Source organism: Blautia coccoides, assembly GCF_034355335.1.
In the GTDB taxonomy this organism is placed as follows: Bacteria; Bacillota; Clostridia; order Lachnospirales; family Lachnospiraceae; genus Blautia; species Blautia producta.
This window is the reverse complement of record NZ_CP136422.1, coordinates 5,218,529-5,276,199: the sequence shown is the minus strand read 5'-3', so window position 1 is coordinate 5,276,199 and position 57,671 is coordinate 5,218,529. Positions and strand designations below refer to the sequence as shown.

The following is a 57,671-nucleotide window of genomic DNA, read 5'->3' as shown; positions in this document are numbered from 1 at the left end:
CGCTTTCTATGACCATTATTGCAACGGTAGTGGGATGTCTGCTGGGAATATGGGCAGCGCTGCACAGAGGAAAATGGCAGGATAACCTGGCACAGTGTTTTTCTGTACTGGGGGTGTCTATTCCGGAATTTTGGCTGGGTTTGCTTCTGATACTGGCATTTGCGGTAAAGCTTCAGTGGTTCCCGGTATCCGGTTTCTACGGACCGAAGTACATAGTGCTGCCAGCCACCACACTGGGGATTATTTGCTCCTGTTCCACAATGAGAATTACCAGGTCTTCTATGCTGGATTATCTGGATCAGGATTTTGTAAGGACAGCCAGGGCAAAAGGGCAGAAAGAAAGGGTCATAACATGGAACCATGTATTGAGAAATGCATTTATTCCTATTGTAACTAATATGGGAAATATTTTTGCCACAAACCTGGGCGGTGCTATGGTCTGCGAGACAGTATTTGCAATCCCCGGTCTTGGTAAGCTTATGTATGATGCGATCGGTGCCCGGGATTATCCGCAGATAAGAGGCGCGGTAATACTCCTCACAGTTGCCGTATGTATTGTAAACCTTTTAGTGGATTTGGCTTATGCCGGGATTGACCCGCGTGTAAAAGAAAATTTTAAAAACGCTTCGGCTAAAAGGAAAAAAGCAAAGAAACTGGAGGGAGGCAATTAGCATGAAGAGTGATATAAGTATGAATGCTGTCAAGAAAAAAAGTCTCTTCCAGGAGGCCATGAGCCGTTTTTTCAGAATTAAGACAGCGATGTTCGGAATGGCGTTTATTGTGGTGATCGTAGCTGTATGCCTGTTGGCAGGGGTCATCTGCCCGGAGGGATATGACGCACAGAATATAGGGTCCCGTTTTTTAGCGCCGGGTTCGGGAGGAATCCTTGGTACAGATGATCTGGGGCGCAGTATGCTGGCCAGAGTCCTGTACGGAGGCAGGATTTCATTGCTTGTGGCATTCGGTTCCACTTCGCTTTCCTTGATATTCGGCACTGTTCTGGGAGCTGTCGCAGGATTTTACCAGGGCAGGGTGGATGATGTGATAATGCGTATTCTTGATGTGTTCAGTGCGATACCAAGCCTGCTTTTGGCAATGGTCATTTCAGCGACGCTTGGCACAGGACTTGTGAATACCATGATTGCTGTTGCGGTTCCGGCAATGCCTTCTGTTGCCAGAATGGTGCGCGGACCTATCCTCACAGTTAAGGATCAGGAATATGTGGAGGCTGCAAGAGCCATAGATGCCAGAGACAGCCGAATTATTTTTAAACATATACTTCCAAATGTACTCTCGCCATTGATCATCAAGACAACCATGAGCCTGGCACAGGCACTGCTCTTTACAGCGTCCTTAAGCTTCCTGGGATTGGGGGTTCAGCCGCCTATGCCGGAGTGGGGAGCACTGATTTCCACGGGCAGAAAATATATTCTTTCCTATCCGTATCTTGTCACTGTGCCGGGATGTTTCATTGCAGTAACAGTATTGTCTATCAACCTGATCGGTGACGGGCTGAGGGATGCACTTGATCCCAGAATGAAGAATTGATGGAGGCGGCATATGACAGAGAAGGTAAATAAGAAAGATGCTATTGTGTCTATCAAGGATTTATTCATTTATTATATTACAAGAGATATGGGAACGTGTAAGGCGGTGGATCATTTCAGCCTGGATATTCTTCATGGGGAGACGATCGGTCTTGTAGGGGAAACAGGTGCAGGAAAGACAACCGTGGCACTTGGAATCCTGGGACTGATACAGTCGCTCCCGGGAAGAGTAATGAATGGAAGTATTGAGTATGAGGGAAAAAATTTGTTTCAGTTTTCAGAAAGAGAGATGCGTGCTGTCCGGGGACATCAGATTTCCATGATTTTTCAGGACCCCATGACAGCTTTGAATCCTGTTCATAAAGTTGGGGAGCAGGTTGCGGAGGTAATCAGACTGCACCAGAACGTGAATAAACAGGAGGCTCAGAAACGGGCAGAAAAAATGCTGGAAACTGTAGGAATATCCAACGACCGTTATAATGAATATCCACATCAGTTCTCCGGTGGTATGAAACAGCGTGTAGTGATTGCTATGGCACTGGCCTGTTCACCCCAGCTTCTCATCGCAGATGAGCCTACAACAGCTTTGGATGTGACAATCCAGGCGCAGGTACTGGACATGATGAATGAACTGAAGGAGAAGATGAATACCTCGGTTCTATTGATCACTCATGATCTGGGAGTGGTAGCTGAGATGTGTAATCGCGTTGCTATTATGTATGCCGGAGAGATAGTGGAATTGGGTACTGCATGGCAGATTTTTGAACATACGGCCCATCCTTATACGAGAGGCCTTATTGATTCCCTTCCAAGCCTGAAAAGTAAAAGCAGAAGGCTGAAGCCTATCGAGGGGCTGATGCCGGACCCGTCTAATCTGGCAGAAGGCTGCAAATTCGGTGAAAGGTGCAGACATTGTAAAGAGAAATGTGTGCAGCAGGCTCCGGGACTTATGGAGATTGAAGACGGGCATTGGGTAAGATGTTTCCATAATTTATACTGCGCAGATGGGGAGGTGAACGCATGAGTACATTACTGGAAGTACAGCATTTAAAAAAATATTTTGATGTGAAATCAGGTGTGCTGCATGCTGTGGATGATGTGAGCTTTTCCATAGAAAAAGGTGAGACACTAGGTGTCGTGGGGGAATCAGGATGCGGAAAATCTACACTGGGACGTGTACTGCTTCATCTGTTGGACAACACAGGCGGTAGAATTCTGTACAAGGGAGAAGACGTGACAAAAGTCAGCCGGCAAAAGTTAAGTGAGCTGAGGAAAGAGATGCAGCTTATTTTTCAGGACCCGTATGCGTCTTTAAATCCAAGGATGACAATTTACCAGACCATCGAGGAACCTATGAAAATTGCCGGGGGATACAGCAAAAAGGCAATGGAGGAAAGGGTATATGAAATCATGGACACGGTAGGACTGGCTAGGCGTCTGGTAAATACGTATCCTCATGAGCTGGACGGCGGGCGGAGGCAGAGAATTGGAATTGCCAGGGCTTTGGTCCTGAATCCAAAGTTTATTGTATGTGATGAGCCAGTTTCAGCTTTGGACGTATCGATCCAGGCACAGATTCTAAATTTAATGCAGGATATCCAGGAGGCATCTCAGTTGACTTATGTATTTATCACCCATGATTTGTCTGTGGTGAAATACATATCGAATCATATTATGGTTATGTATCTGGGACAGATGGTGGAGAAGGCAGAATCTGAGGAACTTTTTGAAAATCCACTTCATCCTTATACAAAAGCTCTGCTGGCAGCCGTTCCGGTACCGGACGTTCGACATGAACGCAGAAGGATAAAGCTGAAGGGAGAATTGACATCACCTATAAATCCAAGGCCGGGATGCCGGTTTGCATCCAGATGTCCCTATGCAGAGGATATTTGTTTTAAAGAAAATCCCAAAGTGGAAATGATCGGGGATAAACACGAGGTAAGCTGTCATTTTGTTCATGAGATTAATAAAATTCACTAATTAGATAATGTAGAGGAGGAAAAGAAATGAAAGGAAGAAGGTTTTGGGCAGTGGCACTGACGGCATGTCTGGCAGCGGGAATGATGGGATGCGGGAATTCGGGAGCTGAGAAAAAAACAGCAGATCCGTCTTCGGAACAAACCGGGAAGCAGTCAGAAGACAAAACAGAGGAGAATTCCGGGGGAGGAACAACTGCAAAAGATACGCTGACGATCGGAATGGGGAACTCTATTACAACACTTGATTTTATGAACGGCGGTATGACAGATTCCGCATATCAGCTTCTCTCCATGATAGGGACAACCCTGTTAAAACAGGTGGATGAGAATCATGATGGTATTGCGGAGTTGGTTACGGATGGTTCTATTACGGAGTCTTATGAATGGGATGAGGACAATCTCGGTATTACCTTCCACTTAAGGGAGGGCATTAAGATGCATGACGGAACAGAGCTGAACGCCGACGATGTGATCTTCTGCCTAGAAAAATATCAGACATCAAAAGAATATGCCTCAGTAGATTTTGAGAATACAAAGGCTTTGGATGACTACACGGTATACTTTAAACTCCTTTCATCGGGAACCGTGCTGCTGAACAGGATAGCTACACGGCCCATATACAGCAAGGAGGCGTGTGAGGGAAGCAGCAGTGAAGGAGTCTTCTTTACGGAAGGATTTGTAAGCTGCGGCCCGTATAAAATTGACCAGTGGGTGTCAGGCGACTCTGTCACATTGTCAGTGTTTGATGATTACTATGGGGACAAGCCTATTATTGATCAGGTGATATGCAGATTCTTTGCAGAGCCATCCGTGGCAATGATGGAATTGCAGTCCGGCGGTGTTGATATGATCACAAGCCCGGATTTTACTGATTATACAAGTGTGGAGGATGGTACATATGGGGATCAGTTCAGTACCTTATATGTACCCAGTGTACAGACATACAGTATTTATTTCGATATGGCATCTGAAAAACTGCAACCCCTTCAGCTTCGTCAAGCGATTATGTATGCTATGAACAGAGAAGAGATTTCTGACGGAACCTTTAACGGATGGGGATCCCTCTGCTATAGTATGCACGGGATCAGCTATCAGGATCTGACCGTTTATGACAAAGATTCCTGGCCTTATAAGACGAATCTGGATAAGGCGAAAGAACTGATGAAAGAAGCAGGGCTGGAAGACGGTGTGACTTTGACATTGATCACACATAATGCCAGCGGATATTATCAGAAAATCGCAGAAATACTGGCAAACCAACTGAAGGAGATCAATGTGGATGTTGAGCTGAATGTCTATGAGCCGGCAACCTTCAAATCACTGCAAAATGCTACAGACGGGAGCTGGGATATCTCAGTCACATCACCTGAGGTACCGTACGCAACGACTATAGGCGCTTGGTTCTCAGATGGATATGTAGATGACAGTATGCATGCAGGTGTCCTTCCGGCTGAAGGCTACCAGGAAGCGTACGAACTGGGGTCCAGTCTGATGCAGTCCACTGATGAATCTCAAATTAAGACTATGACAGCAGAACTGGAAGAAAAATATTTTAATGAATATCTATGGTGGTGCCCAATACAAAACAGTGGTGTTTATACTATTATGAGTTCAAAACTGCACGATGTGACACGCATGTGGACGCAGATGGATATAACAAAAGCATATTTTACTGAATAGGAAGAAAAACTGTGGTTCCGGGGCATACAAAGCCCCGGAATTATTGTTTCTGCTTTCTGCTGTGCAAAGGAGACAGAGATGAATATACTGATTATTGACATTGGTACCTCCAGTATAAGGGGAATCCTTTATGACGAAGCAGGGCAAAATCTGGCTTTCGTACAATTGAAGTATGAACCGGTTAAAAGGGCATGCGGCTGGGTGGAACAGCCCAGCGGACAATGGGAAAAGTATGCGGAAGAAATCTGCAGAAAAATAAAAGATATGGCGGAGCGAAAAAACAAGGTAATAGATGCAGTTGCAGTAACTGCTCAACGCTCCTCTGTAATTCCGGTTGACATAAATGGGAATCCGCTTATGGATACTATTATGTGGCAGGACACGAGAAACAGCCAGATCTGCAGCAGGCTTGAAAAATATAATAGGATCATCACTGAAAAAAGCGGAGCAAAAGTAAACACTGTCTTTTCAGGAAGTCGAATGACCTGGATAAAAGAGAACTGTCCTGATGTTAATAGGAAGGTTTATAAATTTTTAAATATTCCTGAATATATAATGTATAAAATGACAGGAAGATTTTTCACGGATTACACATACGGAAGCCGCACCGGTCTCATGAATCTTAAAGAGAAAGAGTGGGAGGCAGAGCTGTTGGAGATATTCGGGGTAAAAGAGGAACAGCTATGCAGGCTTCTACAGCCGGGAAGTACAGTGGGATGGGTGACAGAAGCATTTTCAGCAAAAAGCGGAATCACCAAAGGCATTCCGGTTATCAGTGCGGGCGGCGACCAGCAGTGTGCGGCTGTGGGGCAAGGTGCTTTTGATACTGGAACAGTGTCCGTGGTTACCGGCACAGGCGGTTTTTTAGTCACAACACTGGAGCAAGTACCGGAACAAATGTCAGAAAATATTATCTGCAACTGTGCGGCTGTGAAAGATAAATACATCATAGAAGCCAATGTACTGACCTGCTGCTCTGCTTTTGATTGGTTCTGCCGGACTTTTTATGACTGGGCGGACGGTCAGATTGATTATACCAGAATTAATCATGAGCTGGAAATGAGCAGCATGGAAAGGGTAGGGGAAATCCTCATGCTGCCGTATTTCCAGGGAAGAAGCACTCCTGATTGGAATCCTGACTCCAAGGCAGTATTTGAAGGAATCGCATTAAAGCATACCCGCCCTGAGATCCTGCAGTCATTGGTCGAGGGTATTTTTCTGGAAATCGCAAACAATCTGCAGGAATTTGAAAAATATTGTTCCATAAAAAGAGCATATATCAGCGGGGGGATGACGAACAGCAGGGTCATGAATCAAATGCAGGCTGATATATATGGCATTACGTTGTATCACATGGAGGATAGTGAGTCCACAGCTCTTGGGGCGTTGATGACGGCTCTAACGGAAATGGGAGTATATTCTTCTGTGGAAGAGGCTTATCATGCCATAAGAGGAACAGATAAGATAGAAGAGTTCAGGCCCAGATTGGACAGATACAGGGAGTATGAGAAGAAAAAAGAAAAGATGCAGGAATTGTATGAAAAAATTTACAGATCATAAAATTATGGGAAGTAATGAGATAGTTAAAAACGAAAGAGAATCTGGAACTACGTTCCACCACAAAATAAACATGTCCGAGATATAAGAGGATAATGGGGTAAGAAGGTTTCAGGCAAATTTACCGTTTAAAAAATTGAAATATCTACCGTATTAGGCTACAATGGTAAAAACAACGATCCCTGATAAAACCACTGTAACCTAAAACGGAGGATATACCATGAAATCAAAGATACTGGTAGTTGAGGATGAGGCTGCCATCAATGATCTGATCACAATAAGCCTGGAAACCGCAGGTTATGAAGTTTACCGGTTTTATGACGGCAGTCAGGCAGAGCAATTTATAGACAGCACAGAGAATAGGAATTGTGACCTGGCATTGCTGGATATTATGATCCCTGGAAAAAACGGGTTTGAACTTCTTCCCCACTGCAGTAAAAAGGGGATCCCGGTTATTTTTCTCACCGCAAAAGGGGAGGTGGGCAGCAAGGTAAAAGGATTGAAGGATGGGGCAGAAGATTATATCGTTAAACCTTTTGAAATTTTAGAGCTATTGGTAAGAATTGAAAAAGTCTTGGAACGGCATCAAAAAAATGATGATGTGATCCGGATCGGGGATGTGACTGTCTATGTAAAAGAGCGTAAGGTAATGAAGGGGGAAGAAGAACTCATTTTAAAACCCATGGAATTTGACTGCCTTATGCTGTTTATAAAAAATAAGAATATTGCGCTCACCAGGGAGCAGATACTGAATGAGCTTTGGGGGATCCAATTTGAAGGGGAGACAAGGACTGTGGATGTACACGTTGCAAGGATCCGCAAAAAATTAGGGTGGCAGGAAATGATCAGGACGGTGCCGCGGATCGGTTACCGCCTGGAGGCAGAGAAATGAAGCTGAGAACAAAAATCTGTCTGGTCTGCGTGGCTGCTATGCTTATTCTGTCTCAGAGTTTTTCCCTGTTTATGCTGCATTTGTCCCAAAAGGATCAACTGGAACGCATCTCCAAATACGAGTATTCTATTTTTGAGAATAAAGTAAAATCTCTGAGACAGTATGTAGAAGGGTCCTTTGACGTTTTGTCCACATCCGGAGATATGAAACAGCGTATCATGAAGGATGGCAGTAAGTATTATCTGGGGATGGAATATGCGGTCTATCAGGATGGACAGGAGATTTTTAATCTGACACCGTATGAGTATGAAGATACAGGTGCAGAGAGCAGAGACACTTTTACTGAGATCAGTCTGGATGGAAAATATCTTTTGATCATGGGCCGGGAATTGAGTCTTGCGTTGGGGGAGGATTACGATATCTGGCATTACAAGGACGTGACAGATGTTTATAATAACAGCAGGAAAATGTTTTTTAACGGATTGGTGGCAGCGTTTTTGCTGACCGGTCTTATTGCGGTTATTCTGGTATTTGTCATCAGACTGGTCATGAAACCGATCTATAACCTGAAAGAATCCGCAGACGAAATTGCCGGGGGAAACTACGGATCACGGATACAGGTGAAGAGGCGGGATGAAATAGGGGAGATCAGTGAGAATTTTAATCGAATGGCAGGTAAGGTAGAGGAGCATATAAAGGAACTTGCAGATACCAATGAACGCCAGCTTCAGCTCATGGGAAGTCTTGCCCATGAACTGAAAACCCCCATGACCGCAATTATCGGCTATTCGGATATACTTTTGAAAATGAGGCTGTCCCAAGAAGAAAAGGAAAAGGCTCTCTTGTATATCGGCAGTGAATCCAGAAGGCTCTCAAGGCTTTCTGCTAAAATGCTGGAACTGACAGGTCTGTATAAAGACGGGGAGAAGACCATAGAAAAGAAAACAGTACATATAAAAACAATGCTGGAAACAGTGGACAATCTCATGACGTTTCGTCTGAAGGAAAAGGGACTGTCACTTGTCATAACCCTGTCTGATGAGGATTTGTGTCATGTGATGGATGAGGACCTGATCACAAGCTTGCTTATGAACCTGTTGGATAATGCCTGCAAGGCGTCACGGGAGGGCGGACGCATAGAGATAGAGGCCTGGGAAAAGGGTATTTCTGTAAAGGATGAAGGAATCGGGATACCGGAAGAAGAAATCAGTAAAATAGAACAGGCTTTTTATATGGTGGACAAGTCAAGAGCCAGAGCGTCAGGCGGCTCCGGCCTGGGGCTTTCCCTGTGCAAAAAGATAGCAGAACTTCATAAGGCCAGGCTTGTCATTGAGAGCAGGTACGGAAAAGGGACGAAAGTAAGCCTGTTTTGGGAAGAAGATAATGGATGAAAAAAGATGGTGCGGAAGCCGGGAGGCAGCCGCACCATTATATGTTTACAATTTGGTTACAAGCCGGTGCGGTTTTTTTACATGCCGTACGTTAATATAGAGTTAGTAAAAAGAAAGCGGGAGGGATATCATGAAGAGAAAAAATGCCGGCATACTGGCAGCGCTACTGTCAGGAGCTGTTTTGCTGGGAGGCTGCCAGGAAACCCCGGACTCTGTGATCGTGAAGCCAAAAGGGAAGGAAGCCATAGAAAATTATGAGGAAGACAAGTCCCGGGAAGATTCTTCGGAGAAACAGCAGGGATTACGGGAAAAACTGGGAATACCGGAAACCTTTCAGGATAAAGTTGTCTTAGAAGACGGAAAAGTCACGTTGACCACAGATGCTGTCATAGAACTGCCGGATGCACAGAGCTTTTCCGCAATAGAGGTGAGCGCTGTACCGCTTACCCAGGAGTTTATGGACAAGATCACCCAAGGCCTTTTTCCGGAAGAAAAAATGTATAGTTCAGATTCTTATTTTGTTATGACAAAAGAGGAATGCCAGGAGAAGATCAGTGAAATAAAAGCATTGATGGCCCAGAACCCTGCAGAGTCAGGCGGTGGGGAAAATAATTCAAAAGAAAACCTCCAGAATATGCTGGAGCAATATGAATCTGCCTATGCAGATGCGCCGGATACTGCGGAGAAGACGGAAACAGAACCTCTTTTGTCAGCGGATGAAAGCGGAATGGAAGCCTTTGACGGGGTAGTGGAAGCTCAGGAACCTTATCTATACAGAGTTTCTGAGGGAGCCGGCGATTCTATCAGGGTAAGAGTCAGCCATTATGGGGAAAGGGAGGCAGCACAACAGGGTGCCAGCTGGGGAGAATACCAGTTGGCCCGGAACAATATCACATCCCAGATCGCCTCAGAGGATGAAATGAAATCTTCTGTGGGAATCTCATATGAAGTCGCAAAGAAGATTGCAGATGAAAAGGTATCGGCTATTGGGGTGGAAGATATGGAAATCGGTTCATGGGATTATGCGGTATATATGTATCAGGATATGGAAACAGAAGAAATACGGGTTTCCAATACAGGCTATATGTTTTACTATACAAGGCAAATAGGAAACACGCCCATAACATATACAATATCGGCAGGCGGAGGGCTGGAAGATATGGAAAGTACCATAGAACCGTGGACCTATGAGACCCTGAAAATCGTAGTTTCAAAGGATGGTCTGGAAGAATTATTTTATACCAGTCCTTATGAAATGGGAAAGACCCAGGTGGAGAATGTGAAGCTTCTGGACTTTGAAGAGATCAAACAGATTTATACAGAGATGATGCAGTATAAGGTATCTAATCAAATGGACAATGAATATCTGAAAGATTATCAGGTAAACATAGACAGGATCACACTGGGTTACGCCAGAATATATAACCCTGCCCAGGACAACCGCAGCGGACTGTTGGTTCCGGTATGGGACTTTTTCGGGAACTCTGAAATGACCCTGAATGATGAGGCGGAAACTCATGATAAGTCTTCCATTCCGAATGACAGTCTGTTCACCATCAATGCCATTGACGGTACGATCATAGACCGGGGGCTTGGTTACTGATGCACGGCCTGAAAAAAATAGGGACAGTGGTGAGGTTTAATTTCCTGGGCTTTTACAGGAATCCCAGAATCATACTCACCTTTCTGCTTGCAGTTGTCCTGTGCTTTTTATTGAGTGAAAGGGTACTCCGGGTGGCACAGCATTTTGATACATCCATGCAGGCTGCGGAACCCTTTATCTGGACATTTGGAGATGGAACCAATATTCTGCTGGCGTCACTCCTTCTGATCCTAATGTTTTCTGACGTACCAAAAGCAGGACCTGCTACTCCTTATTATTTATCAAGAATGAAAAGGATACAGTGGATGGCAGCGCAGTTTTTTTATATTGGGCTGGGAACTGTGTTCTATGCAGCTTTTATTATGCTTGTGACCATTATTTTATGCCAGAAGTATACGTTTCCCGGAAATCTATGGAGTGAAACAGCAGTACGCCTGGCCTATTCTGACCTTGGAAATTCTATGGGAATTCCTGCCAGCGTAAAGGCAATGGAAAGCATTACACCCTATGAATGTATGCTGCAGACACTGGTTCTGATGCTGCTTTATTCCTGGACACTCTGCTTTCTCATGCTTACAGTGAATCTGAAATTCGGGAGGACGCAGGGCATATTTGCAGGGGTATTCTACAGTTTGTATGGATTTTTGTTGGAACCGGATACTATTGTCAGGATATTTGATCTGGGGAAACAGGAACGTTACCGGGTAAATGTGCTGACAGGATGGATCAGTCCCCTAAACCACGCGTCTTATCCGGGCCACAGCTTTGGATATGACAAGCTGCCTACAATCTTTCAATCAGCAGTTCTTTTTCTTGTTCTGCTGGCAGCCTTGAGCATTTTCTCCTGCCGGGCATTGAAACGTTACAATTTTACTTTCATGGGGTATTGAATATGGACAGTAAACGTATGTTGGGGCGGAGGACAACCTGGGTAGCTGTACTGCTGGGTGTCATAGGACTGGTAGCAGGGACAAAGTTTCCTGATTTTGAAAATCCTTTTCCGGGAGGGAGCTGGTACAATATGGTGACAGAGGCTTTGTCCTCCAAAACAGTGATCTTCCTTGTTCCTGTTGTTGCGGTGCTGCCTTACGGGGATGTATGGATTGGAGAAAAGACCTCCGGTTTTCTCAAGTTCTATGTGATGCGGAAGGGAAAAAAGGAATTTATAGCGGACAGGCTGCTCACGACTACTTTCAGCGGTTGTTTTGTATGGGGCATGGCCATCGTTGTTACCCTGCTGTTTAATTTTGCTGTTTTTTACTCCCGTGAGCTGACAGCAGAGTGGAACTGGGAGCTTATGATATCTCTTTTTCAAACCGCGGCAAGGGTCCTTTTTGTAGCAGCCATATTGGCAGATATAAGCGGTATAATGGCTCTTTTGTCAAATTCTGTGTATATGGCATATGGGATACCTTTTGTGGGATATTACCTTATGATCATACTGCATGAACGGTATCTGCAGGACGTTTACGTCATAGACCCGCAGTCGTGGATCAAAGCAGCAGGTGATTGGGGAGAAGACAGCACAGGGCTGTGGATGTTTTTGTTTCTGCTGCTTGCGTTTTTGATGTTTTTATATGGAGGGGTGTTATATGACAGATGCAGAGAAATCTGACTATGTGAGAATGGACAGGGTGACGAAAAAATTCGGAAGTGAGGTTGTGCTGAAAGAGACAACCATGGCCATGAGCAGAGGAAAGGTATATGGTATCGTGGGAAATAACGGCTCGGGAAAAACGGTACTTATGAAGTGCATCTGTGGTTTCCTTCCCGTTACATCCGGCAGTATCTGTGTGGGAGAAAAATATATTGGCAAAGACACGGATTTTCCTGAAAGTCTGGGACTGATCATTGAGACACCGGGATTTCTGACAGAATATACAGGGAAAAAGAATCTGGAAATTATTGCGGATCTGAACCGGAAGATTTCTGCCGGGGAGATACGCCGGGTATTGCAGCGGGTGGGACTTGACCCGGATCTGAAAAAGCCTGTGGCAAAATATTCTCTTGGAATGCGGCAGAGGCTTGGAATTGCCCAGGCTATCATGGAAGACCCTGATTTTTTAATACTAGACGAGCCGTTTAACGGACTTGACAAACGCGGAGTGGTTGACATAAGGTCTATACTCCTGGATCTGAAGAGGAGAGGAAAAACTATTTTACTGGCAAGCCATAACAGCGGGGATATCAATTTATTATGTGATGAGGTGTATGAAATAGATGCGGGAATCCTTAGACCTATGACAGGGGAGACGAGGCAGGAAAAGGAGCGGATGACATGAGGAGGAAACTGCTGAGAATATCTGCCATGATCCTGGCAGTGTATATGGCTCTGACTGGGAGCATAACAGCATTTGCAGGAGAGCAGGCAAAAGAGGAAAAGGGAGAAATAATAAGACAGAAAGAGGAGAGGACCACAGAAAAAGAAGCAGAGGATAAGAAAGCAGAAGAAGAGAAGGTGGAAGAAAAGAAAGCAGAAGAAACGAAAACAGAAGAAAAAGGAACCGAAGAAAAGGACGCAGAAGATAAAGATGCGGGGAAAGAAACGGGAAAGCCGGAGGAAGTTGTTTATATTGGGATTGACAACAGTCATGTTTTTGAAGGGATGAAAAACTCCTACGCGGAGGGATATGTTCCCGAAGAAAAAGAGAATAAGGTAAAAATTGTCGTGCCGTTTACTGTAGATGGTGAGCTGAAAAACAATTTTCTCACAGTGGGACTTGATTTTGACAGGGCTAAGGAGGTACCGTTTCAAATAAAGAATTATCAAAGAGATGTAAAACCCCGGACTTTCACTTTCGACGGAGAAGATATAGAAATCTATCTCTATACCGTAGAAATACCGCTACAGGAGACCCGAAAGGGCGGACAATATCCAATCAAGGTAAAAGCAGAAGCAATGGATAAGAACGGCAGGAAGGTATTGCTGGAAAATGTGGTATTTGTCAGCGTGGCAGGTAATGGGGAGGCTGCGGATGGCAATGGAGAAATAGATTCCGGGGAGAAAATAGAAGGCACCGGGGATAACCTGCCGATGGAAGGAGGGCAGGGAGCAGAAGGAGACGGCAGCGGAGGCCGGAGCGATGAAGAGGAAGAAGTCATGCACCAGCCCAAATTCATTCTGGAACAATGCAGCCTGGACGGAAATATATTAGATGCCGGCAGCAGCCGTGAGGCAGAGCTGATTTTCCGCAATAAGAGCAGAGAATTTACTGCCTGCAATGTGAAGTTGACTATCGCAGAGGAGGGGGAAGGAAATAATCTTGTATTTGGCCGCACCTCAGAATACTATGAGACGGTGAAACCAGGCAGTGCCATCACCTGGAGGGAAGAACTTCAGATACAGGATAACGCAAAAGAGGGTAATGTACCGATGAAAATCACATTTGAATACGAGGATGAAAAGGGAACGGCTTATACAGGGACAGAGACATACACTTTCCGCATACGCCAGCCCGCACAGGTTTCTCTGGTAAATTACAGCATTCCGGCTAAAATGTACTCCACGGACACCATTTCCTCGGATCTTCAGATCTTAAATCTTGGGAAATCCGCTGTATATAATGTTAAGGTTTCTTCACAGGGAAAGGGGATTTTCTCGGTACAGACGTTTTATGCAGGAACATTAGAGGCCGGGCAGAGCCTGCAGGGAAGTCTGTCTCTCTATGCAGGAGCAAAAAATATGGAGTCCATCCATGAGGACATGACCGGAACAGATGAGGAAAAGTACGGGAAAACTGACGGCGCATTGGTTCTGGAGTACGAGGATATTTATGGGCAGACATACAGCCACAGTGTTGCGTATGAGACAGAGATACTGGAACCCCAAATATTGAGTTTAAAAGCAGATAAAAAGGAAGAGGAGACAAACCAATGGTGGGTGCCAGTTCTGGTACTGCTTGGACTTGGCCTTACAGGGGGCTTTGTTGTCCAGAGCCTGAGGATCCGAAGTCTCAAAAAACCATATTAGAATGTATTGGCAAACAGAAAGAGAGGGCACTTTGGAAAACAGAAAAACTCACAGGAGTGTCTTAAAGTTAAAAGTATTTGCAGCAGTTGTTCTGTTATTGTTGATATGGTCTGTAATCAAAATGGGGAGAGCTTATATAGAAGACAGACAGGTTTTTGAATATCTTGTATCCGGAGGGGAGAAGGAGATACCGGATACCTTCCTGGAAGAATTATGGGAACAAAATGGTGTGGAGGCTGTTTCTGCGGTTTTGGATATTCCTGTACATATGGAATTGGAGGAGTATGAAATGGAGATATCTCTGAGAGCAGTGGATACAGCAGTTTTTCCCATTAAGATAGAAAGCTGTCTTTCGGAACTGGAGACAGGCAGTAAAACTGTACTTTTCATCACACCTCAAACACTGGATGGACTCACCGACAAAAATCAATACGAGATCACAAAGAGTAAAAAAGAGGAATTGAAAGAACGCATACTGGGAATGACTGCAGTGATTTATTCGGCAGCAGGGGAGATGCAGGAGCCGGAGATATCCGCAGATGAAAAGGTGCGGGGGCATAAGCCTGCAGTTTACAGAGAGACGGGTATTTTTGCCGCAGTTCTGAAAAATGGGGAAAACAGAGTTTATATACCATATGAAAACGGAAAGAAATTCCTGGAGTTGTCAGGACAGACAGCAGAGGTGAAAACAGTGTATATAAAGATCCGGGGCAGGTCAAAGGCTGATGCGGTAAAGAGGAATTTAAAGCAGATAGGATTTCACTCAGAACCGTTATAGACAAGTGGTTTTTGTGACGATTCAGCAGGTCTGCACATTTACTGCGCTGACCGTAAGAAAGCGTTTAGCGGCCAGGAATAAAACCGTTGTCAAAGGCGATTTGCATAGAATTTGTTCATAGCTGTAAGTATATTATACAGTCACGAGTTTTTATGTACGGCAGCAGAAAGTTTGCACAGTAAACTTTCTGCTGCCCGTTTTATTATTTGATTTTTCAGAGATAAAACCTAACAATTATTGCTATATCCTGAAATAGGATGTATGATAGTTACTGTCCGAAGAATTATGATCTTAATAAGTACCAAAAGGATTACTGTAACCGTCATTGGGCTGAGGCGCAGGCTCCGGTTTGGGAGCGTCCAGTTCGCCGGTAACATCCATGTAAAATATGGTTTCGGCGGCTCTCATATACGGTGTCAGCCACAGGAATCCCACATAGCAGGAAAGCACACACAGCAGCATGAGAGGGATAAAGCTTAAGTCCATACAGAGAAGACGTCCTTTATTTCCCTTCATAAGCCGCAGGCTCTCTCTCATTGCTTCCATGGCGCTCATCTCTGTGTTGTCAAGGAGAAGGTAATCCGCAAGGCCGAAGAACAGACCAAGTATCATGTTTACAACCATATTTGCCAGACTGCCGAAAAGCATGAGGAGCAGGACTGCATTGTCAGACATATCCTTATTCAGATAATTCGGAAGATCAAAGGGCAGTGCAAAGATAAACTGTATGACAAGCAGGATCAGATGCACAATGATAAAACGGTCAGGATGATGAGAGAAGGCAAAGAACAGATCCTTTACCGCAAACGGTTCCTGACGGCTGATATTGAGCATCAGCTTGGCATAGCCGGCGCCTACAACGGCAACAAGCAGGGAGACCATGTAGTTCAGAAGCTGTGTGGTCACAATACCCAGAACCGTGGCAGTGCTCATGGTGTTCACGATCAGCATGGAAGGCAGAAGACTGCACAGGACCATCAGAAGCAGTGCAGCCATAGGAGTGCCATATCTGCCTGAGAGATTCTCACGGGCGATAAGCTTTATAGCAGCGGATTTTCTTTTCATAAAATAAATCTCCATTCTTTCGTATTTAAGGAAATGGCCGGCTGTTCCGGCACGTTGTCATGACTATTATAACATAACTAAACGAGGTTACAAGAGGGTAATATGGAACCGCGAATGAGTAAAAAAGAAGAAAAAAGTCTCTATATCCTGGGATGGATGCTGCTTGGAACAGCAGTCCTTCTCGTGGGAATCACAAAAGTTCTTCCTGTGCAGAGTAAGATTTTTTCCCTGCCATGCATTTTCCGGGAGCTGACAGGATATTACTGTCCGGGCTGCGGGGGTACCAGGGCATGTGCGGCACTCTTGAAAGGGAAGATCGTGGAATCCTTTCTGTACCATCCCGTTGTGGTATACACGGCTGCAGTCTATGTCTGGTACATGATCTCCCATACAATAGAATACCTGTCAAAGGGAAAACTGGCGGCAGGACTGCGGTACCGTGATCTGTATCTCTATATAGCTGCTGCCATTATACTGATTCAGTGGGTGGTGCGGAATCTTTTAAAACTAGTATGGGGAATCGATATATTGCTGTAACGGGGAAGGCTCAGAACAATTATATACTGTAAAAGCGTCCGGCATGGGAGCAGGCTCCGGTCAGACGCTTTTTCATGTATCTATTATGGCGCAGCATTTGCGGCTGCATAGACGGCAGGGTATCCTTTGGGGTGTATCTTTCATCAGATAAAATTATTGCCGTCCTCAGGTGCGGGATAAGAACGATCCCGGCTTCCATCGTCAGGCTGATCCGGATCATCAAAGTTATAATCGTCTTCTCCGCCGTATGGGGATGTGATACCGTCATTGGAATCGCTGCCTCCCGGGTTGGTATTCCGGTAGAGATAATCCTGCAGGAAATTATAGATATCATCCTCTGTATACTCTTCAGGATGTGTCAGTATATGCAGATACTGGCTGATAAATGTGCGCCCTTCACTGGTGGAAAGCATAGTGGAGGTGAAGAAGAGGACAATAGCTGCCACAATGGCGATACCTGCAGAGGAGAGCGCGATGCCGGCTTTGGCATTGCCGGGGCGGGCATAGGTTCCTTTTGATATTATGCCGAATAAAATGCCAAGCCCTCCAAACAGAAGCGCCAGGGGCGGAAAACAGCACATGGATACTAGGGAAAGGATTCCCATGGAAAGGGAGGCGGAAGCGAATCCGGGACTGCCCTCATAGATATGCTCTGCCGGCGGTTCCGGATAGATGACCGGTCCCAGGGGCGGTTCCTGCCCATATCCCATCTGCTGGTTATTTTCATCATAAGGATCATTCATAAAGTCAAACCTCATTTCATGTATTTTCAATTGTATCGTTACATTTTTCGTAACAGTTCAGCTTTTCTCATTTGTCAAACTACATTTTATCACGGATAGGAAAATAGGGCAAGACTGGAAAATATAAGGGTTAGTCACAAATAGGATATAAAAGGGCGGCATAAAACAATTTACAATTGAACATGGAACTATCCAATACGTGAAACATAAAGTGAGGAATGGATGAACCATGAGCAGGGCTTATGATAAAATGTTAAATCGGTTAAATGCGTACAGGAAAATGCAGAACATGAGCCAGGAAAACATGGGCAGTGTCATGGGAATTACGCAGAGCCACTACAGTAAATTGGAGAGCGGAAAGAAGATCATCTCCGGTGAGGAACTGTATAAACTGAAAAAGAAGGGAATCGACGTGGATTACCTGTTTTCAGGTACAAAAAGTCTCCACACAGTCCTGGACGAATTAATGGAAGACTGCCGCCGGGAGAAAAAGGCGGATCTGCTTCAGCTTATGGTCTGGACCATACAGCAGGGAATGGGAAACACCCAGATGGAGGGAAGCGCCGCAGCGCGCTGTACCAGGGAGATTGAACTTCTCAGGTATCAGGCGTTCCCCCACACCTCGGAGAATACAGTCTGGTACAGGATACGCATGGCAAACGAGATGACCCAGATTGAGATGGCAGAAGCGCTGGATGTGAGCGTGAAGCGTTACAGAGAGATTGAAAAGGGCAATACCAGAGCAAGCGCTGAGGTGGCAGCCGCGCTCTATGAGACTATGGGATACTTGCCGTCCATCATATTGGAGGAGGACGTGGTAAACCTGTCATGTCTGAACCATATTTGGGAAGAATTTGAAGAAGAACTGCAGAAGGAGCTGGAGGCATTTATCAGAAAAGGATGCAGGCTCTTGGAGTGCAGACCGGGCGGGAGATCAGAATAGATCAGCCGCCCTTTTCTATGTATGGTTCATTTGATCGGATAAAAAAGCGGAGGTTATAAATGGAATATTACTGTGGAATAGATTTGGGCACTTCCAGTGTGAAAGTGATGCTTCTCGGTGCTGATGGCACAGTGGTGGGCACAGCGTCAGCGGGATATGACATCAAAAAAAATACGCCCTGGGAGGCAGAACAGGATATGGAATATCTCTGGCAGCAGACAAGACAAAGCATAACAGCGCTGCTTGGAAAATATCCCGGGACCGGGAAGCTCATCCGGGGGATCAGCTTTTCCGGCCAGATGCACGGTATGGTGGCAGTGGATAAGAACGGAAGGCCGGTGCGGGACGCTGTGATCTGGGCAGACCAGCGCTCCCGGGACGCCATAGATCATATATGGGATGCTGTTTCCGAGGAAGAATGGAAGAGGACAACCTTGAATACACCCTGCACAGGATTTCTCATTTCCTCCCTGCTCTGGATGCGGGAACATGAGCCAAATCTTTACGGGGAGACAGCGAAAGTTATGCTGCCAAAGGATTATATCCGGTTCCGCATGTGCGGTGAGATTGCCACGGATGTGACGGATGCCTCCTCAACAGGCATATTTGATGTGGAAAATAGGCAGTGGGCCTGGGAGCTGATCGGCAAACTGGACCTGAAGCGGGAAATGTTCCCCTTCTGCGGGGAATCTTATAAGCAGGCAGGCTGTGTCAGCAGCTCCTGTTCCCGGGAAACGGGGATTGCAGAGGGAACGCCCTTATTTTTAGGCGGCGGCGATTCCATGATGCAGCTTGCCGGAAACGGGATCATAAGATCCGGCATACTTTCCTGCAACATAGGGACTGCCAGCCAGGTGGCCTGTGCCCTGGACAGACCTGTCTGCGACACAAAGTTCAGGACAAATACATTCTGCCATACAGGCAGCGGCCTGTGGGAGATACAGGGTTCCTCTCTGACTGGCGGGGTGGCGCTGAAATGGCTCAGGGACAATATGCTTCATATGTCAGACTTTGGGGAAATGACAGACCTTGCAGGGACAGCCCCTGCGGGGAGCGACGGACTGCTCTTTCTTCCTTATCTGAGCGGAGAGCGCTGTCCCTATAATGACCCCAAGGCCAGGGGAATCTATTTCGGCATGAGCCTGTACCACAGCCGGGAGCATCTCATACGGAGCACCATGGAGGGTGTGATCTTTGGTCTGAAGGAATCACTGGAAATCTTTAACGGCATGGGAATCCGTTTCGACAAGGTGATCGCGTCCGGCGGCGGAGCCAGAGGACAGCTTTTCAGGGAGATACAGGCAGATGTGTTTGAGGCGGAGATCTATACAGCCGGAGAAGCGGAACAGGCCTGCGTGGGCGCTGCCATGACAGCCGCTGTGGGCTGCGGTTCCTTTTCCTCCTATGAGGAGGCGTGCGGCGCGCTGCTCCATCCGGGAACAGAGGTGACGGTTCCGGATAAAGAGCGAATAAAAATTTACCGGGAGTGTTTCGCGCGTTTTCAGGAACTGTATCAGAGGAACAAAACGCTGTTTTCTTGACAAATCCCTTTCCTATTGATAAGGTGTTATAGTACAAGTCCGGCAGGTTGTTTCGTTGACTGAATAGCTGCCAAACTTGAATGAAGGAAAAAAGGAGAAACACATGGATATCATTTTAGCATTGACAGAAGAACTGAAAGTAGAGAAGTGGCAGGTAGAAGCTGCCGTTAAGCTGATAGATGAGGGAAATACCATACCGTTCATTTCCCGTTACCGCAAGGAGGCCACCGGTGCGCTGAACGACGAAGTGCTGAGAAATCTGTACGAACGTCTGAACTATCTGCGAAACCTGGAAGATAAGAAGACGCAGGTGCTCGCCAGTATTGAGGAGCAGGGCAAGCTTACAGAGGAGCTGAAAAAGCAGATCCTGGCAGCACAGACCTTGGTGGTTGTGGAGGATTTATACCGTCCTTACCGGCCAAAACGCCGTACCAGGGCTACCATTGCAAAGGAAAAAGGCCTGGAGCCTTTGGCGAATATCATTCTGCTGCAGATGACGGACAAGTCCCTGGAGGAGGAAGCGAAAGCGTTTCTGTCTGAGGAAAAAGAGGTTAAAACCGTATCGGATGCCATTGCAGGGGCAAAAGACATAGTGGCTGAGAGCATTTCTGATGAGGCGGATTACCGGATCCGGATCCGTGATATGACTGTGAAAAAGGGAAGGGTGGTTTCTGCCGCTAAGAACCCGAAAGAGCAGTCTGTCTATGAGATGTACTATGAGTACGAGGAGCCTGTTGCAAAAGTGGCCGGCCACAGAGTCCTGGCACTGAACCGCGGGGAAAAGGAAAAAATCCTTACCGTGAAGATCGAGGCCCCCACAGAGGATATCATCCGCTACCTGGAGAAGCAGGTGATCACCCGCGGCAACCCCAATACCACCTCTGTTTTAAAGGCTGTGGTGGAGGACAGCTACAGCCGTCTGATAGGCCCTGCCATTGAGAGGGAGATTCGCAATGACATGACAGAGAAGGCGGAGGATGGGGCCATCAAGGTATTTAAGAAGAATCTGGAACAGCTTCTCATGCAGCCTCCCATTGTGGGACAGGTGGTTCTGGGATGGGACCCGGCCTTCCGTACCGGCTGTAAATTGGCAGTTGTAGACCCTACCGGAAAAGTGCTGGATACGGTAGTCGTCTATCCAACAGCGCCCACAACTCCGGCCAAGATCGCTGCTGCAAAAGAAACCGTGAAAAAACTCATCCATAAATACAATATTACGCTGATCTCCCTGGGCAACGGCACGGCATCTAGAGAGTCCGAGCAGGTGATCGTGGAGATGCTGAAAGAGATTCCGGAGAATGTCCACTATGTCATCACCAACGAGGCCGGAGCTTCCGTATACTCTGCCAGCAAGCTGGCTACAGAGGAATTCCCCAATTTCGATGTGGGGCAGAGAAGTGCTGCGTCCATTGCCAGACGTCTTCAGGACCCTCTGGCGGAGTTGGTAAAGATTGACCCGAAATCTATCGGTGTAGGCCAATATCAGCATGACATGAACCAGAAGAAACTGGGTGAAGCCCTTTCAGGCGTTGTGGAGGACTGTGTAAACAAGGTGGGTGTGGATCTGAACACAGCCTCTGTATCTCTCCTGGAGTATGTGTCAGGTGTCAGCAAAGCCATTGCAAAAAACATCGTGACCTACAGAGAGGAAAACGGCCGTTTTGAGGACAGAAAGCAGCTTCTGAAGGTAGCCAAGCTGGGGCCAAAGGCATTTGAGCAGTGTGCCGGTTTCCTGCGCATCTCAGGCGGAAAGAATCCGCTGGATGCCACCAGTGTCCATCCTGAGAGCTATGAGGCAGCAGAAAAATTCCTGGACAGCATGGGAATGAAGCCTGCGGATATCTTTGGCGGCAATGCGGTATATTATGTGAAGGACTATAAAAAGATGGCAGAGAAGCTGGGTGTGGGAGAGATGACCCTGCGGGACATTGTAAAAGAGCTTACCAAGCCGGGTCGCGATCCCCGCGAGGAGATGCCGAAACCGGTTCTGCGCACAGATGTTCTGGACATGAAGGATTTGAAAGAGGGTATGGTTCTCAAGGGAACGGTGAGAAATGTCATTGACTTTGGAGCATTTGTGGATATCGGTGTGCATCAGGACGGACTGGTGCATATATCTGAGATGACTGAGCGCTTTATCAAACACCCCCTTGAGGCGGTCAGCGTAGGTGACGTTGTGGATGTGAAGGTGCTCAGTGTGGACTTGAAAAAGAAGAGGATCTCCCTTACCATGAAAGGAATCTGAGAGACAAACTGTGAGGAACGGAAACGTTGTTTACAGGTAACTGTATAGCAGGAAAAGCTGCGTTTACAGAAAAAAGAAAGGAAGCGTGGAGAATGAATGCAAACAGAGTAAGGATTGAGAAGCTGCAGCAAGAGATGGCAGCAGCAGGCATGGACATGTATCTGGTGCCCACTGCGGATTTTCACCAGTCTGAGTATGTAGGAGCGTATTTTAAGGTGCGCGCCTGGCTGTCAGGGTTTACCGGTTCTGCCGGAACTCTGGTGGTGACTAGGGACCATGCATATCTCTGGACAGACGGACGGTATTTTATCCAGGCAGGCAGGGAACTGGAGGATACCGGTGTGACCCTTATGAAGATGAGGGAGGAAGGTGTTCCCACAGTAGATGAGTTCCTGGAGGAAAATCTTCCACAAGGCGGCTGTCTGGGATGCGACGGAAGAACCATCAGCGTCAGCCAGGGAAAGGCTTATGCAGATATGATGGAAAAGAAACAGGGATGTTTTCTGTGCCAGGATGATCTGGGTGGAAAAATCTGGAATGACAGGCCCATGATGTCAAGAGAACAGGCCTTTCTTGTGGATGTGAAATATGTGGGCAGGTCCAGAGAGGAAAAACTGGCAGATGTGCGCAGCATCATGAGAGAAAACAGAGCGGATATCCATCTGCTGTCCAGCCTGGATGACATTGCATGGCTTTTGAACATCCGGGGCAATGATATCGAATGCAATCCGGTTATCCTCTCCTATGTGATACTCACAGAGAAGGACGTGTTCTTTTATGTGCAGGAGGAGGCCGTATCTTTGGAGATCCGTGCCGAATTGGAGAAATCCGGGATCACGATGCTTCCTTACTATCAGGTATACGAAGATGTGAAGAAGTTTGCGGACAAGGATAGCGTTTTGTTGGATGAGGCAGTTGTGAATTATGCACTGTTTGAAAATATTCCCGGCGGTGTTAAGACTGTGAGTTGTATTAATCCGTCGAAACCCATGAAAGCCATGAAAAATGAAGTGGAGAGAGAGAATGTGCGCGCAGCTCATATTAAAGACGCAAAGGCTATGTGCAGGTTTATCTATTGGCTGAAACAGAATGTGGGAAAAGAGGAGATCACGGAATACAGTGCAGCCCAAAAAAGCTTCCAGTTCCGCGCCCAGGATCCTGATTTCCTGGATCTGAGCTTTGGAACCATTTGTGCCTACGGGCCAAATGCTGCCATGTGCCACTATGCGCCCACAGAAGACGCATGTGCGAATGTGGAGCCGAAAGGATTCTTCCTCATTGATTCTGGCGGACAGTATTGGCAGGGGACCACAGATATCACAAGAACCATTGCAGTCGGTGAGCTGACACAGGAACAAAAGGAGCATTTCACCCTGGTCCTCAAGGGAAATATCCGTCTGGCCACTGCAAAGTTCATGTATGGAATGGGAGGCGCCCATCTGGACTGTCTGGCAAGAGGTCCGCTGTGGGAGAGAGGGCTTGATTTCAACCACGGCACAGGGCACGGTGTGGGATTCCTGCTGAATGTACACGAGGGACCCCAGAACATCAACTGGAACAGTGCCATCCGTCCGGGGGGCTATGTCCCGCTGGAAGAGGGCGTGCTGATCTCTGATGAACCAGGTCTTTACCTGGAAGGCAGATATGGCATCCGTTGTGAAAATCTGCTCCTGTGCCGAAAGGGAGAGAAGAATGCCTACGGTCAGTTCATGGAATTCGAGGTCGTGACGCTGGTTCCCTTTGAGCGGGAAGCCATCCTGCCGGAACTTCTGGGGGCAGAGGAGCTTGCATGGCTCAATGCTTACCACAGACATGTGTACGAAACCATTGCTCCGCTTTTAGACAGCCAGGAGGAGCGGGAGTGGCTGAAAGAGGCTACCGCTGAAATCTGATCTGCTGTGCGGTCATGGATCGTTTCGCTGTCAAGAACGCTTATATCTGTATTTTGTTACAGATATAGGCGTTTTTTGCGTACAATGCACAGTTTGGCTTTTTAGGGTAGATCCTCTTTTCAATAGTTTAAAATACAGAGATATGAATACCTGTGAAAAGTGAAACAGTGATGATAGAGGCATTGTCAATATGGTATCTGTAATGATAAAATAACAGAAGAAGATTTTATGTAACCGTTCGGCCTGTCCAAACGGTTATGATTTGGTGAGATCACCTGGAGGAAAAGATGAAGATACGAGGGATAGTTTTAATGGTAATGCTGGCAGGTGTCCTGCAGCTTGCCGGGTGCGGCGCAGGCGGGGACAGTATAGAGACGGAAGATGGAAAAGGAAATACATATGCGACGGCCTCCCTGTTTTGCGATGTGAATTTCTGGGAACCGCCCTCCTGGGAGACTGAGGAGGGAACCATCACCGGAGATATCACGAAAAGGACCGGACTGGCGCTGGATATTATGGTACCGCCCCAGAATGCGGATGCCCAGTTAAGTCTGATGCTGTTGAATGACAAACTGCCGGATATTATTTCTCTCACGGATGAGACCACCATCAGCCAGCTTATCACATCAGGAAAAGTCTGGAATCTGGAAGAGTTCCTGAAGCAGTATTGCCCCGAGTCTCATCTTCTGAAATCTTTTCCCGAGGATATTAAGAGGGAATTGATCAGGCGGGACGGCGGATGGTATGCTTATCCATCCCATATAAATTCCCAGGATTCCAGGAAGATATGGAAGCCCAGTTCGCAGTTTTACCAGGACTGGACCAATTATAATGACAACAATGCAGTCATATGGAACAGAGAGCTTCTGGCAGAGGCAGGACTCTCCGTGGAGGATGTGCAGACAGAAGAACAGGTGCTGGCAGCCTGGGAAAAGATAAAAAATATGCGTCTGTATGTCAGCGGTGAGCCAGTGATCCCCCTGTTGGTAGATGGAAAGGGGTATATTGACCCTACAGTAAAATTCCTGGAATATACTTTTGGCGCTGAACGTGTAGATGAAAACGGAAATTACCGGGATATTCTTCTGCAGCCCCAGTCAGAACATGCGCTTCTGTTTCTGAATGAGGCCATACGAAAAGGCTATACCGATCCTGAACAGCTCACCTATGAAAATACAAAGATTAAAAGTCTCATGGCAAAAGGAAATGTGTTCTGTTTTATAGGAAATGTGGCAAACAGCGGGATTGATTACACCAAATGGGTCTCCTCAGGTCCTATATTTTCCTCAGGCGGGGAGACACCGGTACAGGGGAAAAATCTGAGAGCCCCCACAGGCTGGCTGGGAACCTTTATCTCAAAGGACTGCAGCAATCCCGCCCAAGTGGCAGCGTGGCTGGATTATATGAGCAGCGATGAGGGGATGTTGTTCTGGAGCTTTGGATATGAGGGAAGTGATTATCATCTGGATGACCGGGGATATGTGGTACAGACAGAAAAGGGGGAAAAAGCGTCTCTGGATTACGGGCAGTCGGGACAGGGAGCCTGGTGGATGTTTGACAATTTTTCCTGGGAGAGGAGCGTGCTGCCGGAACCGGAAAAGGGCAGCAGTACAGCAGCAGAAAAAGAAATATTCACTGCTTACGGCAGTCATGAGAAAACCGTGAGTTATGATGAGTCCCTGCTTCCCCTCACAGCAGAAGATATTCCGCCGGAGAGCACAGAGGGAAATCTGGACGCAGCCATAAAGGCGTATGAGAGAGAGCAGATCCCCCGTATTGTTCTGGCAGAAAGCAGGGAGCAGGCGGCAGCCCGGTACAGCGAGATGACAGAGACCCTGAAAAATATGGGCATAGAGGAACTGGATGCCTATAAAAATGAGATATATCAGAAAAACTGCAGGGAGTATGGCGGAAGAATAGAGAAGGTAAACGGAGAATGAGAGAGGGGACAGCAATGAGGAAGAGATTAAAAGACAGTCTGTGGCTTCAGCTTATTGCGTTTACGGCCCTGATCATGTTCTTTTTACTGGCAGCCTATGCTGTGACGGACAGCTATTCCGGCAAGATACTGCGGGAGCGGACCATTGATCTGAATGATAAGATATTGCTGCAGGTAGAGGGCAAGATGGAGGATTTTCACGACACCTTAGATCATGTGGCTACAGCCATGGCCTATGCACCTACAACCTACGATTATTTTACCATAGATCCTGTGGCAAGAGTTATGGCCTCTGAGGACCTGTCCGAGATATTTTCCAATACGGTTTTGCTGGAAAGCGACATAGCCGGAATTTATCTGTACGACACATCCCTGAATCAGATCGCGGCAATGGGAAAAGCGGCAAACAACCCGGATTTTGTCCGGAATTTGAAAAAGCATATGGAGTTTGGAGACCTGTTTTATCTGAATCAGGCGGGAGTGCCTTTTTATCCGGTGTATTTTCCGGTCTACGATCTGAACAACAGACAGTACGGTGTTCAGATCGGCATGTGTGTCATGATGATGCGCACAGACAACCTGGCCGGAATTCTGGAGGATTCCCAGGCTACGGAACATACCCAGGTGTATCTGTTGGACGGAAATGATCAGATCATCGCTTCCAGAGGGAATAACGAGCTGGAGGAGCTGGACAGCAGTATGATGAGGAGTTCAGATGAGTATTACGTAAAGGTGAGGAATGTTCCCATGGACAGTTGGAAGGTGGTCAGCCGCATTCCGGAGAGCGAAATGAGCACCAGCAGGGACGGCAGCAAAAAATTCGTGACAACGGCATATGCGGTGTCCCTGGCACTTTTAGCCCTGCTGGTGTGGTTCTGTTATAAACGGTTTGTAGGTCCTATGCATCAGGTGGACCGTTTTATCCAGGGAATCGTGGATAAGCCCGGTGAGAGGATGGAAATAGAGAGGGAAGATGAGATCGGCACAGTCGTGCACAGTCTGAATCATATGCTGGACAAACAGCAGAAGATGAATCAGGAGATCCAGGACTCCCAGAAGAAGATGTATGAGGCGGAGATCGCCAAGAAGCAGCTTCAGGTGTTGGCATACCAGAACCAGATCAATCCCCATTTTCTGTATAATACCTTTGAATGTATCTGTTCTATGGCGCTGTACTATGAGGTGGAGGATATTGCTGAGATCACCATGGCACTCTCAAAGGTATTCCGTTTTGCCGTAAAAGGGGAAAACCTTGTCAGTGTTGAGGAGGAAGTCAGCTATATCAGGGAGTACGCCAAGATCATAGACTACCGTTTTATGGGAAAAATAGATGTAAACATTGAAATGGATGATTCGGTGAGGGAAAAGCGTGTGATCAAGCTCATGCTGCAGCCTCTGGTGGAAAATGCAGTGTTTCACGGTCTGGAGCAGAAACTGGAGGACGGGGAAGTAAATGTCTCCATAGAAATGCAGAATGAGAATCACATGATATTTGTGGTGGAGGACAACGGCTGCGGGATCGAACCGGCAAAGCTGGTGTGGATGCGGGACAACCTGGACAGCAGGCCCACGGGACAAAAAGGCATCGGAGTGGCCAACATCTATCAGAGACTGAAATTATTTTATGGGGAAGACGTGGTGTTTCGGATAGAGAGCAAACAGGGAAAAGGAACGAGAATCACAATTATCATACCGGATGAGGTAGAGGAAAGGGGCAGGAAAAATGTACAGAATTTATCTGGCAGATGATGAAACATGGATAGTGATCGGACTCAAAAAGCAGATAGAAAAGTCAGGGCTGCCGTTTCAGGTGATCGGTGAGGCGAACAATGGGGTGGCTGCCATGGAAGAGATCTTGGAGAAAAAGCCGGATATTTTGATCTCTGATATCCGTATGCCCGGACTGAATGGCCTGCAGCTTTTGGAGAAGCTGAGAGAGAAGGGGATAGACATGAAGGTGATTTTCATCAGCGGGTACGCGGAATTTGAGTATGCGCAGTCTGCCATCAGAATGGGGACCTTTGACTATCTGCTGAAACCTGTGGAGCAGGAAAAGCTCAATCAGGTCCTGGAACGGCTGCTTGGGGCATTTCGGACAGAGCGGGGGGAAGAAGAGGAAGCCCCTGCAAAGGAGCCTATGAATTCCTCTATGATGAAGAGGATAATCAGGGAGATACAGGAGAGGTACACGGAAAATATCACTCTTTCCGGCCTGGCTGAAGCCCATGGGATCAGTACGGGGTATCTGAGCAGCCAGTTAAAGGCAGAGCTGGGACTTTCTTTCTCGGAATATATTACATCGAAAAGAATACAAAAGGCAAAGGAACTGTTGGCAGACGAAAGTCTTTCCGTGGAATCCATCGCGGAGCTGACGGGGTATAATGATTATTTTTATTTTATAAAAGTCTTCAAGAAAAATACGGGAATCTCTCCCAGTAAATACAGGAAAAACCTGTAGTTCATACGGTCAGCGCAGTAAATGCGCAGACCGGCCGAATTTATGAGAAAAATTTTACTAAAAATTAAAAATAGTACCAAAATAGAAAAATAATTACATGTGCATTTTGCGATTCCGGCTTTATAATATAGATAAATCGATTGGTGAATATGACATATCGGAATCTGAAAAAATTGTCTTGTGGAAAGCGGTTTCATATAATATACTGGGATTATTATATGCCTTAACGATTATTTTGGTATTTATGCAGCAGTAAATGCTGCACTATAATGTGAGACAGGTGAGACGATGGGAAGAGAAAGAGTAAGTATTTATCATATCGCAAAGGAAGCAGGGGTATCCCCGGCTACCGTTTCCAGAGTATTGACCGGCAATGCCAATGTCAGTACAGAGAAACGTATAAAGGTGGAAGCCCTTATCAAGAAGTATGATTTCCGGCCGAATGCCATGGCGCGCAGTCTGAGCAGCACCCAAACGAAGCTTGTGGGGTTCCTGATCCCGGATATCAGAAATCCTTTTTATGCAACACTTGCTGTGGCCTGTGAGAGGGCTGCCAATGAGAGAGGGTACAGCCTGATGCTCAGCAATTATCTGAATGATATGGAGCTTCAGGAGCAGAACCTGCAGAAGATGATCGAGATGCGGGTGGATGCCCTGATCATGATCGGCGGCAAAGTGGACGAGATGGTATCAGACGAGGAGTATGTGGAGAAGATCAACCAGATCACAGATACGATCCCCGTGGTGATCACAGGCAAACTGGACGGCAGTGACTGCTATCAGGTTAATATAGATCAGAAAAAGGCTGCAGAAACCGCAGTGGAGCATCTGATCGCATACGGCCATACGAAAATTGCCCTGATCGGAGGCCGAAGAGATGTGAATTCCACCTATACAAAGCGGGTTACTTACAGAAGCTGCCTCAGAAAACATGGAATCGAGTTCTCTGCCGATGACATTGTGGAGACCCCGGAGTATTCTATTGAGTGCGGACTTCAGGTGATGGACAGGATTTTCGACAGCGGACAGCCGCTTCCGACCGCAGTGATCGCGATCAATGATTTTATGGCAATGGGGATCATGCAGTCTATCCGCCGCCACGGACTTGGAATACCGGATGATATCTCTATTTTAAGCTTTGATGATACGTTCATTGCTGAGTCTGAGACCCCGTGCCTGACAAGTGTGGGATACAATTACGACAAATTTGCAGGCGCTCTGGTGGAGACCGCTATTCTGGCAATTGAGGGGAAAAATCCGCCGAAAATGCAGCTCATACCCCCCAGCCTGGTGGTTAGAGAGTCTACAGCAAAGATATAGGATATCAGAAACACCAACAGCAGAAGGAAATCTCTAAATCAGAATGTTTCATTCTATTTGTGTTGAAACGGGTTTCAAAATAGGAGCAGGAGGAGAGCCGAATTCTGCGAAGTTTTTAATCAATAACTGTGAGGATATAAAACAGTTACGTTAATTTATATAAAATCATAAGAAAACATCTGCGTATAAAGAGCAGTTGTAATAAAAGACCACAAGAACAGGAGGAATTACACGTGCGTTCAACCTAGAAAAGCCAGTATACACAGAGATTTGTTGAAACCGATTTCAAAAAAGAGGAGGAGAATGATGTGAAAGCAAGGAAAAATAAAACGGGAACAGCAGTCATGGCTGGTACAAAAAAGCCATTTCTGAAAAAGGTGAAGGATAACCGGACATTGCTGCTGATGTGCCTTCCTGCTGTGGTATTTTTTATAGTCTTTAATTACTGCCCTTTGCCGGGTGTGTACATAGCATTTACAAACTATAATTTCCGGGACGGAATATTTGGCAGTCCTTTTGTGGGGCTGAAAAACTTTGAGTTTCTGATCCAATCCGGTGAACTGTGGAAACTGACCAGAAACACACTGCTTTATAATGTAGTCTTTATCGTTTTGGGCAATGTGGTGCAGATCACCCTTGCTGTTATGCTGAATGAGGTACGCAACAAATACTTTAAAAAAGTATCCCAGACGATCATGTTCCTGCCGTACTTCATTTCCGTGGTGCTGATTGGAGCCATAGCGTTTAATATCCTGAATTATGACACAGGTGCTCTGAACACACTGCTGCGCGAAACCGGCGGAGATCCTTTAAAGATTTACAGTATGGCGGGGATATGGCCCTTTATCATTATCTTCTGTCAGATGTGGCAGCAGACAGGCTACGGTTCTGTTGTTTACTTTGCGGCAATATGCGGCATTGACTCCGGTATGATGGAGGCAGCAGAAGTGGACGGGGCTACGAGCTGGCAGAGGATCCGTTACATAATACTTCCGAGTCTGAAACCGACATTCATTATTCTTCTGCTCTTTGCTCTGGGCGGTATCATGAAGGGTAACTTCGGCCTCTTCTGGAATATGGTGGGCAATAACTCCCAGCTCTTCCAGACAACCGACATTATCGAGACCTTTGTTTACAGGACTATGACTACGCAGAATAACTTTTCCACATCATCTGCGGTGGGGCTGTATCAGTCCATCTTTGGATTTGCCCTTGTTATGTTCAGCAACTGGCTGGTAAAACGGATCGATCCGGATTACGCATTATTCTAGGAGGTGAGTAAAGTGCAGAATCAAAATAATACAAAGATAAAAAAGGACGCCAGTACCTGGGTTGTAAAAATAATTTCTTACCTGGTGATCACAGCCTTTGCGCTGATATGTCTGCTGCCGTTTATCCTCATTATATCGGCTTCCTTTAGTACGGAAAGTGTCATTATGAAGGAAGGATTCGGCCTGCTTCCGAAAGGATTCACACTGGATGCATATACCTGGGTGTTCCGTTTTCCTAAAATGATACTTGGTTCCTATGCGGTTACCATTCTTCTTACGGTTTGCGGAACCCTTGTAGGGCTGTTCGTCATTGCCATGACAGGCTATGCACTGCAGAGAAAGGACTTTCCTTTCAGAAACTTAATATCCTTTTTCATCTATTTTACAACATTGTTTTCCGCAGGTATGGCGCCCACTTTCATCTGGGTATCCAGATATCTGCAGCTCAAAGGAACCTATTTTGCTGTGTTTTTCCAATTGCTGATGACACCATGGCTCATCATCCTGATGAAAAACTTTGCAAAATCCGTACCCTTTGAGATCACAGAGTCCGGTAAAATTGACGGAGCCGGCGACTTCAGGATTTTCATTTCCCTGATTCTGCCCATGCTGAAACCGGCACTGGCAACGGTTGGCCTGTTTCTGGCTCTGGGCTACTGGAACGAATGGTACCTCTCATCTCTGTATCTTGGCTCAGAGGTGGACTATAAGCCGCTGCAGTATTATCTGTACAACATCATAAACCAGGCGGCTGCGCTTAAGAACTCAATGGCGGGTGCTGCTGTGACGGTTGCGGACCTGCCGTCCAATACACTGAAGATGGCCACAGCAGTTGTGGCAACCGGACCGATCGTATTTTTGTATCCTTTTGTACAGAAGTATTTTATCTCCGGTATCACCGTGGGAGCAGTAAAAGGTTAAGTGTTTTTTGTATCTGCAGACTGATATGAATTACCCTGTAAGGGATTTATATGAATAAAAATTATAATGCATGGAGGATTGAAATGAGAAAGAATATCACAGTAAAACGTACTCTGGCCCTGACCATGGCGGTATTGATGGGAGCTAGCCTGGCGGGCTGCGGAAGCAAAGGCGGTGACGGCGGTTCCAAGGTAAAAGAAGACGGAACCATAGATACTTCCAGCCACGAAGTGATCAACATGCTGGTTTTGGGAAACAAACCGTCCAACGGCAGATGCGAGGCAATGCTGAAAGAGTTAAACAAAGTTCTGACTGATAAAGTGAATGCAGAGCTGGAGCTTACCTATGTGGAGTGGGCAGACTGGCAGACCCAGTATAATACACAGCTTTTGAGCGGTGATGCCTCTCTTGACATTATCACCACAGCCACAGACTGGCTGTATGGATGGGAAAATGCCCAGAAAGGCGCTTTCCTGCCGCTGACAGAAGATATGCTGAAGACTTATGCTCCAAAAACATATGAGCAGGTCAATGCGGATGGCGACTGGGAAATCTGTAAACTCAATGATGAGATCATGTTCATTCCGGAGGACAAATATACCCAGTACACAAACCACGGAATGATGTACCGCGGGGACTGGGCAAAGGAAGCAGGTATCGCGGACGGAACCATTACAAAATTTGATGATCTGACTACATATTTTAAATATGTGAAGGAGAACAAGCCGGATGTGATCCCCTGGGATGCAGGAAAGAATAATCTGGGAAGCCTTCTGGAGCCATATATTTTATCAAACACAAATTACCGTCAGTTGATCGGATGTAATGCGGGCAATTATGAGTTCTGGTTCACATCCAAAGAAGATCCTTACACAGTATCCTCTCCGTTTATGGAAGACGACGCCATCTATGAAGCAGCGGATATCATGAAAGAATGGAATGAGATCGGCGTATGGCGTGAGGATGCCCTGAATTATGACGGCGATACAAGAGTGGAAATGTATGCAGGTACCTGTGCGGCAGACCAGCATCACAGCCAGACTTACTATTCACAGGTAAAACCCAACATGGATGTAAAACAGCCGGGTTCTGATGTGAAGATGTATTACTGGGGACAGGAGAACAACAACGTGGCTAAACCCATCAAGACTCACGGTGCAGCAGCTATCAGCGCCAATTCCAGACATCCGGAAAGAGCTCTTATGGTGTATGACTTACTCCGCAATGACGAAGAGTGCTACCGTTATATCAACTATGGTGTTGAAGGCACAGACTACGTTGTGACAGAGGACGGTAAACTGGATTATCCAGAAGGATGGGATGAGGCAACTGACAAAGTGGATGCCAATTTCTGGTGCGGACGTAACGACGATCTGGAACTGCAGAATGTCAGTTGGTGGGAAGGCACCCAGGATATGATCGATAATTATGACAAGATTGCATATGATTATGAATTTGAAAATCTGATCATTGACAAAAATGCCATCGAAACACAGCAGGCAGCCATTGCCAATGTATTATCTGAATATCTTCCTCAGCTTGGTTACGGAAAATATGATGATCCGCATAAAGCCATTGACGAAATGAGAGAAAAACTGAAAGCAGCAGGATATGACGATGTAAAAGCGTCAATTCAGAAAGATATTGATGCATTCAGAGGAGAAAAGTGATAAAATCATAATTAGGAAAATTTAGTAAAAACGCATGGGAATACCAATACTGGCACAGCAAAGAGTGCCCGGCATTTGGCATTCCCATTTGCCGTATGAACAATTGAGGTTCAGAAAGGAGTAAAAGTGGAAAAATTCGAAATCAGGGAGGATTTTTATCTGGATGGCAGAAAGGTGAAGATCATCTCCGGGGGAATGCATTATTTCCGTGTGATACCTGAATATTGGAGGGACAGACTGGAAAAATTAAAAGCTTTGGGATGTAATACAGTGGAGACATATATCCCATGGAATTTGCATGAGAAGGAAAAAGGGCAGTATGAATTCAGCGGTATTTTAGATATTACACGTTATGTGAAGACTGCCCAGGAACTGGGACTGATGGTGATCTTAAGACCATCTCCGTATATCTGCGCGGAGTGGGAGTTCGGCGGACTTCCCTATTGGCTTTTAAAAGAGGACGGTATGCGCCTGCGCTGTATGTATGAACCTTACCTGAAACATGTGAGGGAATACTACCAGGAGCTTTTTAAGGTCATTGCACCTCTGCAGTTTACCCAGGGCGGTCCTGTTATCATGATGCAGGTGGAAAATGAATATGGTTATTACGGCGATGACAGGGAGTACCTGGAATACATGAAGAATCTCATGATAGAATGCGGATGTGAGGTTCCCCTTGTAACCTCAGACGGTCCGTGGGGAGATTCTTTTGACTGCGGAAAGATAGACGGTGTCCTGCAGACCGGAAACTTCGGCTCTAAGGGAAAAGAACAGTTTGCGGTTATGCGCGGGAAAATCGGCGATAAACCCCTTATGTGCATGGAATTCTGGGTGGGTTGGTTTGACAACTGGGGCGTGGAATGCCATCAAACGGGAGATTTGGATGAACATGTAAAAGATTTGGATGAAATCCTGTCTGAGGGACATGTGAACATTTATATGTTCGAGGGAGGCACGAATTTTGGCTTTACAAATGGCTCCAATTATTATGATGTGCTGACTCCAGACGTGACCTCCTACGACTATGACGCACTGCTGACTGAGGACGGAAGGATCACACCGAAATACAATGCGTTCCGCCAGGTGATCGGCAAATACGCAGAGATTCCCAAGGTGGAGCTGAGCACAGAGATAAAAAGAAAAGATTACGGAACGCTGAAGGTATCCAAAGAAGCTGGACTTTTTGGAAATCTGAAAAATATAGCCAGGCCGGTTGATTCTGTGTATCCTCAGTCCATGGAAAAACTGGGACAGGGATACGGATACATACTGTATGAAAGCCAGTTGAAATATGAGGGTCCTATTGAAAAGATCCGTCTGTGGGGCGCCAATGACAGAGCAAATCTGTTTGTGGATGAAAAGCCTGTGCTGACACTATATGACAGGGAGCTGCTGACAGAATATGAGTTTACTGAGCCGGTTCAAAAGGGGGATAAAATCTCCATTTTGATGGAAAATATGGGACGCGTAAACTTCGGCCCGGCTTTGGAACAGCAGCGCAAAGGAATAGACAGAAGTGTACAGATCAACGGCCATCAGCACTACCACTGGACAGAGTATTGCCTGCCCATGGAAGATCTGAGCGGCCTGGATTTTCAGGTTCCGGTCAAAGAAGGAGAGCCTGGATTTTATAAGTTTACGTTTGAGGCAGACGAGACAGGGGATACCTTCCTGGATTTTTCCGGATGGGGAAAGGGCTGTGTTCTGGTCAATGGATTTAATATCGGACGTTTTTGGGAGATCGGTCCCCAGAAACGGTTATATATACCGGCACCGCTCTTGAGAAAAGGAGAAAATACCATCCTTATTTTCGAGACGGAGGGAAAAGCGCCGGGCAGCATCACACTCTGCGGTGAACCGGACCTTGGCTGACATTTAGAAGTTTAGGAGGGGCGGCTGAAGAGGATGTATTACGAGATCAACGCGAATATTCTGCCGCAGATCAGATTGGTGGACACAGCGGTACTGGAACCGCCCTATGTGCACAGAAGGCGGCAGCCTGATGAATATATTCTTTATATCATGAAACAGGGAGTGCTGTATCTAAAGGAAGGCCCAAAGGAGTATGAGCTTCGGGAGGGGGACATACTCCTTTTGGATACGGAATTTGTGCATGAGGGGCTGAAGGCTTCAGAGTGCGAGTATTTTTATATCCACTTCCGCCATCCGCAGATATGCAGAAGGGATGAGGCCCCTGGGTTTATGGAAAATCTTCTGGAAATCCGGGGCAGTTGTCTGCAGCAGGACAGTGGTTCCTATAAAAGATACAGGGATGACTGCCTCTGGCTGCCCAAATTCGTCTCCCTTGGAAAAAAGAGCGGCTATCTGCGGGTGCTGCAGTTGATTCAGGAGGCCATGGAGCAGCACAGGAACCAGATGGAAAATTATAAGACAGCCTGTGAATGCAGGTTTATGGAGGCACTGGTGACAATCTCCAGGGAGTCGCTGTCCTCCTGGACAGCCAGGCCCACCCACGGGATTCCGTCCTCTTACCACAGAGTTCATGAGCTGCTGAATTATCTCAATGAAAATTATCACCGGCAGATATCCGGTGCGGGGATCGAGGAGGAATTTTCCTGTAATTTCGATTATCTGAACCGGGTGTTCAAAAAGAATATCGGGAAAACTATTTTCGCCTGCCTCAATGAGATTCGGATACACCGCGCCATGGAACTATTGGCAACCACGTCCATGAAAATATCCGCTGTGGGATACCGGGTAGGATTCAGGGATGACGGGTATTTCTGCAAGGTGTTTAAAAAATATACAGGGATATCGCCGGGGCAGTATGGGACAATGGCAGGAGTGCGGCAGTGTGAGGGAGAGGGCAGAGAGACAGCAGGAGATCACTGATGAAGTGATGTCCTGCTGTTTTTTTTAAGGTGTATATTTTAAGAACCAAAATAATTGTGTCAAATACGTTCCCAATCACTTAAGGGTTTATTGGCAGAGAAATTATATAATCGCCTATAAATGATATTATTGACTTTTTTGTATTGGTATCCAACAATATCTTTTTTAGGCAAAACGGTACTATTGATTGATGATGTTGTATTTATAGAGAAATCAGAAGATGCATTAATGATTGTAGGGCATATTGATAAGATAAACATAGAACTTGCTAAACAAATAAGTATTCTTTTTTTCATTTGAAATCTCCTTTCTCATAAATTGGTAAGTCTTTAAAGTCATTTGGAACCTGTGCTAAATCTTCTGTAGTAAAAAAATATTCTCCGTTAAGATATAAATCGTAGCATTTTCCATTTTTTAAGTAATAAGAGTTGTCTTTTTCTAAATAAAATATATCATCTCCATTCTGGTCGTATTCAGGTAAATTACGCGCTTCAAAAACGAAAGTAAAGGAAAACATAAATAAGCCTGCAAATAAAAAGTCAAGGCTAAATTGAAGAACATTGAAAATTTTATACAGGTTGAAAATTAGGTATCAAAATAAGACCACCACACCAGTGCTGGTCTGAGAATTATAATGATGATTAGGATTCTGGAAGAGATGAAAGATATTCTTTCACTCGTCCGTAATAGATTCTTAGAAACTTGTTGGCACCTGCAGTCATATAGACATAATAAGGCTTGCCTTGTGCCCGTTTCTTATCTATGAACTGATACACAGGATCATCCTGTGGGTGTGTTTTTATTAAGACATCCATTACCTGAAATAAAGTCTTTCTAAGATCAGATGAGCCTCGTTTTGAAGTTGGAACACTTTTTTGTTCATAACTTCCCGATTCATTAACACCGGGATCTACACCGGCAAAAGCAGTAATAGCACCTTTATGGGTAAAACGGGAAACATCACCAATCTCAGCCATCAATTGAGGACCAAGCGAAGCACCAACCCCTTTCATCGCCATAACAATAGGATACTCTGGGAGTTTGGATGCAGTTTCATTCATAAGTGTGCGTAGTGATTCAACGGTTGTAGAAGCACTGTTAAGCTGGTTTACAGCCTGCTTGATAATAAGCTTTGTAATGTCATCCTTAGGAAGTACAGGAACAAGTTCCTTTGCTTTTCCATAGATTTCCTCAGCTTTGGATTGGCTGAAGTTGTACTTCTTACGTTTGCACCAGTTTTGATAATGGTCGATAAAGGCATTCAGAGACATTTTACGGACACAGTCCACATGCCAGTATGTAGATGCAAAATCAACCCATTTCTGGCTGCCGTCACTGCGTGCAGGACTGTCAAAGTAAGTATTAACACCAGGATAGGTTTGGTCAAGGATGCCGATAAGATTATTTTTCATAGCCGTCTTGTGCTTCATGTAAAAGCCGAACTGACGGTTCATGGTTTTGAGCTGATTGCGTAATTCATCCATAACATTATACTGTTTAAGATTTTGCCATTTGTCAAGAGCATATCGGGCAATCTTAACAGCATCCGCTTTATCAGATTTCACTTTACGAAGAGAATCATTATCAAAGTCTTTGATAAGTTTTGGGTTAATGGCACTGACGAAAAGATTTGCCTTTGAAAGCTGATGGGCGAGGACTTCATAATAACGTCCTGTGTGCTCCATCACGATTCGGGACTCCCCTTCAACAGAGTTGATGAGTTCTACAAGTGAATGGATATCACTGGCTGTGTGTTTGATTTCGAAAGGTGCGGAAACAATTTCACCGAAAGGTCGCATGATAGCAACCATACTCTTACCTTTTGAAACATCGATACCTACTGCGTTCATAAATTGTCACTCCTTAAGATTATTGCAATGGATAAATACCAGTTTTACTCATTGCCTATTCAATCTACTGTGGTGTGACGCGAATGCACCTATGGCGATTCAACCTGCATAAAACGAACGCTGCGAATGAGGAGCTGGTTATCAGTCTAATTTACGGACGCGAAGTCCAAGATTGGAAGACGATATACCGATTGCTCCATCATTATACAGCTTAAGCAACAAGATGGATAATTCCTTACTGGCTGTAAGGGATATTAACCATAAACATATTGTAGTAGATTGAAGCTAATGCAATAAATATATTTGACTTTTTTCTATGTTTCCATTTTTTTATATAATTAAATCTTTGCTGAAGATTTTTTTTATTAGACAAATTACATAAGGCATAATAAGAAGTTTGCGCTGTCATCTTTTTTTGACTTTTTTGGGTATATTTTAACGTTTTCAATATACTGCTGGCATAGTCAAATCTATTTTGTGCAGGAACTAAAGTTTCCATTGAATGATCTACATATAATTCCTGAATTTGTTGCAGCAGAGACGGTAATAGAATTGAAACAAATATATTCCACCAGTGAATACAGGAAATAAAATCCATGATAACTTTTATCACCCAGTCCCGATGTTTAATATGTATTAATTCGTGCAGTAAAACACAGTAAAGCTCCGTCTCAGTAAACTCAATGCGGGGCAGTAATATTACCGGATGGAAGAGGCCGAAAGTTGCAGGGGTAGATATTTCTTTCATTTCAATAACTTCAAAATGATAATTTTTACGTTTGAAAATTTTTTGAAATGCTTTTTGATATACCTGGTTTATATTTTGTGATGATGATCTGGGCATTTGAGATATTTTTTTGCTCAAGCGATAATATCCAACCGATTTTTTGATAAATAAAAATGTCCCTACAACAATCCACACAATTATCATTAAATCCAAGACTGAAAAAAAACGATGGTTCTCATAAGCAATCCGGGTGGTAATTATTTTCTGTATTGTAGGTATTATTACTAATGATCCATATGTCTTAGTCAGTCCGGGTTTATATATATCCAGCGGAAAGCATCCTCTCAAAATGGTTAAAATCATCAATATATACACACTTAGAATACCCGCTTTTTGGTAGAGATAGTTCCATCTTAATGCAATATAAATAATGATACTGAGAATGGACATGGATATAGAACACGTTATTAACGCAGGTAACGATAATTCCATATTTTAACTCTCCTTTGATTTAAGATTATCAAATAGTCTTTCCATCTCGTCTATAAACGCAGCGTCTAAATGTTTGCCATTAGCCAGTGTAGAACAGTATTGTAAAATCCCGTCTTGGGGGGTGGAACTTTCAACAATCATACTCATTAATTGTTTTTGTTCTTCATAATCTTCCTGTTGGATTATGGGGATATATCCACGCCCTGTTCTTGTTGCTGTTTTAATAATAGAATCTACCTTAATGTAACCCTTTGAAGTAAGAGTTTTTAAAACCTTTACAACCGTGTTTCTGTTCAATTCCGGATTGGTTTTTAATATGTCAGAAATTACACATGGGTGTCCTATATTCCAGATAGTATACATAACAGCTTCTTCTTTTTCAAAAAGTGATATCATGTTATTCTCCTTTCTATATCAGGATAAGATATATTGTACAAAATGTCAATAGATATATTTGAGATGAATATACAAAGTTCATAAATGTAATTTGAATACATAATATTGATGTTGACAATTTGCTGATAATAAGGTATTGTTAATACATAATTATACGTAATACAGATTTTAATATATCCAGGAAAGAGGGGATTCCAATGTACAGCATATAATATTTTAGAGAATAGATTCATTGATTATCGTCTACGAAAGGAGATAGACATTATGAAGAATCGCGCAAAAAAAATCATAGCAATCGGGTTATTATTTTCAACGATATTTACATGTTCCATCCCCGTATATGCAGGCAAAGAATATTTTGCATTTACAACGAATGCTGTTGATAAAAGGACAGCGCCAGGGAAGAAAAGTGATCTGGAACAGGCAGCATATGTTACTACCACATACCATTCTACGAATAAATCCGTAGCGATCAATGTTGATAACGGCAGTATATATGGTGTAGCAACAGGCAGTTGGTCTTTTTCATCCCCAACGAAAGCAAAGAAATTAGGATATATGGGATATGCCAATATGAAGGATACTTTCTATATTCACTATGATCCCATGGGCGGTGTGGGTACAACCATCAGAGGACAGTATAATCCATGAGTAAGAAGAAGTTAAGTTTAAGAGTTATTATATTATATGCGATTTTGGGAGTGGGACTGATTTCTTGCGGCAGAGAGGAACAACCCTCTTCACTGGATACGGAAAAAGAATCAAAGACAAAAGCCGTACAAGAGTCAGAACGTTCAATTTTTGACTCGTCGGTTACTACATTCACGAGAAAAGAAGAAAACATCAGTATAGATGCTGATGTGGTGATTCCGGATACAGTAAAAGAAAAACCTGTTTATTGTGCTTCAGGAGAACCTCTGCCTTTGAGTGAAATGAGCGAAGAGATGAAAAATGATTTGCTTCCGCCTGATATTTCTCTGAAGTTTGATCATGATGAAAACAGCCCATTCTTCTCTCTGGAAAATTTAGAGGATATAGATCATGCATTTGTTCTTGCTTATAATAATTCCTGTGAATTTATTATAAATTCCGGGTTATATCAGCATTACACTAACTGCATTGTCACAGAAACCTTTGCAGAAGAGTATAATGCAGATTTATATCAGAAAAAAGAAAATCTGGATTTCATGAGCCAGGCAGATGCCGCAGATACTGTCCGCCGGCTGTTTAAAAAGTATGGTATCAATCTGGGTGAAGTGGTAACTGCTTATGTTATGGATCATGAGACCATGCAGCAGGAGGAGGATATAATAGATATCAGCGGAGAAGCAGACCCTTCCCTGAAAAAAGAATCCTGGTCCTCGGCAGATGATACCTATTATTTTTATTTCCGGCAGGAATATAACGGGATTCCTCTTATCTATAATCTTTACGCAGGCCAGGGATTTGAAGACGGTGAGGAGGCCACAGTCATGTTGAATCAATCCGGCATAGTAGGGGCTGGTATTCAAGGATGCTATGCGTGGACACAGACAGATGTAGTGGATTTAATATCACTTGATAAAGCGGCCGACACATTTTTTCAAAACTATAAGGGTCTTGTAGGTACCTCCTATGAGGTAAAACGGATTTCTTTCATGATGGATATAATTCCGGGGAAGGATAACACGGCAGAACTAAGGCCGGTATGGGTCTTTGACACCACAGTTTCAGGTGAGGACTATTCTTTTGAGAGTAAAATGGTTATAGATGCTGTGAATGGTCAGGAATTGACAGTTTAACCGGACTGCTCATTTGGAGGTTGGGGCAGACAGATTTGGCGGCTTTTGCACCCAACCTCTCAGGCACAGAAGAAATATTTAAAAAGTCCGCATTTGCAGTTTGTGTGTATGTATTTGCTGCTATGAAGCCAATAGGCTGTATAATAACAGATTAAAAAAACAGGAGAGTCATATGGGAATTTTTCGTATGGATATGAAGAGGGCTTTTCTAAATAAAAGATTTGTACTGATTGTTCTGGCAGTAGCGATTTTATGGTACGGGAACAGCCGGAGGTTCTTCCTGGAAATGGATGTTTTGGGGATATTCTTTGGAACAGTGGGACGAAGTACAGTTGTATATATTACTATGGCAGTCTGTAATGGATTTTATGGATTGAGCGTATGTGAAGATATGCAGGACCATGAAATCAAAAATATACTGTGCAGGGTTTCACTTCAAAAATATGTGTTATCCAAAGTATCAGTCTGTGTTATTGGAACCATTGCAGTCTATTGTCTGGGAACTTTTTTATATCTGGCTTTTGAATTGACTCAGTATCCTCTGGTGTCAGACAGAGGTCTGGCTGTGGAAAATTTAAAAGAGATTACAACCTTTGGGTTTATGCTTCCTGAGCACACAATGGGATTTATCTTTCTTCAAACGCTGGTGAATGGAATCTGCTGTAGTTGTATGGCGGCAGCATCCTTGGCTTTGTCTGCTTATATACGGGATGGCTTCCTGGTATTGTGCGTACCGCCTGTTTTATTCTTTATACTGATTTTTGTTTCCAATTATATTATAAAATTTTCTGCAGATGTGGAAAGTATGTTTTGGGTGGTCAATACCAGTCAGCCCTGTACCCTGTTCTTTCTGTATATTGCCATATTTGCACTCTGTTCTTATATAGGTTCCTGTATTTTGCTGTATTTTGGGATCAGGAGGTACGAGTATGAAGCATAGACATCGTATTCTGCGGATAACCAGATATCAGTTAGTACAATTGATCCGCAATCCCAGACTGTATATGATCGTTATTTGTAATTTTATATTTTTGAGTACACTGATGTCTTCCCTCCGCGCATTTTTGGAAATGCATCAGTTGAAGGCAACTCCTTTTTTATTCAGTTTTTTATTTATTCATCCATCGGTTATTTTCTGTTTTCTGGCAGGGGTGGCTCTGTTGTTCAGCAACGCACCGTTTTTTAACCGCTCCCAAATGTATTTGACCATAAGAACCGGAAAAATTGTATGGGCAGTGGGACAGATATGTTATATTATTTTGGGCAGTGTGTTATATTTTCTTATGCTTTATCTTATGAGTTTGATTTTTCTGTTTCCCCACATATCATTCAGAAATGAGTGGGGCAATGTTTGGAATACACTGGCACGGACAGATGCGGGACTTAACAGTGGAATCCCTTTGCAGGTGCCTGTAGATATTTTGAATCAGTTTAAGCCTCTGGAGGCCCTGGGTTGGACCTGTATGATGGGAATTTTAAATGCGGTTCTGATTGGTTTGGTGTTGTTTTTCTGCAACCTGTTCCTGAAACGTGAGGTGGGGATCGCGGCCGCAATGCTGGTGATCCTGGCTCCTTACCGCCTTTCTTTTATGCCAACCCCCATTCATTATCTGGCAACCGCGGCCTGGCTGGATCCCTCGTATCTGTTTTACAGTCCCACTTACAGAGGCCCTGACGCCATACAGCAAATCCTTATTTTGAGTGTTTTGATCACCATATTGTTCCTGGGATGTATATACGGTATCCTGCACAAAGATCTCCCGGAGGTTGAAGAATGAACCATACCATAGAAGTGAAAAATGTTTACAAATCATTTGAAAATATTGAGGTTCTGCATGACGTCAGCTTGCAGGCGGATAAGGGGAGTATTTGCGGAATCATAGGAAGAAATGGCTCCGGGAAGACAGTGCTTTTTAAATGTATCTGTGGTTTTCTGCAGATAGACAGGGGTGAGATACAGATAGAAGGAAAGGCTGTGGGAAGGGACAAAAGTACCCTGTCGAATCTGGGGATCATCATAGAATCACCCGGATTTTTGAGGCATTACAGCGGTTACAAAAACCTGGAATTTTTAATGGGACTAAACGGTAAGCCTGACAGGGAAAAGATAAATGATGTCTTAGACCTGGTGGGCCTTGCGGAGCAAAAGAATAAAAAAGTGGGAAAATATTCTATGGGAATGCGCCAGAGACTGGGGATTGCCCAGGCAATTATGGAGGATCAGAATATATTGATCCTGGACGAACCGATGAACGGCCTGGACAATCAAGGAGTAGAGGATATGAGGCAGTTACTGCTCAAATTAAAAGAAAAGGGAAACACGATCCTGCTGGCAAGCCATAACCAGGAGGATATCAGGCAGTTGTGCGACTCCGTATATGAGATGGATTTGGGCCGCATACAGAGAAAATAAGATAGCTGGCAGAATAGCTTTTTCAGGCATGGACCGCGACTGTTTTCGTGGTCCATTTTCTTGATCTCCAGCGTATCAGATATGCGGTGCCTCTGAAGAATTCATCCATGGCAAAGGCAATCCAGCACCCCGTCAGTCCAAGTCCCATGTGGATTCCCAGAATGTAGGAAAATAGAATGCTCATGGTCCAGCAGGATATCATGGATACGGCCATGGGATAGACCACATCGCCGGCACCCCGCAGGGAATTCTCCTCCACATGGTTGAATCCTCTGCCTATTTCCACCAGTATATCAATAAGCATCAGATGTCTGCCCATGGAAATGATCTGTGGGTCTGTGGTAAAGCATCCAAGCAGTGGTTCTGCCAGCAAAAAGATCAAAAAGGACAGCATTACATTGGCGCTTATGGTCAGCTTCAGGTTCTGCAGATTCAGACGGTAGGCCTGTTCATATTTCCCGGCTCCGGCAAGCCATCCGATCATCAGGGAGGTGGACAGGCCAAGGCTCATGCCGAATACATATACATAAAAGACAATGTTGGACACATAGATTTTGGTGGAAATGGCAGCAACCCCTAAAATGGCAATGATGGAGGTGGAGACCACCTGAGAGAGGTTGTAGGAGATGCTGCTGATCCCTCCCGGAATTCCCACCTTCAGCATGGTCACGGCGACCTTCAGGGAGGCGAAGTTTTTTTGCCTGAAATGCAGCCCAAGGGGGATTTTCCGCAGGAAGGCAAGGATCAGGAGCAGTCCGAAAAGCTGACTGCACACATAGGCTGCGGCAATACCGGATACCCCTGAGACGGGAAGTTCTATGGGTCGAAAGATGACCAGATAAGCCAGTGCTGCATTCATGCCATTCATAGTAAGTGAGACACAGACCGATATCTTTGGCTTGCCATAGCTTCTGAAAATGCCGGAGATACTGGAGGTTACTGCCTGGAAAAAGGAAAACTGCACTGCGATCCGGAAATAGGTGACGGCATAGTCTAAAACCTGTCCCTGCAGATGCATAAGGCCCAAAAGCGGCCTTGCGGCAAGGGAGAGACAGGTGCCCAGGATCAGGCTCAGGGAACCGCACAGGATAATGGAAGTAAGGGCTGCGTCAGAAGCTTTTTCCGTATTTTCCGCGCCCAGATTGTGATTGATCACAATGGAAGAGCCTGTGCTGATCACAGTATAAAATGTGAGTATCATTCCCAGAAGCTGGGTGGCAGAGCCTACGGCAGCCACCGCGTCATCTGAGTAATGGGCGAGCATCAGGGTATTGATAGTACCCATCATGTTGAGCAGCAGCATTTCCGTAAAAAAGGGAACGAAAATGCGGGACAGGGTCATAGTGCCCTGCGGTGTTTTCATAATGCTGAGTGTCTTGTCATAATGAAAGAATTTCATGGAATTTCCTTTCTGTCGGCCTGCTTCTGTTTGACCGTAAGTACCGGAGCAAGCTTGTCTGAACTCCTGTTTTCTCTATGTTATTTTAAGGAGGAAAGAGTCAGGACCGCCGTTTTTATATTTGCCTCCGCATCACCGGAAACAGTGACAGTCATTTCTTTTTCTTCATCTATATGGTTTACATAAATCAATAATCTGCCGTGATATGCCCGTCTGAAAGCGGCGCTGTAATCTGTCACATCTGTCAGATCTCCATTTTCCAAACCCAGTATTTGGCCGTTTTCCGTTTCCACATGCAAAAGTGAGCAGTCAGATAAAACAGGATTTCCCCAGGTGTCTTTCATGAGCACCTCAATCTGACGGAAAGTTGTTTTTGCGGCTGAGGGAAGGATATCCTCATAACAACGCAGGGATATCCGGCAGGCTGTGTCTGTGGTAGTCAGGGTATGGGAAACTTCGGTACCGTCCGAGGCTTTTCCAAGGGCTTTCAGCGTACCGGGAATATAGTCGGTGGTGATCATAACAGCGTCGCAGGCAGGGGGCTTTTGATAGGTGCCCAGACATTCGTCATTCAGCCATAGCTCCACCTGAGGCAGATTCGTATAACATTTCACAAGGACTTTTTCTTTTTCCGGGTAATTCCAGGTATCAGATACGGGAGTCCATTCCCCCTGGTCTGTGTCCAAGCGGGCTGTGGACAGATGTACCATAGGTTTGGCAGACCACAGACTCTGCCTGCGGTAATAACCCGGCTTTTCAAATCCCGCAAGAGTCAGAAGTCCGGCACCAGAGCCGTGGATGGGCCAGCCTTTTGCCTCTCCCAGATAATCGATCCCGGTCCAGAGAAACTGCCCTGAGATATAGGGATTTTTTGTCACAGCCTCCCACGCTTCCAGGCTGTGTCCGTTCTCGCTGCCGATGAAAGGCTTATCAGGAAATCTGCGGTGGCTTTCCTCGTATAGATGTTCCTTGTAGTTGTATCCTGCCACATCCAGGGAATCCAGAAATCCCAGCCGGGAGGACAGTTCAGGAAAGGCAGCCGCCAGGGTGACAGGACGTGTCTTATCACTTTCTTTTACGATCTTGGTAAGTCTTTCGGCCAGTACAGCAAGGCGTCCGGCATCCGGCCTTTTGGGGTTATACTGCCGTTCCTCTGCCGGTTTATCCGCGTCGTTATTGCCGGTCATGGTGGTAAAAGAGGCGTGGCAGTAAGGATCATTGGGGTAGTCGATCTCGTTGCCGATACTCCACATGATAATGGAAGGATGGCAGCGGTCCCGGCGTACCAGGTCTGTCAGGTCTTCTCTGTGCCACCTGGGAAAATCCAGATAGTACCCCTGATGCTTTGGCGGATACACATTATGTCCTGTACTCCACTTGTTTTTCGGTCCCTCCCACTCGTCGAAAGCCTCGTCTATGACAAGAAATCCCATGGAATCACATAAGTCATAAAGCTCCGGCATATGGGGATTGTGGCTCATGCGGATGGCGTTACATCCCATATCCTTCAGCTTTTTCAGACGTCTTTCCCACACAGGAACAGGAACGGCAGCGCCCAGGCAGCCGGCGTCGTGGTGAACACAAACGCCTTTTATCAGCATATTTTTGTCATTCAGGTAAAAGCCTGTATCTGCATCAAAACAGATACTCCGGATACCCACCCTGCGGCTGTCAACTCTGTAGGCTACAGCGTGGCAGGCTTGGCCGGAAACACTGTCAGCAGGGCAGATCCAGGTTTCCAGAGTATATAGATCCGGTGAATCAGGAGACCACAGGACGGGAGAAAGAACCTCACCTGCGACTTTAGCCCTGCATGCGGCACCGGCAGGGATACGCATATTTACAGAGGCTTCAGCCTGTATCCTGTTCTCCGTATAAGAGGATGTGTGGGAGTTTTCAGGTGGTGTCTCATGGGCTGGAAAATTGCAGTTTTCAATATTACTTTTTGTGTTTTCTGTCTTGATCAGTCTGAATTTAGCTGTAACCTGTACCTCCTCCAGTGTGTCATTTTTTATTTCACAGGAGGCGCAAAAAGCAGCTTTTTGAGAAGAGACCTCGGGGGTTTCAAAGGCCATGCTCCAGGGAACCATGTGCACGGGTTCCTGAACGATGAGCTGTACTTTTCTGGTGATACCGGAACCGGTGAACCAGCGGGAATCCGCAATATCCCTGTGGTCTGCGCAGACACAGATGATATTCTCCCGGTCAAAGCTGAACTGCTCTGTAATATCATAAGTAAAGGAAATATATCCGTTGGGCCTGTTTCCCAGGTAATAGCTGTTGCACCATACGCGGCTGTTCTTGTACACGCCATCGAAGGCCAGATACAGACGTTTGCCTTTCCAGGATTCATGGGGAGTGATACGGAAACGATACCATCCGATCCCCCCGGCCAGATACCCGGTGCCGCTGGAATATTCTCTGGAGAAAGGCAGGGTTACAGACCAATCATGGGGAAGGGAAACACTTTCCCAGTCTGAATCGTCGTACCATGCCTGCCAGGCATCCGGGCAGTCACCCAGGTGAAATCTACAGTTTTTATTTATGGGATAATGTGTTGTATTCATATAGAAATACCTCCTGATCTATGCTTTTGGGGAACTGTTCAGTCCCCACACGGTGTTATACTTTTGGTTTTGTTTTTCTGCTAAAACATATTATAGGGAACCTGCCGGGGAAAACAATGGAATTAAGAGAGACTTATTGTAAATCAGCGACTTTTTTGCGGAAAGCCATTGTGAAAATACGTGGGTTGTAGTAAAATGAAATAAATTTGAAACCGATTTCACAAAATGAAAAGATAGTGCGGATGAGGAGGAAAAAGCTGCATGGAGAATAGAAAAAAAGGTTATTTATTTGTACATTTTACAGGGGAATCCCCCGAGGGAGAGCAGGTGTATTATGCGCTTAGCAGGGATGGACTGCACTGGCAGGATCTAAACGGCCAAAAGCCGGTGATCCGCTGGAAAGCCGGGGAAAAGGGAGTCAGGGATCCGTTTATAGTAAGATCTGTCATAGACGGGAAATTTTATATCATTGCAACGGACTTAAGGATAGCAAACGGCAAAGGTTGGACCGCGGCACAGATGGAGGGAAGTACAAAAATCGTGATCTGGTGTTCCACGGACCTGGTAAACTGGTCAGAACCCTGGACATTCGAGACAGGGGTCCCCGGGGCAGGCTGCGCGTGGGCGCCGGAGGCAGTATATGACCCGGAGAAGGAAGCATATCTTGTGTTCTGGGCCTCCATGACAAAGGAGACAGGTGATACCGCGCACAAACAGAGGATTTACAGCGCCTATACAAGAGATTTTAAAGAGTTCACAGCACCGGGAAAATACATTGAGAGGGAACATCATGTGATAGATACCACTATAGTGGAGGTGGCTGGTGTTTTCTACCGTTTTTCCAAGGACGAGACAACTAAAAAGGTACGCATGGACAGAGGCACAAGTCTTCAGGGAGAATTTACGGAGATGGATGCGGAGACATTAAATACTTTGATGGGAGTGGAAGGACCGGCAGCATTCCCCATAGGAGAAGAGGGAGAATGGTGTCTTATGGTGGATCGGTTTGCGGAAGGGCTTGGGTATCTTCCCCTTATCTGCACAAGCCTGGAAAAAGGCGACTTTAAAGTGGCAGAACCCGGAGATTACCATATGGGAGATGTCTGCAAGCGCCATGGTTCTGTGCTGGTTCTGAAGGAAGAGGAATATGAGCGCCTGCAAACCTGTTTTGGCAACAAGATATCAGAGTGACAGGTTACTGGTACTTCATGCCAGACAGTATGCCTGGCAGCGCACAGACACAGATTTGAAAGAGGGTAATTATTTGCCCGGCTGAAGGTTACAGGAAAGGAAGAATATAATATGCAGGTAAAGATAAATACAAGAGCGGAAAAGGCAGATATGCAGGACCTGTTCGGTATCTTTTTTGAGGATTTAAACCATGCGGCAGACGGAGGATTATACGCGGAACTGATCCGCAATCGGGCATTTGAATTTTGCTCTGTGGACAACCCGGACTATCACGGACTGACTGCCTGGGAGAAGATTGAAAAGGGAGGAAAGACCGAGCTTCATGTGGAAAAAGAACATGGTCTTTTCCCTGAAAATCCTCACTATCTGGTGATGGAAATACTGGAAGAGGGGGAGGATATCGGTGTGTGTAACCATGGATTTGGTCCGGGTATCTTCTATGAAAAAGGGGCATACTATGACTTTTCCTGCTATGCCAGAAAGGAGCGGGGAGACTGTGACAAGCTGGTGGTATCCCTGCGTTCCGGGACAGGGGAGATATACACTTCCCAGACCATTGATATTACGGAAAAATGGGAAAAATACCAGCTCACGTTCCAAGTTCCTTGTGATGACAGACAGGGAAGACTTGCTGTGACTGCAAAGGGCAGCGGGTGTGTTGAACTTGATTTTGTTTCCCTGTTTCCGGTACATACATATAAGAACAGAAAGAACGGCCTGCGCAGGGATCTGGCGCAGCTTTTGGAAGAAATGCATCCCAGATTTTTGCGTTTTCCGGGAGGATGTTTGGTACACGGCGGTTCCCTTCACGCCGGAGACAGGGATAGTCTGTACCGGTGGAAAAACACCATCGGTCCTGTGGAAAACCGCCCCGCCTGCAGAAATAATTGGGGATATAATCAGACTATGGGGCTGGGATATTATGAGTATTTTCTGCTATGCGAGGATTTGGGAGCGAAGCCTGTCCCGGTGCTTCCGGGAGGCTATGATCCCCACACCCATGAGGCGGCTGTGGGAGATGAACTGAAAGATTACGTTCAGGACGCACTGGACCTCATTGAATTTGCCAATGGAGACGCGGAGTCATACTGGGGCAGCAGACGTGCGGCTATGGGGCATCCAGAACCCTTTCATATGGAATACATAGGTATCGGGAATGAGGAAGTGGGAGAACCGTTTTTTGAGCGGTATCCTCTTTTCCACCGGGCAGTGAGGGAGAAATATCCTGAGATTAAGATAATCGGGACCAGTGGTCCGTTCGCCGCGGGAAAGGAATATGACAGAGGATGGCAGTCCGCAAGGGAGGAAGGGGCAGACCTGGTGGATGAACATTATTATCAGTCGCCGGAGTGGTTTATTGCTGAGCACCACCGCTATGACGCGTTTTGGGATAACGGTCCCAAGGTATTTTTAGGAGAGTATGCTTCTCAGGATAATACCTGGTTTAATGCATTGGCCGAGGCATCCTACATGGTGGGGATGCAGAACGCTGCCCATGCGGTAAAGCTGGCATGTTACGCACCGCTTTTCTGTCACGTACATTATGAAAACTGGAGACCGGATATGATATGGTTTGACAACTGCGCGGCAGTGCCCACGCCCAGTTATCATGTACAGAAGCTCTTCATGAACCACCACGGGGATGCGGTTCTTAAGCAGGAGATATCTGGGAAAGGCTCTTCTGTAATGATGAGCCGGTATCCTGACAGTCTTCCGGGTGATATTGTTCTGGAGGCCAATGAATCACAGGTGGCATTTGAAAATATTGTGATCACAGAGGAGGACACAGGGAAGAAGTATACCTGTCAGAAAACCGTGCTGAGTCCGGAATGTTCCAGAAAAAGAATTGCAACCGTTGACAGCCAAAATTATACCATCCGTCTCAACGCCAGGGAGCTGAGCGGCAAAAAGGGATTTACGGTCAGCTTCGGGCAGCAGGATGAGAAGAACCGTCTGTTTTGGAGACTTGGCGGATGGGCCAATGAAGACTCTATAATCGGAGAGGATATAGACGGCAGGAATTCCTGTCTGATCCAGCGCACACGAAGCGTAGAAGCCGGAAGGAATTACGACCTGGAGCTCCGTGTTCGGGGAAGAAGAGTGGAGACCTATGTGGACGGCGCGGCAGAGCTGGAGACAGAGGTGCGACCTGTTGCCGCGGAACCGGTGTATATCACCAGCAGCCTGGAAAGGGAAACAGGTGATATTATTGTAAAGATAGTGAATGTCCTGCCCCGAGAAGAGAACGTGCAGATCTGTCTGGAGGGTGAGGAAGGCAGCCGCTTTACAGGGCATATATACCGGATGGAAGGGTTTGACAGGGATGACAGAAATACCTTTAAACACCCTGATCTGGTGAGACCGGATGTGGCGGATATTGAATTTGACAGTTCTGTATTTGAGGTTGACATAAAACCGGAATCCCTGTGTATATTAAGACTTTGCCGCAGACAGAACCCTGTACTTCACGGACTTTATGCAGACCCGGATATGCTGAAATATAAAGATACCTATTATCTCTATCCAACAACAGACGGTTTTGCGAACTGGTCCGGAACACAGTTTCATGCTTTCTCATCCGAGAATCTGAGAGAATGGAAAGATGAGGGGGTCATTTTGGATACGGCCTCTGAGCAGGTTCCATGGTCTGTAGGCTCGGCATGGGCGCCCGCTGTCTTTGAGAGGGACGGGCAGTTTTACTTTTATTTCTGTGCGAAAAGGCCGGATGGAGTGTCCTGTATCGGCGCTGCGGTCAGCAGTTCTCCTGCATCCGGATACCGGGCACAGCCAAAGCCTCTGCTGACACCCGAAATGGTACAGGCAGCAGGAGTAAAGATGAGCCAGGTGATAGACCCATCCATCTACGAGGAGGATGGGCAGGTGTACATGTTGTTTGGAAACGGCAGTCCTGCTGTTGTGAAATTAAGTGAAGACCTGCTTCATATCTGCCCGGAAACCATGAAAAATCTGGAAGGGGCAGAGGATTTCAGAGAGGCTGTAACCGTATTAAAAAGAGAAGGAATATATCATTTTACCTGGTCATGTGATGATACAGGAAGTGAGGATTACCATGTGAATTACGGTATTTCCCACAGCCTGTATGGACCGGTGAAATACCTGTATCCGGTACTGGAAAAAAGGCCGGGAGCCGGTGTTCTGGGGACAGGCCATCACTGCATTCTCAGGGAGCCGCAGGAGGATATTTATTATATGGCATATCACCGTTTTGCCACCCCTGTAAGGGAATATCCTGAGGGCAGAGGCTGTCACCGTGAGACATGTATTGACCGGGTGGAGTTCGGAACGGACGGCAGAATGAAGCCGGTACAGGTACAGCCGTAGAGCTTAGTTATAAGATGAGAAGAGATCAGCCGTGCTTTGGCAGGAGGGTATTGCGGGCACAGGCTGTATGCAGATATGGAGGACACAGAGTAATGCAGAATTTTTTATCGGAATCAGATCATAAATGGCTGGAGGAGACTTTTGCGAAATTTGACCTAAAGATGGAAAAGGAATGTGAAAGACTGGGAGATAAAATTCCCTATATTCCACAGAACGGACACTATGAGGAGGATTGGGGTGACAGGGATATTGCCTGGTGGACCAACGGTTTCTGGGGTGGTATCCTGTGGCAGATGTATCACGCCACCGGGAAAGAAGTCTACCGCCAAAAGGCTGAAAATGTGGAGCGTCGGCTGGATCGGTCCATGGAAGAATATGAGGGGCTTTATCACGATGTGGGATTTATGTGGATGCACACAGCAGTGGCAGATTACAGGCTCACAGGGAATCGTGCATCCTATGTCAGAGGGCAGCACGCGGCCAATCTGCTGGCAGGAAGGTTCAATGTGCTGGGCAATTTTATCCGGGCCTGGAATGATGATAAGACAGGATGGATGATCATAGACTGCCTGATGAATCTGTCCCTTCTCTACTGGGCTTCTGAGGAGTCAGGGGACCCGCGGTTTGAAGCTGTTGCCAGAAGGCATGCGGACACAGCTATGGAGAAAATACTGCGCCCGGACGGTTCCTGTAATCACATAGCCATACTGGACCCGCTGACAGGAGAGCTTTTGGACGCACCGGCAGGGCAGGGATACGGGGAAGGCTCATCCTGGTCCAGAGGCCAGTCCTGGGCAGTCTATGGATTTGCCATCAGCTACGCCCACACCAAAGAACAGAAATATCTGGATGCAGCAAAGCAGACAGCCCACTATTTTATCTCCAATGTCTCCCTTACGGATTACCTTCCTCTGTGCGATTTCAGAGCGCCGGAGGAACCGCTGTATTACGATTCCACAGCAGGCGCCTGTGCAGCCTGCGGCCTCCTGGAGATCGCAAAACATGTGCCGGAAAATGAAAAATTCCTGTACGAAAAAAGCGCTCTGCGCATTCTGCAGGCAATGGAGAAACATTTCTGTAACTGGAATCCTGAGGAGGACGGAGTCCTGGGCATGGGAAAAGTAGCGTATCACGATGAGGGAGAGAACCGTCAGGTTCCTATTATTTATGGGGACTATTTCTTTATCGAGGCAGTTCTGAGACTGATGGAAAAAGATTTCTGGATCTGGTAGGGGGAGAGCCATGGGAGAGAAAAAGCTGAACACAAGACAGGATTTTGAAAATTTGATGCTGGACATTTTAAATCCGCTGAAACCGTATTACAGTACAAAAAAGGCGCGCCTGACCATTGGCTGCACCAGTGCCCATTACCCGGATGAGAGTGCCTGGATGGAGGGATTTTCCCGTCCGCTCTGGGGACTGGCAGCTTTCTGGGCAGGGGGCGGAAGGGATGATGCATTTGAAAACATATACAGAGAGGGGCTTGTGTCAGGCACAGACCCTGCGTCTTCGGAATACTGGGGAAAATGTGAGGATTATGACCAGAAGCTGGTTGAAATGGCTGCCATTGCCTTTGCCATTTTGTTTGCAGGTGAGAAAATCTGGGAGCCTCTGACAGAAAAAGAGAAAAAACAGGTAAGTGCATGGCTCTGGGAGATCAACCGTAATAAATGCTGTGACTGTAACTGGCGTTTCTTTCATATTTTGGTGAATACGGCACTTAGAAAAGCCGGAATGCCGTATGATGATAAGGGAATGGAGGAAAGCCTGGAGTTTATTGAATCCTGTTATATTGGCGGAGGATGGTATCTGGACGGAGAGAACGGACAGGCGGATTATTATATTCCTTTTGCCATGGAGTTCTACGGAATTATATACGCAATGGTCATGAAGGAGGAAGAACCAGAGCGGTGCAGGCGTTACCTGGAACGGGCAGAGGCGTTTGGAAAGGACTTTGTATACTGGTTTGCTGAGGACGGCAGCGCTCTTCCCTATGGGAGATCTCTGACTTACCGTTTTGCGCAGGCAGCTTTTTATTCCGCGTGTATCATGGCACATATTGAGCCGCTTCCGCTGCCGGTAATGAAGGGAATTCTTGTCCGCCATCTGGAATACTGGATGAAACAGCCCATTTTTGACCATACAGGCCTGCTGACGATCGGGTACTGTTATCCTAATCTGCAGATGACAGAGAGCTATAACTCTCCGCAGTCGCCTTATTGGGCTATGAAGACCTTTGCCTGTCTTGCCCTCCCTGAAGATGACCCTTTCTGGGTCTGTGAGGCGGCGCCGCTTCCGGAACTGGAAGAGGAAAAGTATCTGGAGAAGGCTGACATGATCATACAGAGAAGAGCGGACGGCAATGTTGTGGCTCTTCCCGGAGGACGGACCTTTGGGCATGTGCATGGTCATACAGAGGAAAAATACGCAAAGTTTGCTTACTCTGCCAAATACGGATTCAGTGTCATGCGCTCCCCGGTAAATTTCCAGGAGGCAGCGTCGGACAGTGTGCTGTCCTTTGAAGTGCTGGGGCATATATTTATCCGGGGGCAGGCAGAGAGCTATGAGGTGACAAAAGAACATGTGGTGTCCGTCTGGTCACCGCTTCCGGGGATTCGTGTGCGGTCCAAGATCATTCCTACCCGTGAGGGGCATAAAAGGATACATGAGATTGAGAGTAAATATGAGTGTATCGCGTATGATGCCGGTTTTGCCCTGCCTGTGGGAGATGCGGACGGATGCCGGGTGCGCTGCCTTCAGGGAGGGGGAGAGCCTATGATGGTCAAGCCGGACCCGAATACGAATTTGATCCACAGTAAAACGGTGATCCCTGTTGTGAGATATGAGATAGGGGAAGGGAAAAGTGTAATTGAGACGGAAGTATTATACTGAGTTATGATGCTCAACAATAATAGCTGGAAAAAGAAAAGGGGGCTTTCGTTATTTCTGCCAATGAAGTATAAATTGAAATGGCTATTCCCAATGCTGAGGTGCAGTATATTTATAAAAATACGATACTCTCCTGGTTTGACCGGAAAATACGGGACACGGATCTGAGCCAATTGTATGAGGCCATTGAGAATGGAGGCTTTTGAGGAACAGAAATATGACGCAGAACTTCGCAATGAGGGTTATACCAATATTTTAAAATATGGCATTTGCTTTTATAAAAAAGAGTGTATGGTGCGTATGTAAAAACGAGGCTGCAGCTAAAACGGAAAATCAGTTTTGGCTGCAGCCCAATTTTTTATATGTGACAGTTCAGACAAACTGAACTGTTATACCTATTCCGCTATTTTCACCGGAACACCTGATACAACACACAACCATGTTCCGGCAGTACAGCGCAGATTTCCCGTTTCTCACTGCGGAATGAAGTTCCATCCCACAAATCTATAAGAGTGACATTTCCGTCAAATTCTTTTCCCAGTTCATCCAGAGCAACGCGGATTGAAGCAGTCTCATCACTTAAATTAAACAGTGCGGTATAGAAAGTCCCTTCTTTTTCATCACAGGCAGTCCACACGGCTTTCTCCTTATCCAGGCAGATCTGTCTGGGACGGCAGGATGGGGGCAGCAGCGCCAGCACTTTGCGGTTGGTGAGCAGGGACAGTGTCCAGTCATCCAACTTTGTCATCTCCGCGCCCAGCATAAGCGGGGAACCAAACAGGCACCAGAGTGTCATCATAGTACGCTGTTCCTCTTTTGTGAATCTTGTCATGCGCTCATCCCCAAAGCCTTTACCGATCCATCCCAGAGGAAGCATGTCGCAGTCGGGATAACATCCTTCCGAGACTTGTGTCTGCCACAGCTCACAGCGGCGGAACATGTCCTTTAAATATTTCCATTCATCCCAGAAATCATCGGTAATGCGCCACATATTGGCATACTTTTCATAATGCCAGGCTCTGTCAATGAGGGCAGGTCCAGGTGAAAGAGAGAATACAATGGGGCGTCCGCAGCGCTTGATCGCGTTTGCAAGCATCTCCACCTCGTGAGCGGCATTATACTGGTTTTCCCGGTGAGGGCTTTGGTTGCAGGTATTGCAGATGTCATCGCATTTGATGAAATCTACACCCCAGGACGCGTATAATTCCAGCAGAGAATCATAGTAAGCCTGTCCGGCAGGTGTATTGTTCAGGCCATACATATCCGGATTCCAGGGGCAGATGGAGTATGGGTTGGCAGCTATGTCAGCGGTCACATCACAGTCCTTTATTTTCATATGGTTCTGAGCCGCTATACGGGGAATTCCGCGCATGATGTGAATACCGAATTTCAGACCAAGACTGTGCACATGATCAGCCAATGGACCAAAGCCCTTTTGACCGGCGGAAGAAGGAAAACGCTCCGGGTCAGGCAGCAGGCGGGAATATTCGTCCATCTCCAGTTCAGAGAAGGGGATATACTGGAACTGCTTTCTCATAGATCCGGCTTTATGGGCATACCACTGGATATCCACAACGATATATTCCCAGCCGAATTCCTTCAAATGCGCTGCCATATAGTCAGCGTTGGCCTTTACCTGTTCCTCATTGACTGTTGTGTCATAATAGTCATAACTGTTCCAGCCCATAGGCGGAACCTTGGCAAAACTGTTTTTATTCATAAGAACCTCCTGATATATTGGAAAACAGGGTAGAATTTTGACTTCTATTGTTTTCTTTGACTTATCCTGTAACAGTAATTATAATAAGATTGTGTGAAAAACAAAA

47 protein-coding genes (1 of these 47 cut by a window edge) are annotated in these 57,671 nt (G+C 45.9%); 37 read left to right on the top strand and 10 right to left on the bottom strand.

The genetic code is table 11. From position 1 onward, the window contains the following. The 14 genes from BLCOC_RS23730 to BLCOC_RS23665 all read left to right on the top strand — a co-directional run. A protein-coding gene (locus BLCOC_RS23730) for an ABC transporter permease (protein ID WP_115623553.1) crosses the window boundary here: on the top strand, nt 1–671 show its 3' portion. The gene continues 307 nt to the left of window position 1, outside the view; the window shows 671 of its 978 coding nt (coding positions 308–978); its start codon lies beyond the left edge, outside the window; its stop codon occupies nt 669–671. Between the two features lies 1 nt (nt 672). Then, on the top strand, nt 673–1,548 hold the full coding sequence (locus BLCOC_RS23725; RefSeq protein WP_049924619.1) for an ABC transporter permease: 876 nt from the start codon (nt 673–675) through the stop codon (nt 1,546–1,548). 12 nt (nt 1,549–1,560) lie between these two features. Further along, entirely contained in the window at nt 1,561–2,571 is a 1,011-nt protein-coding gene (locus BLCOC_RS23720; protein ID WP_115623552.1) for an ABC transporter ATP-binding protein, read from the top strand. After that, on the top strand, nt 2,568–3,530 hold the full coding sequence (locus tag BLCOC_RS23715; RefSeq protein ID WP_044954529.1) for an ABC transporter ATP-binding protein: 963 nt from the start codon (nt 2,568–2,570) through the stop codon (nt 3,528–3,530). Before BLCOC_RS23720 ends, BLCOC_RS23715 begins: the two co-directional genes overlap by 4 nt. A 26-nt stretch (nt 3,531–3,556) precedes the next feature. Beyond that, nucleotides 3,557–5,209: an ABC transporter substrate-binding protein gene (locus BLCOC_RS23710; RefSeq protein ID WP_115623551.1), complete on the top strand. Its 1,653-nt coding sequence runs from the start codon at nt 3,557–3,559 to the stop codon at nt 5,207–5,209. Between the two features lie 78 nt (nt 5,210–5,287). Then, nucleotides 5,288–6,769: an FGGY-family carbohydrate kinase gene (locus tag BLCOC_RS23705; RefSeq protein WP_115623550.1), complete on the top strand. Its 1,482-nt coding sequence runs from the start codon at nt 5,288–5,290 to the stop codon at nt 6,767–6,769. A gap of 217 nt (nt 6,770–6,986) precedes the next feature. Next, nucleotides 6,987–7,658, top strand: a complete 672-nt coding sequence (locus tag BLCOC_RS23700; RefSeq protein WP_115623549.1) for a response regulator transcription factor — start codon at nt 6,987–6,989, stop codon at nt 7,656–7,658. Further along, a complete protein-coding gene (locus BLCOC_RS23695; protein ID WP_115623548.1) occupies nt 7,655–9,049 on the top strand; it encodes a sensor histidine kinase in 1,395 nt (464 codons plus the stop codon). Before BLCOC_RS23700 ends, BLCOC_RS23695 begins: the two co-directional genes overlap by 4 nt. Nucleotides 9,050–9,179: 130 nt before the next feature. Next, complete coding sequence (locus BLCOC_RS23690; protein WP_115623547.1) at nt 9,180–10,652, top strand: DUF6034 family protein; 1,473 nt, start codon at nt 9,180–9,182, stop codon at nt 10,650–10,652. Beyond that, complete coding sequence (locus BLCOC_RS23685) at nt 10,652–11,542, top strand: hypothetical protein (protein WP_115623546.1); 891 nt, start codon at nt 10,652–10,654, stop codon at nt 11,540–11,542. Before BLCOC_RS23690 ends, BLCOC_RS23685 begins: the two co-directional genes overlap by 1 nt. A 2-nt stretch (nt 11,543–11,544) precedes the next feature. Then, nucleotides 11,545–12,267: a hypothetical protein gene (locus BLCOC_RS23680; RefSeq protein ID WP_115623545.1), complete on the top strand. Its 723-nt coding sequence runs from the start codon at nt 11,545–11,547 to the stop codon at nt 12,265–12,267. Then, entirely contained in the window at nt 12,245–12,934 is a 690-nt protein-coding gene (locus tag BLCOC_RS23675; RefSeq protein WP_174717627.1) for an ABC transporter ATP-binding protein, read from the top strand. The genes BLCOC_RS23680 and BLCOC_RS23675 overlap by 23 nt, the downstream gene beginning before the upstream one ends. Next, on the top strand, nt 12,931–14,622 hold the full coding sequence (locus tag BLCOC_RS23670) for a COG1361 family protein (RefSeq protein ID WP_115623544.1): 1,692 nt from the start codon (nt 12,931–12,933) through the stop codon (nt 14,620–14,622). The genes BLCOC_RS23675 and BLCOC_RS23670 overlap by 4 nt, the downstream gene beginning before the upstream one ends. Nucleotides 14,623–14,653: 31 nt before the next feature. Continuing rightward, nucleotides 14,654–15,400, top strand: coding sequence for a hypothetical protein (locus BLCOC_RS23665; RefSeq protein WP_115623543.1), 747 nt, complete (start codon nt 14,654–14,656; stop codon nt 15,398–15,400). Nucleotides 15,401–15,691: 291 nt separating this feature from the next. On the opposite strand, the gene BLCOC_RS23660 is transcribed toward BLCOC_RS23665, so the two are convergent. Beyond that, nucleotides 15,692–16,465: a DUF975 family protein gene (locus BLCOC_RS23660; protein ID WP_165907308.1), complete on the bottom strand. Its 774-nt coding sequence runs from the start codon at nt 16,463–16,465 to the stop codon at nt 15,692–15,694. A gap of 102 nt (nt 16,466–16,567) precedes the next feature. On the opposite strand from BLCOC_RS23660, the gene BLCOC_RS23655 reads away from it, so the two are divergent. Beyond that, a complete protein-coding gene (locus tag BLCOC_RS23655; RefSeq protein ID WP_115623541.1) occupies nt 16,568–17,002 on the top strand; it encodes a DUF2752 domain-containing protein in 435 nt (144 codons plus the stop codon). 143 nt (nt 17,003–17,145) lie between these two features. Here BLCOC_RS23655 and BLCOC_RS23650 read toward each other — a convergent pair whose 3' ends face one another. Next, entirely contained in the window at nt 17,146–17,745 is a 600-nt protein-coding gene (locus BLCOC_RS23650; protein ID WP_115623540.1) for a DUF4190 domain-containing protein, read from the bottom strand. A 250-nt stretch (nt 17,746–17,995) separates the two neighbouring features. Here BLCOC_RS23650 and BLCOC_RS23645 point away from each other — a divergent pair, with 250 nt between their 5' ends. From BLCOC_RS23645 to BLCOC_RS23585, 13 genes are all read left to right on the top strand, one after another. Next, a complete protein-coding gene (locus BLCOC_RS23645) occupies nt 17,996–18,688 on the top strand; it encodes a helix-turn-helix domain-containing protein (protein WP_167467730.1) in 693 nt (230 codons plus the stop codon). Nucleotides 18,689–18,747: 59 nt separating this feature from the next. Continuing rightward, nucleotides 18,748–20,229: a xylulokinase gene (gene xylB / locus BLCOC_RS23640; protein WP_115623538.1), complete on the top strand. Its 1,482-nt coding sequence runs from the start codon at nt 18,748–18,750 to the stop codon at nt 20,227–20,229. A gap of 103 nt (nt 20,230–20,332) precedes the next feature. Further along, nucleotides 20,333–22,474 (top strand): Tex family protein, encoded by a 2,142-nt coding sequence (locus BLCOC_RS23635; protein WP_115623537.1) that lies wholly within the window; start codon nt 20,333–20,335, stop codon nt 22,472–22,474. 92 nt (nt 22,475–22,566) lie between these two features. Then, nucleotides 22,567–24,366 carry an aminopeptidase P family protein gene (locus tag BLCOC_RS23630; RefSeq protein ID WP_115625478.1) on the top strand — a complete coding sequence of 600 codons (1,800 nt, stop codon included), beginning with the start codon at nt 22,567–22,569 and terminating at the stop codon, nt 24,364–24,366. A 287-nt stretch (nt 24,367–24,653) separates the two neighbouring features. Further along, nucleotides 24,654–26,306 (top strand): type 2 periplasmic-binding domain-containing protein, encoded by a 1,653-nt coding sequence (locus BLCOC_RS23625; protein ID WP_115623536.1) that lies wholly within the window; start codon nt 24,654–24,656, stop codon nt 26,304–26,306. A gap of 14 nt (nt 26,307–26,320) precedes the next feature. Continuing rightward, a complete protein-coding gene (locus BLCOC_RS23620) occupies nt 26,321–28,054 on the top strand; it encodes a sensor histidine kinase (protein WP_165907310.1) in 1,734 nt (577 codons plus the stop codon). Continuing rightward, nucleotides 28,029–28,763 carry a response regulator transcription factor gene (locus BLCOC_RS23615; protein ID WP_115623534.1) on the top strand — a complete coding sequence of 245 codons (735 nt, stop codon included), beginning with the start codon at nt 28,029–28,031 and terminating at the stop codon, nt 28,761–28,763. Before BLCOC_RS23620 ends, BLCOC_RS23615 begins: the two co-directional genes overlap by 26 nt. 288 nt (nt 28,764–29,051) lie before the next feature. Further along, nucleotides 29,052–30,083 (top strand): LacI family DNA-binding transcriptional regulator, encoded by a 1,032-nt coding sequence (locus BLCOC_RS23610; protein ID WP_018593115.1) that lies wholly within the window; start codon nt 29,052–29,054, stop codon nt 30,081–30,083. Between the two features lie 308 nt (nt 30,084–30,391). Next, on the top strand, nt 30,392–31,354 hold the full coding sequence (locus tag BLCOC_RS23605; protein WP_018593114.1) for an ABC transporter permease: 963 nt from the start codon (nt 30,392–30,394) through the stop codon (nt 31,352–31,354). A 12-nt stretch (nt 31,355–31,366) separates the two neighbouring features. After that, the gene (locus BLCOC_RS23600; RefSeq protein ID WP_029471180.1) at nt 31,367–32,275 is read left to right on the top strand and encodes a carbohydrate ABC transporter permease; all 909 of its coding nucleotides are present in this window, start codon (nt 31,367–31,369) and stop codon (nt 32,273–32,275) included. An 83-nt stretch (nt 32,276–32,358) separates the two neighbouring features. Continuing rightward, nucleotides 32,359–33,945, top strand: coding sequence for an ABC transporter substrate-binding protein (locus BLCOC_RS23595; RefSeq protein ID WP_018593112.1), 1,587 nt, complete (start codon nt 32,359–32,361; stop codon nt 33,943–33,945). Between the two features lie 126 nt (nt 33,946–34,071). Next, nucleotides 34,072–35,817, top strand: a complete 1,746-nt coding sequence (locus tag BLCOC_RS23590) for a glycoside hydrolase family 35 protein (protein ID WP_115623533.1) — start codon at nt 34,072–34,074, stop codon at nt 35,815–35,817. Nucleotides 35,818–35,850: 33 nt separating this feature from the next. After that, complete coding sequence (locus tag BLCOC_RS23585) at nt 35,851–36,798, top strand: AraC family transcriptional regulator (protein ID WP_115623532.1); 948 nt, start codon at nt 35,851–35,853, stop codon at nt 36,796–36,798. A 59-nt stretch (nt 36,799–36,857) separates the two neighbouring features. Here the strand turns inward: BLCOC_RS23585 and BLCOC_RS23580 are convergent, their stop codons facing one another. From BLCOC_RS23580 to BLCOC_RS23560, 5 genes are all read right to left on the bottom strand, one after another. Continuing rightward, complete coding sequence (locus BLCOC_RS23580; protein WP_130179933.1) at nt 36,858–37,094, bottom strand: hypothetical protein; 237 nt, start codon at nt 37,092–37,094, stop codon at nt 36,858–36,860. Further along, complete coding sequence (locus BLCOC_RS23575; RefSeq protein WP_115623531.1) at nt 37,091–37,315, bottom strand: hypothetical protein; 225 nt, start codon at nt 37,313–37,315, stop codon at nt 37,091–37,093. Before BLCOC_RS23575 ends, BLCOC_RS23580 begins: the two co-directional genes overlap by 4 nt. Before the next feature lie 124 nt (nt 37,316–37,439). After that, entirely contained in the window at nt 37,440–38,648 is a 1,209-nt protein-coding gene (locus BLCOC_RS23570) for an IS110 family RNA-guided transposase (protein ID WP_115622407.1), read from the bottom strand. 235 nt (nt 38,649–38,883) lie between these two features. Beyond that, on the bottom strand, nt 38,884–39,867 hold the full coding sequence (locus BLCOC_RS23565; RefSeq protein ID WP_115623530.1) for a M56 family metallopeptidase: 984 nt from the start codon (nt 39,865–39,867) through the stop codon (nt 38,884–38,886). A 3-nt stretch (nt 39,868–39,870) separates the two neighbouring features. Further along, on the bottom strand, nt 39,871–40,263 hold the full coding sequence (locus BLCOC_RS23560) for a BlaI/MecI/CopY family transcriptional regulator (RefSeq protein WP_018593107.1): 393 nt from the start codon (nt 40,261–40,263) through the stop codon (nt 39,871–39,873). Nucleotides 40,264–40,527: 264 nt separating this feature from the next. Here BLCOC_RS23560 and BLCOC_RS23555 point away from each other — a divergent pair, with 264 nt between their 5' ends. The 5 genes from BLCOC_RS23555 (at nt 40,528) to BLCOC_RS23535 (ending at nt 44,457) form a co-directional block, all read left to right on the top strand. Beyond that, nucleotides 40,528–40,914 (top strand): hypothetical protein, encoded by a 387-nt coding sequence (locus BLCOC_RS23555; RefSeq protein ID WP_029471172.1) that lies wholly within the window; start codon nt 40,528–40,530, stop codon nt 40,912–40,914. Further along, nucleotides 40,911–42,044, top strand: coding sequence for a hypothetical protein (locus BLCOC_RS23550; protein ID WP_115623529.1), 1,134 nt, complete (start codon nt 40,911–40,913; stop codon nt 42,042–42,044). Before BLCOC_RS23555 ends, BLCOC_RS23550 begins: the two co-directional genes overlap by 4 nt. A 172-nt stretch (nt 42,045–42,216) precedes the next feature. After that, entirely contained in the window at nt 42,217–42,984 is a 768-nt protein-coding gene (locus tag BLCOC_RS23545) for a hypothetical protein (RefSeq protein WP_115623528.1), read from the top strand. Further along, entirely contained in the window at nt 42,974–43,822 is an 849-nt protein-coding gene (locus BLCOC_RS23540) for a hypothetical protein (protein ID WP_115623527.1), read from the top strand. Before BLCOC_RS23545 ends, BLCOC_RS23540 begins: the two co-directional genes overlap by 11 nt. Continuing rightward, entirely contained in the window at nt 43,819–44,457 is a 639-nt protein-coding gene (locus BLCOC_RS23535) for an ABC transporter ATP-binding protein (RefSeq protein ID WP_115623526.1), read from the top strand. Before BLCOC_RS23540 ends, BLCOC_RS23535 begins: the two co-directional genes overlap by 4 nt. A gap of 22 nt (nt 44,458–44,479) precedes the next feature. On the opposite strand, the gene BLCOC_RS23530 is transcribed toward BLCOC_RS23535, so the two are convergent. Beyond that, nucleotides 44,480–45,856, bottom strand: a complete 1,377-nt coding sequence (locus BLCOC_RS23530; RefSeq protein ID WP_115623525.1) for an MATE family efflux transporter — start codon at nt 45,854–45,856, stop codon at nt 44,480–44,482. Between the two features lie 80 nt (nt 45,857–45,936). After that, the gene (locus BLCOC_RS23525; protein ID WP_115623524.1) at nt 45,937–48,423 is read right to left on the bottom strand and encodes a glycoside hydrolase family 2 TIM barrel-domain containing protein; all 2,487 of its coding nucleotides are present in this window, start codon (nt 48,421–48,423) and stop codon (nt 45,937–45,939) included. Nucleotides 48,424–48,684: 261 nt separating this feature from the next. Here BLCOC_RS23525 and BLCOC_RS23520 point away from each other — a divergent pair, with 261 nt between their 5' ends. From BLCOC_RS23520 to BLCOC_RS23505, 4 genes are all read left to right on the top strand, one after another. Continuing rightward, entirely contained in the window at nt 48,685–49,614 is a 930-nt protein-coding gene (locus tag BLCOC_RS23520; protein WP_115623523.1) for a glycoside hydrolase family 43 protein, read from the top strand. A 111-nt stretch (nt 49,615–49,725) separates the two neighbouring features. Then, nucleotides 49,726–52,956, top strand: coding sequence for a family 43 glycosylhydrolase (locus BLCOC_RS23515; protein ID WP_115623522.1), 3,231 nt, complete (start codon nt 49,726–49,728; stop codon nt 52,954–52,956). A gap of 92 nt (nt 52,957–53,048) precedes the next feature. Continuing rightward, complete coding sequence (locus BLCOC_RS23510; RefSeq protein WP_029471162.1) at nt 53,049–54,188, top strand: glycoside hydrolase family 88 protein; 1,140 nt, start codon at nt 53,049–53,051, stop codon at nt 54,186–54,188. A gap of 10 nt (nt 54,189–54,198) precedes the next feature. Beyond that, nucleotides 54,199–55,848: a DUF2264 domain-containing protein gene (locus BLCOC_RS23505; protein WP_115623521.1), complete on the top strand. Its 1,650-nt coding sequence runs from the start codon at nt 54,199–54,201 to the stop codon at nt 55,846–55,848. 406 nt (nt 55,849–56,254) lie between these two features. On the opposite strand, the gene BLCOC_RS23500 is transcribed toward BLCOC_RS23505, so the two are convergent. Continuing rightward, nucleotides 56,255–57,565, bottom strand: a complete 1,311-nt coding sequence (locus BLCOC_RS23500) for a glycoside hydrolase family 27 protein (protein WP_115623520.1) — start codon at nt 57,563–57,565, stop codon at nt 56,255–56,257. Nucleotides 57,566–57,671 lie beyond the last annotated feature (106 nt).

Coding starts and splice junctions, on each gene's coding strand:
- BLCOC_RS23725 (WP_049924619.1), top strand. CDS start 673: ATGAAGAGTGATATAAGTATGAATGCTGTCAAGAAAAAAAGTCTCTTC.
- BLCOC_RS23720 (WP_115623552.1), top strand. CDS start 1,561: ATGACAGAGAAGGTAAATAAGAAAGATGCTATTGTGTCTATCAAGGAT.
- BLCOC_RS23715 (WP_044954529.1), top strand. CDS start 2,568: ATGAGTACATTACTGGAAGTACAGCATTTAAAAAAATATTTTGATGTG.
- BLCOC_RS23710 (WP_115623551.1), top strand. CDS start 3,557: ATGAAAGGAAGAAGGTTTTGGGCAGTGGCACTGACGGCATGTCTGGCA.
- BLCOC_RS23705 (WP_115623550.1), top strand. CDS start 5,288: ATGAATATACTGATTATTGACATTGGTACCTCCAGTATAAGGGGAATC.
- BLCOC_RS23700 (WP_115623549.1), top strand. CDS start 6,987: ATGAAATCAAAGATACTGGTAGTTGAGGATGAGGCTGCCATCAATGAT.
- BLCOC_RS23695 (WP_115623548.1), top strand. CDS start 7,655: ATGAAGCTGAGAACAAAAATCTGTCTGGTCTGCGTGGCTGCTATGCTT.
- BLCOC_RS23690 (WP_115623547.1), top strand. CDS start 9,180: ATGAAGAGAAAAAATGCCGGCATACTGGCAGCGCTACTGTCAGGAGCT.
- BLCOC_RS23685 (WP_115623546.1), top strand. CDS start 10,652: ATGCACGGCCTGAAAAAAATAGGGACAGTGGTGAGGTTTAATTTCCTG.
- BLCOC_RS23680 (WP_115623545.1), top strand. CDS start 11,545: ATGGACAGTAAACGTATGTTGGGGCGGAGGACAACCTGGGTAGCTGTA.
- BLCOC_RS23675 (WP_174717627.1), top strand. CDS start 12,245: ATGACAGATGCAGAGAAATCTGACTATGTGAGAATGGACAGGGTGACG.
- BLCOC_RS23670 (WP_115623544.1), top strand. CDS start 12,931: ATGAGGAGGAAACTGCTGAGAATATCTGCCATGATCCTGGCAGTGTAT.
- BLCOC_RS23660 (WP_165907308.1), bottom strand. CDS start 16,465: ATGAAAAGAAAATCCGCTGCTATAAAGCTTATCGCCCGTGAGAATCTC.
- BLCOC_RS23655 (WP_115623541.1), top strand. CDS start 16,568: ATGGAACCGCGAATGAGTAAAAAAGAAGAAAAAAGTCTCTATATCCTG.
- BLCOC_RS23650 (WP_115623540.1), bottom strand. CDS start 17,745: ATGAATGATCCTTATGATGAAAATAACCAGCAGATGGGATATGGGCAG.
- BLCOC_RS23645 (WP_167467730.1), top strand. CDS start 17,996: ATGTTAAATCGGTTAAATGCGTACAGGAAAATGCAGAACATGAGCCAG.
- xylB (WP_115623538.1), top strand. CDS start 18,748: ATGGAATATTACTGTGGAATAGATTTGGGCACTTCCAGTGTGAAAGTG.
- BLCOC_RS23635 (WP_115623537.1), top strand. CDS start 20,333: ATGGATATCATTTTAGCATTGACAGAAGAACTGAAAGTAGAGAAGTGG.
- BLCOC_RS23630 (WP_115625478.1), top strand. CDS start 22,567: ATGAATGCAAACAGAGTAAGGATTGAGAAGCTGCAGCAAGAGATGGCA.
- BLCOC_RS23625 (WP_115623536.1), top strand. CDS start 24,654: ATGAAGATACGAGGGATAGTTTTAATGGTAATGCTGGCAGGTGTCCTG.
- BLCOC_RS23620 (WP_165907310.1), top strand. CDS start 26,321: ATGAGGAAGAGATTAAAAGACAGTCTGTGGCTTCAGCTTATTGCGTTT.
- BLCOC_RS23615 (WP_115623534.1), top strand. CDS start 28,029: ATGTACAGAATTTATCTGGCAGATGATGAAACATGGATAGTGATCGGA.
- BLCOC_RS23610 (WP_018593115.1), top strand. CDS start 29,052: ATGGGAAGAGAAAGAGTAAGTATTTATCATATCGCAAAGGAAGCAGGG.
- BLCOC_RS23595 (WP_018593112.1), top strand. CDS start 32,359: ATGAGAAAGAATATCACAGTAAAACGTACTCTGGCCCTGACCATGGCG.
- BLCOC_RS23585 (WP_115623532.1), top strand. CDS start 35,851: ATGTATTACGAGATCAACGCGAATATTCTGCCGCAGATCAGATTGGTG.
- BLCOC_RS23580 (WP_130179933.1), bottom strand. CDS start 37,094: ATGAAAAAAAGAATACTTATTTGTTTAGCAAGTTCTATGTTTATCTTA.
- BLCOC_RS23575 (WP_115623531.1), bottom strand. CDS start 37,315: ATGTTTTCCTTTACTTTCGTTTTTGAAGCGCGTAATTTACCTGAATAC.
- BLCOC_RS23570 (WP_115622407.1), bottom strand. CDS start 38,648: ATGAACGCAGTAGGTATCGATGTTTCAAAAGGTAAGAGTATGGTTGCT.
- BLCOC_RS23565 (WP_115623530.1), bottom strand. CDS start 39,867: ATGGAATTATCGTTACCTGCGTTAATAACGTGTTCTATATCCATGTCC.
- BLCOC_RS23560 (WP_018593107.1), bottom strand. CDS start 40,263: ATGATATCACTTTTTGAAAAAGAAGAAGCTGTTATGTATACTATCTGG.
- BLCOC_RS23555 (WP_029471172.1), top strand. CDS start 40,528: ATGAAGAATCGCGCAAAAAAAATCATAGCAATCGGGTTATTATTTTCA.
- BLCOC_RS23550 (WP_115623529.1), top strand. CDS start 40,911: ATGAGTAAGAAGAAGTTAAGTTTAAGAGTTATTATATTATATGCGATT.
- BLCOC_RS23545 (WP_115623528.1), top strand. CDS start 42,217: ATGGGAATTTTTCGTATGGATATGAAGAGGGCTTTTCTAAATAAAAGA.
- BLCOC_RS23540 (WP_115623527.1), top strand. CDS start 42,974: ATGAAGCATAGACATCGTATTCTGCGGATAACCAGATATCAGTTAGTA.
- BLCOC_RS23535 (WP_115623526.1), top strand. CDS start 43,819: ATGAACCATACCATAGAAGTGAAAAATGTTTACAAATCATTTGAAAAT.
- BLCOC_RS23530 (WP_115623525.1), bottom strand. CDS start 45,856: ATGAAATTCTTTCATTATGACAAGACACTCAGCATTATGAAAACACCG.
- BLCOC_RS23525 (WP_115623524.1), bottom strand. CDS start 48,423: ATGAATACAACACATTATCCCATAAATAAAAACTGTAGATTTCACCTG.
- BLCOC_RS23520 (WP_115623523.1), top strand. CDS start 48,685: ATGGAGAATAGAAAAAAAGGTTATTTATTTGTACATTTTACAGGGGAA.
- BLCOC_RS23515 (WP_115623522.1), top strand. CDS start 49,726: ATGCAGGTAAAGATAAATACAAGAGCGGAAAAGGCAGATATGCAGGAC.
- BLCOC_RS23510 (WP_029471162.1), top strand. CDS start 53,049: ATGCAGAATTTTTTATCGGAATCAGATCATAAATGGCTGGAGGAGACT.
- BLCOC_RS23505 (WP_115623521.1), top strand. CDS start 54,199: ATGGGAGAGAAAAAGCTGAACACAAGACAGGATTTTGAAAATTTGATG.
- BLCOC_RS23500 (WP_115623520.1), bottom strand. CDS start 57,565: ATGAATAAAAACAGTTTTGCCAAGGTTCCGCCTATGGGCTGGAACAGT.